The organism is Sphingobium sp. ZW T5_29, assembly GCF_044987515.1.
Lineage (GTDB): Bacteria > Pseudomonadota > Alphaproteobacteria > Sphingomonadales > Sphingomonadaceae > Sphingobium.
The window spans coordinates 57,672-112,839 of sequence record NZ_JBJDRM010000011.1; the positions used below are offsets into that span (position 1 = coordinate 57,672).

55 protein-coding genes and 3 riboswitches (2 of these 58 only partly in view) are annotated in these 55,168 nt (G+C 63.1%); of the genes, 29 read left to right on the plus strand and 26 right to left on the minus strand.

What is annotated here, in order from left to right:
- Window positions 1–288, minus strand: the 5' portion of a protein-coding gene (locus ACI3KQ_RS10960; protein WP_404957511.1) for a nuclear transport factor 2 family protein. It extends 210 nt beyond the left edge of the window; 288 of the gene's 498 nt are visible here — the first part of the coding sequence; its start codon is at window positions 286–288; the stop codon falls past the left edge of the window.
- 39 nt (window positions 289–327) lie between these two features.
- Window positions 328–1,110: an SDR family oxidoreductase gene (locus tag ACI3KQ_RS10965; protein ID WP_404957513.1), complete on the minus strand. Its 783-nt coding sequence runs from the start codon at window positions 1,108–1,110 to the stop codon at window positions 328–330.
- 289 nt (window positions 1,111–1,399) lie between these two features.
- Between ACI3KQ_RS10965 and ACI3KQ_RS10970 the strand changes: the two genes are divergently transcribed.
- The 5 genes from ACI3KQ_RS10970 to ACI3KQ_RS10990 all read left to right on the plus strand — a co-directional run bounded on the left by ACI3KQ_RS10970 (window position 1,400) and on the right by ACI3KQ_RS10990 (window position 6,419).
- The gene (locus ACI3KQ_RS10970) at window positions 1,400–2,302 is read left to right on the plus strand and encodes an SDR family NAD(P)-dependent oxidoreductase (RefSeq protein WP_404957514.1); all 903 of its coding nucleotides are present in this window, start codon (window positions 1,400–1,402) and stop codon (window positions 2,300–2,302) included.
- Window positions 2,303–2,381: 79 nt separating this feature from the next.
- A complete protein-coding gene (locus tag ACI3KQ_RS10975) occupies window positions 2,382–3,497 on the plus strand; it encodes an alkene reductase (protein ID WP_404957516.1) in 1,116 nt (371 codons plus the stop codon).
- A gap of 108 nt (window positions 3,498–3,605) precedes the next feature.
- Window positions 3,606–3,836, plus strand: a complete 231-nt coding sequence (locus tag ACI3KQ_RS10980; RefSeq protein WP_404957518.1) for a biotin/lipoyl-containing protein — start codon at window positions 3,606–3,608, stop codon at window positions 3,834–3,836.
- Between the two features lie 53 nt (window positions 3,837–3,889).
- Window positions 3,890–4,822, plus strand: a complete 933-nt coding sequence (locus ACI3KQ_RS10985; protein WP_404957520.1) for a 3-keto-5-aminohexanoate cleavage protein — start codon at window positions 3,890–3,892, stop codon at window positions 4,820–4,822.
- Complete coding sequence (locus ACI3KQ_RS10990) at window positions 4,809–6,419, plus strand: class I adenylate-forming enzyme family protein (RefSeq protein ID WP_404957522.1); 1,611 nt, start codon at window positions 4,809–4,811, stop codon at window positions 6,417–6,419. Before ACI3KQ_RS10985 ends, ACI3KQ_RS10990 begins: the two co-directional genes overlap by 14 nt.
- Window positions 6,420–6,467: 48 nt before the next feature.
- Here the strand turns inward: ACI3KQ_RS10990 and ACI3KQ_RS10995 are convergent, their stop codons facing one another.
- The gene (locus ACI3KQ_RS10995) at window positions 6,468–7,298 is read right to left on the minus strand and encodes a MaoC/PaaZ C-terminal domain-containing protein (RefSeq protein WP_404957523.1); all 831 of its coding nucleotides are present in this window, start codon (window positions 7,296–7,298) and stop codon (window positions 6,468–6,470) included.
- Between the two features lie 215 nt (window positions 7,299–7,513).
- Between ACI3KQ_RS10995 and ACI3KQ_RS11000 the strand changes: the two genes are divergently transcribed.
- The gene (locus ACI3KQ_RS11000; RefSeq protein ID WP_404957525.1) at window positions 7,514–8,542 is read left to right on the plus strand and encodes a zinc-binding dehydrogenase; all 1,029 of its coding nucleotides are present in this window, start codon (window positions 7,514–7,516) and stop codon (window positions 8,540–8,542) included.
- Window positions 8,543–8,568: 26 nt separating this feature from the next.
- On the opposite strand, the gene ACI3KQ_RS11005 is transcribed toward ACI3KQ_RS11000, so the two are convergent.
- The 7 genes from ACI3KQ_RS11005 to ACI3KQ_RS11035 all read right to left on the minus strand — a co-directional run bounded on the left by ACI3KQ_RS11005 (window position 8,569) and on the right by ACI3KQ_RS11035 (window position 14,714).
- Window positions 8,569–8,871 carry a YciI family protein gene (locus tag ACI3KQ_RS11005; protein ID WP_404957527.1) on the minus strand — a complete coding sequence of 101 codons (303 nt, stop codon included), beginning with the start codon at window positions 8,869–8,871 and terminating at the stop codon, window positions 8,569–8,571.
- 25 nt (window positions 8,872–8,896) lie between these two features.
- Window positions 8,897–9,424 carry a MarR family winged helix-turn-helix transcriptional regulator gene (locus ACI3KQ_RS11010; protein WP_404957529.1) on the minus strand — a complete coding sequence of 176 codons (528 nt, stop codon included), beginning with the start codon at window positions 9,422–9,424 and terminating at the stop codon, window positions 8,897–8,899.
- A gap of 133 nt (window positions 9,425–9,557) precedes the next feature.
- Window positions 9,558–10,727, minus strand: a complete 1,170-nt coding sequence (locus ACI3KQ_RS11015) for an acyl-CoA dehydrogenase family protein (protein WP_404957530.1) — start codon at window positions 10,725–10,727, stop codon at window positions 9,558–9,560.
- On the minus strand, window positions 10,720–11,613 hold the full coding sequence (locus tag ACI3KQ_RS11020) for an HpcH/HpaI aldolase/citrate lyase family protein (RefSeq protein ID WP_404957532.1): 894 nt from the start codon (window positions 11,611–11,613) through the stop codon (window positions 10,720–10,722). Before ACI3KQ_RS11020 ends, ACI3KQ_RS11015 begins: the two co-directional genes overlap by 8 nt.
- Window positions 11,610–12,065: a MaoC family dehydratase gene (locus ACI3KQ_RS11025; protein WP_404957684.1), complete on the minus strand. Its 456-nt coding sequence runs from the start codon at window positions 12,063–12,065 to the stop codon at window positions 11,610–11,612. Before ACI3KQ_RS11025 ends, ACI3KQ_RS11020 begins: the two co-directional genes overlap by 4 nt.
- Complete coding sequence (locus ACI3KQ_RS11030) at window positions 12,065–13,261, minus strand: acetyl-CoA acetyltransferase (protein WP_404957534.1); 1,197 nt, start codon at window positions 13,259–13,261, stop codon at window positions 12,065–12,067. Before ACI3KQ_RS11030 ends, ACI3KQ_RS11025 begins: the two co-directional genes overlap by 1 nt.
- Before the next feature lie 13 nt (window positions 13,262–13,274).
- Window positions 13,275–14,714, minus strand: a complete 1,440-nt coding sequence (locus ACI3KQ_RS11035; protein ID WP_404957536.1) for a 3-oxoacyl-[acyl-carrier-protein] synthase III C-terminal domain-containing protein — start codon at window positions 14,712–14,714, stop codon at window positions 13,275–13,277.
- 193 nt (window positions 14,715–14,907) lie between these two features.
- Here ACI3KQ_RS11035 and ACI3KQ_RS11040 point away from each other — a divergent pair, with 193 nt between their 5' ends.
- The 4 genes from ACI3KQ_RS11040 (at window position 14,908) to ACI3KQ_RS11055 (ending at window position 18,540) form a co-directional block, all read left to right on the plus strand.
- On the plus strand, window positions 14,908–15,657 hold the full coding sequence (locus ACI3KQ_RS11040; RefSeq protein ID WP_404957537.1) for an electron transfer flavoprotein subunit beta/FixA family protein: 750 nt from the start codon (window positions 14,908–14,910) through the stop codon (window positions 15,655–15,657).
- Window positions 15,654–16,583, plus strand: coding sequence for an electron transfer flavoprotein subunit alpha/FixB family protein (locus ACI3KQ_RS11045; RefSeq protein WP_404957539.1), 930 nt, complete (start codon window positions 15,654–15,656; stop codon window positions 16,581–16,583). The genes ACI3KQ_RS11040 and ACI3KQ_RS11045 overlap by 4 nt, the downstream gene beginning before the upstream one ends.
- A 58-nt stretch (window positions 16,584–16,641) precedes the next feature.
- Window positions 16,642–17,409, plus strand: a complete 768-nt coding sequence (locus tag ACI3KQ_RS11050; protein WP_404957541.1) for an enoyl-CoA hydratase-related protein — start codon at window positions 16,642–16,644, stop codon at window positions 17,407–17,409.
- 87 nt (window positions 17,410–17,496) lie between these two features.
- Window positions 17,497–18,540 (plus strand): NAD(P)-dependent alcohol dehydrogenase, encoded by a 1,044-nt coding sequence (locus tag ACI3KQ_RS11055; protein WP_404957543.1) that lies wholly within the window; start codon window positions 17,497–17,499, stop codon window positions 18,538–18,540.
- 132 nt (window positions 18,541–18,672) lie between these two features.
- Here the strand turns inward: ACI3KQ_RS11055 and ACI3KQ_RS11060 are convergent, their stop codons facing one another.
- The 10 genes from ACI3KQ_RS11060 to ACI3KQ_RS11105 form a co-directional block, all read right to left on the minus strand.
- Complete coding sequence (locus ACI3KQ_RS11060; RefSeq protein WP_404957545.1) at window positions 18,673–20,067, minus strand: NAD(P)(+) transhydrogenase (Re/Si-specific) subunit beta; 1,395 nt, start codon at window positions 20,065–20,067, stop codon at window positions 18,673–18,675.
- A gap of 3 nt (window positions 20,068–20,070) precedes the next feature.
- A complete protein-coding gene (locus ACI3KQ_RS11065; RefSeq protein ID WP_404957547.1) occupies window positions 20,071–20,361 on the minus strand; it encodes an NAD(P) transhydrogenase subunit alpha in 291 nt (96 codons plus the stop codon).
- Window positions 20,362–20,625: 264 nt separating this feature from the next.
- On the minus strand, window positions 20,626–21,144 hold the full coding sequence (gene cobU, locus ACI3KQ_RS11070) for a bifunctional adenosylcobinamide kinase/adenosylcobinamide-phosphate guanylyltransferase (protein WP_404957686.1): 519 nt from the start codon (window positions 21,142–21,144) through the stop codon (window positions 20,626–20,628).
- Between the two features lie 2 nt (window positions 21,145–21,146).
- Window positions 21,147–22,085: an adenosylcobinamide-phosphate synthase CbiB gene (gene cbiB / locus ACI3KQ_RS11075; protein WP_404957549.1), complete on the minus strand. Its 939-nt coding sequence runs from the start codon at window positions 22,083–22,085 to the stop codon at window positions 21,147–21,149.
- Window positions 22,078–23,046, minus strand: coding sequence for a threonine-phosphate decarboxylase (locus tag ACI3KQ_RS11080; RefSeq protein ID WP_404957551.1), 969 nt, complete (start codon window positions 23,044–23,046; stop codon window positions 22,078–22,080). Before ACI3KQ_RS11080 ends, cbiB begins: the two co-directional genes overlap by 8 nt.
- Window positions 23,043–23,753, minus strand: coding sequence for an adenosylcobinamide-GDP ribazoletransferase (locus tag ACI3KQ_RS11085; RefSeq protein ID WP_404957553.1), 711 nt, complete (start codon window positions 23,751–23,753; stop codon window positions 23,043–23,045). Before ACI3KQ_RS11085 ends, ACI3KQ_RS11080 begins: the two co-directional genes overlap by 4 nt.
- Window positions 23,750–24,310, minus strand: a complete 561-nt coding sequence (locus tag ACI3KQ_RS11090; RefSeq protein WP_404957555.1) for a histidine phosphatase family protein — start codon at window positions 24,308–24,310, stop codon at window positions 23,750–23,752. The genes ACI3KQ_RS11085 and ACI3KQ_RS11090 overlap by 4 nt, the downstream gene beginning before the upstream one ends.
- The gene (gene cobT, locus ACI3KQ_RS11095; protein WP_404957557.1) at window positions 24,307–25,323 is read right to left on the minus strand and encodes a nicotinate-nucleotide--dimethylbenzimidazole phosphoribosyltransferase; all 1,017 of its coding nucleotides are present in this window, start codon (window positions 25,321–25,323) and stop codon (window positions 24,307–24,309) included. The genes ACI3KQ_RS11090 and cobT overlap by 4 nt, the downstream gene beginning before the upstream one ends.
- Window positions 25,320–25,727 (minus strand): DUF1636 domain-containing protein, encoded by a 408-nt coding sequence (locus tag ACI3KQ_RS11100; RefSeq protein ID WP_404957688.1) that lies wholly within the window; start codon window positions 25,725–25,727, stop codon window positions 25,320–25,322. The genes cobT and ACI3KQ_RS11100 overlap by 4 nt, the downstream gene beginning before the upstream one ends.
- 185 nt (window positions 25,728–25,912) lie before the next feature.
- Window positions 25,913–26,106, minus strand: a riboswitch (cobalamin riboswitch).
- A gap of 69 nt (window positions 26,107–26,175) precedes the next feature.
- On the minus strand, window positions 26,176–27,567 hold the full coding sequence (locus tag ACI3KQ_RS11105; protein WP_404957559.1) for an OprO/OprP family phosphate-selective porin: 1,392 nt from the start codon (window positions 27,565–27,567) through the stop codon (window positions 26,176–26,178).
- Window positions 27,568–27,726: 159 nt separating this feature from the next.
- Window positions 27,727–27,971: riboswitch (cobalamin riboswitch) on the plus strand.
- Window positions 27,972–28,140: 169 nt separating this feature from the next.
- Here ACI3KQ_RS11105 and ACI3KQ_RS11110 point away from each other — a divergent pair.
- Genes ACI3KQ_RS11110 through bluB form a run of 5 tightly spaced genes read left to right on the plus strand, consistent with a single transcriptional unit; the run spans window position 28,141 to window position 35,192 of the window.
- Entirely contained in the window at window positions 28,141–29,217 is a 1,077-nt protein-coding gene (locus ACI3KQ_RS11110; RefSeq protein WP_404957561.1) for a HoxN/HupN/NixA family nickel/cobalt transporter, read from the plus strand.
- Window positions 29,214–30,254, plus strand: a complete 1,041-nt coding sequence (gene cobW, locus ACI3KQ_RS11115; protein ID WP_404957562.1) for a cobalamin biosynthesis protein CobW — start codon at window positions 29,214–29,216, stop codon at window positions 30,252–30,254. The genes ACI3KQ_RS11110 and cobW overlap by 4 nt, the downstream gene beginning before the upstream one ends.
- On the plus strand, window positions 30,254–33,949 hold the full coding sequence (gene cobN, locus ACI3KQ_RS11120; protein ID WP_404957564.1) for a cobaltochelatase subunit CobN: 3,696 nt from the start codon (window positions 30,254–30,256) through the stop codon (window positions 33,947–33,949). The genes cobW and cobN overlap by 1 nt, the downstream gene beginning before the upstream one ends.
- Window positions 33,946–34,551, plus strand: coding sequence for a cob(I)yrinic acid a,c-diamide adenosyltransferase (gene cobO, locus ACI3KQ_RS11125; RefSeq protein WP_404957566.1), 606 nt, complete (start codon window positions 33,946–33,948; stop codon window positions 34,549–34,551). The genes cobN and cobO overlap by 4 nt, the downstream gene beginning before the upstream one ends.
- Before the next feature lie 2 nt (window positions 34,552–34,553).
- The gene (bluB, locus tag ACI3KQ_RS11130; protein ID WP_404957567.1) at window positions 34,554–35,192 is read left to right on the plus strand and encodes a 5,6-dimethylbenzimidazole synthase; all 639 of its coding nucleotides are present in this window, start codon (window positions 34,554–34,556) and stop codon (window positions 35,190–35,192) included.
- A 165-nt stretch (window positions 35,193–35,357) separates the two neighbouring features.
- Here the strand turns inward: bluB and ACI3KQ_RS11135 are convergent, their stop codons facing one another.
- The gene (locus ACI3KQ_RS11135) at window positions 35,358–36,221 is read right to left on the minus strand and encodes an alpha/beta fold hydrolase (RefSeq protein WP_404957569.1); all 864 of its coding nucleotides are present in this window, start codon (window positions 36,219–36,221) and stop codon (window positions 35,358–35,360) included.
- Window positions 36,222–36,347: 126 nt separating this feature from the next.
- Window positions 36,348–36,564: riboswitch (cobalamin riboswitch) on the plus strand.
- A 227-nt stretch (window positions 36,565–36,791) separates the two neighbouring features.
- On the opposite strand from ACI3KQ_RS11135, the gene ACI3KQ_RS11140 reads away from it, so the two are divergent.
- From ACI3KQ_RS11140 to cobJ, 4 genes are read left to right on the plus strand one after another with little or no spacing between them, the layout of a single operon-like run.
- The gene (locus ACI3KQ_RS11140; RefSeq protein ID WP_404957689.1) at window positions 36,792–37,847 is read left to right on the plus strand and encodes a cobalamin biosynthesis protein CobG; all 1,056 of its coding nucleotides are present in this window, start codon (window positions 36,792–36,794) and stop codon (window positions 37,845–37,847) included.
- Window positions 37,847–38,476: a precorrin-8X methylmutase gene (locus ACI3KQ_RS11145; protein WP_404957571.1), complete on the plus strand. Its 630-nt coding sequence runs from the start codon at window positions 37,847–37,849 to the stop codon at window positions 38,474–38,476. Before ACI3KQ_RS11140 ends, ACI3KQ_RS11145 begins: the two co-directional genes overlap by 1 nt.
- The gene (gene cobI, locus ACI3KQ_RS11150) at window positions 38,473–39,195 is read left to right on the plus strand and encodes a precorrin-2 C(20)-methyltransferase (RefSeq protein WP_404957573.1); all 723 of its coding nucleotides are present in this window, start codon (window positions 38,473–38,475) and stop codon (window positions 39,193–39,195) included. The genes ACI3KQ_RS11145 and cobI overlap by 4 nt, the downstream gene beginning before the upstream one ends.
- On the plus strand, window positions 39,192–39,941 hold the full coding sequence (gene cobJ / locus ACI3KQ_RS11155; RefSeq protein WP_404957575.1) for a precorrin-3B C(17)-methyltransferase: 750 nt from the start codon (window positions 39,192–39,194) through the stop codon (window positions 39,939–39,941). Before cobI ends, cobJ begins: the two co-directional genes overlap by 4 nt.
- On the opposite strand, the gene ACI3KQ_RS11160 is transcribed toward cobJ, so the two are convergent.
- Entirely contained in the window at window positions 39,917–40,666 is a 750-nt protein-coding gene (locus ACI3KQ_RS11160) for a cobalt-precorrin-6A reductase (RefSeq protein ID WP_404957577.1), read from the minus strand. The two genes, cobJ and ACI3KQ_RS11160, sit on opposite strands and share 25 nt — an antisense overlap.
- On the opposite strand from ACI3KQ_RS11160, the gene cbiE reads away from it, so the two are divergent.
- The 5 genes from cbiE to cobF are packed head-to-tail and all read left to right on the plus strand — an operon-like array spanning window position 40,665 to window position 45,064.
- Window positions 40,665–41,867 (plus strand): precorrin-6y C5,15-methyltransferase (decarboxylating) subunit CbiE, encoded by a 1,203-nt coding sequence (gene cbiE / locus ACI3KQ_RS11165; protein ID WP_404957579.1) that lies wholly within the window; start codon window positions 40,665–40,667, stop codon window positions 41,865–41,867. The genes ACI3KQ_RS11160 and cbiE overlap by 2 nt on opposite strands.
- Window positions 41,864–42,229 carry a cobalamin biosynthesis protein gene (locus tag ACI3KQ_RS11170; protein WP_404957580.1) on the plus strand — a complete coding sequence of 122 codons (366 nt, stop codon included), beginning with the start codon at window positions 41,864–41,866 and terminating at the stop codon, window positions 42,227–42,229. The genes cbiE and ACI3KQ_RS11170 overlap by 4 nt, the downstream gene beginning before the upstream one ends.
- On the plus strand, window positions 42,226–43,011 hold the full coding sequence (gene cobM / locus ACI3KQ_RS11175) for a precorrin-4 C(11)-methyltransferase (protein WP_404957582.1): 786 nt from the start codon (window positions 42,226–42,228) through the stop codon (window positions 43,009–43,011). Before ACI3KQ_RS11170 ends, cobM begins: the two co-directional genes overlap by 4 nt.
- Window positions 43,008–44,312 carry a cobyrinate a,c-diamide synthase gene (locus ACI3KQ_RS11180; RefSeq protein WP_404957584.1) on the plus strand — a complete coding sequence of 435 codons (1,305 nt, stop codon included), beginning with the start codon at window positions 43,008–43,010 and terminating at the stop codon, window positions 44,310–44,312. The genes cobM and ACI3KQ_RS11180 overlap by 4 nt, the downstream gene beginning before the upstream one ends.
- Window positions 44,309–45,064, plus strand: coding sequence for a precorrin-6A synthase (deacetylating) (cobF, locus tag ACI3KQ_RS11185; protein ID WP_404957586.1), 756 nt, complete (start codon window positions 44,309–44,311; stop codon window positions 45,062–45,064). The genes ACI3KQ_RS11180 and cobF overlap by 4 nt, the downstream gene beginning before the upstream one ends.
- On the opposite strand, the gene ACI3KQ_RS11190 is transcribed toward cobF, so the two are convergent.
- The 4 genes from ACI3KQ_RS11190 to ACI3KQ_RS11205 all read right to left on the minus strand — a co-directional run bounded on the left by ACI3KQ_RS11190 (window position 45,057) and on the right by ACI3KQ_RS11205 (window position 50,234).
- On the minus strand, window positions 45,057–45,263 hold the full coding sequence (locus ACI3KQ_RS11190; RefSeq protein WP_404957588.1) for a hypothetical protein: 207 nt from the start codon (window positions 45,261–45,263) through the stop codon (window positions 45,057–45,059). The genes cobF and ACI3KQ_RS11190 overlap by 8 nt on opposite strands.
- A gap of 159 nt (window positions 45,264–45,422) precedes the next feature.
- Window positions 45,423–46,964 (minus strand): SpoVR family protein, encoded by a 1,542-nt coding sequence (locus ACI3KQ_RS11195; RefSeq protein ID WP_404957590.1) that lies wholly within the window; start codon window positions 46,962–46,964, stop codon window positions 45,423–45,425.
- Window positions 46,961–48,271, minus strand: a complete 1,311-nt coding sequence (locus tag ACI3KQ_RS11200) for a YeaH/YhbH family protein (protein WP_404957591.1) — start codon at window positions 48,269–48,271, stop codon at window positions 46,961–46,963. Before ACI3KQ_RS11200 ends, ACI3KQ_RS11195 begins: the two co-directional genes overlap by 4 nt.
- A 19-nt stretch (window positions 48,272–48,290) precedes the next feature.
- A complete protein-coding gene (locus ACI3KQ_RS11205) occupies window positions 48,291–50,234 on the minus strand; it encodes a PrkA family serine protein kinase (RefSeq protein ID WP_404957593.1) in 1,944 nt (647 codons plus the stop codon).
- 269 nt (window positions 50,235–50,503) lie between these two features.
- Between ACI3KQ_RS11205 and ACI3KQ_RS11210 the strand changes: the two genes are divergently transcribed.
- The 5 genes from ACI3KQ_RS11210 to ACI3KQ_RS11230 all read left to right on the plus strand — a co-directional run.
- Window positions 50,504–51,319 carry a universal stress protein gene (locus ACI3KQ_RS11210; RefSeq protein WP_404957595.1) on the plus strand — a complete coding sequence of 272 codons (816 nt, stop codon included), beginning with the start codon at window positions 50,504–50,506 and terminating at the stop codon, window positions 51,317–51,319.
- Between the two features lie 323 nt (window positions 51,320–51,642).
- The gene (gene cpaB / locus ACI3KQ_RS11215) at window positions 51,643–52,542 is read left to right on the plus strand and encodes a Flp pilus assembly protein CpaB (protein WP_404957597.1); all 900 of its coding nucleotides are present in this window, start codon (window positions 51,643–51,645) and stop codon (window positions 52,540–52,542) included.
- Complete coding sequence (locus ACI3KQ_RS11220) at window positions 52,539–53,729, plus strand: type II and III secretion system protein family protein (RefSeq protein WP_404957598.1); 1,191 nt, start codon at window positions 52,539–52,541, stop codon at window positions 53,727–53,729. The genes cpaB and ACI3KQ_RS11220 overlap by 4 nt, the downstream gene beginning before the upstream one ends.
- A gap of 2 nt (window positions 53,730–53,731) precedes the next feature.
- Window positions 53,732–54,898 (plus strand): CpaE family protein, encoded by a 1,167-nt coding sequence (locus ACI3KQ_RS11225; protein ID WP_404957600.1) that lies wholly within the window; start codon window positions 53,732–53,734, stop codon window positions 54,896–54,898.
- On the plus strand, window positions 54,898–55,168 hold the 5' end (the start) of the coding sequence (locus ACI3KQ_RS11230; protein WP_404957691.1) for a CpaF family protein. Its footprint extends 1,079 nt past the window's final position; the window shows 271 of its 1,350 coding nt (coding positions 1–271); it begins with the start codon at window positions 54,898–54,900; its stop codon lies beyond the right edge, outside the window. Before ACI3KQ_RS11225 ends, ACI3KQ_RS11230 begins: the two co-directional genes overlap by 1 nt.

Genomic DNA, 55,168 nt, shown 5'->3' on the forward strand with positions numbered 1-55,168 from the left:
GAAGCCGTGGTGAATGCTGATGACGGAATTAAGCGCGCCGGTGATGAAGGCGACCATTTCCGCGCGCCCGCGCACGACCGCATGCTGATGCCCAGGGAACAACTCCCCCAGTTGCACGGGGACGACGACGGCGCCGTCCGCATCGCGCTGGACGATTCCTTCCAGGTCGAAATAAGCGTCCTCGGTCAATATGTCGTGCAGTTCGTCGAAGCACTTCGTGTCGATGATCCTGAAGTAACGGCCCTTCAGATTACGGATGGCGTCTGTGGCGGATTGGCCTTGGTTCATAGCGCTTTTCTCTCTTTACCTTCCGCGTCGTCCACCATTTCAGTATTGCGCCGACTGTCCACCATCGATCGGAATGACCGCCCCGTTCACGAACGCCGCACCAGTGGACAGAAGGAATGCGACGACCGACGCGACCTCATCCGGCGTTCCCATTCGCCGCATGGGATTATGCGCAACGAAGGCGCTCGCGGCCGCTTGCCAGTCCTGTGGGTCCACTTGCCGCAGCGACGCTTCGACCAGAGGCGTCAATATGGCACCTGGGGCAATAGCGTTGATGCCGATGCCCAACGCCCCATATTCCAGCGCCGCGTTGCGGGTCAGCCCTACGATCGCATGCTTGCTGGCAGTGTAGCCTGCCTGCCGCCCCGCGCCACGGATGCCCAGCGCCGATGCCGTATTGACGATGCGGCCATGTCCCTGGGCCGCCATCACCTTGAGGACATGTTTCATACCGAACAAAACGCCCCTGGCATTGACCGCCATGATGCGATCGAAGAAGTCGCCGTCCACGTCCTCGGTCGTGGCCTGCCGGTCTTCGATTCCGGCATTGTTGAAAAATCCGTCGACCCCACCGAAGCGCGCCACGGTCTGGTCTACATAGGCGCGGACCTGGTCTTCGGAAGAAACGTCGGCCTCCTCCAATAGCATCTCTGCCTTTGGACACAGGGCCAACACAGCCGCCTTCGTTTCCAGCAGCCCCGCGCTGTTGACATCCACCAGGGCCAGCCGCGCACCGTCGATCGCGCAACGGATCGCCGCAGAGCGCCCGAGGCCCGACGCAGCGCCGGTGATGAGGACGATCTTCTGATCCAACATTGACATGTTTCCGCCCTCTCCTTTTCGCGGCCCGATCCCACCATCTGCACTTATGGGCGGAAGTTATGTGACATATGTCATATTTCCTGCTTCACGAGTCGCAAAAGTCAGGTGACAGATGTTGCATATACGATCTAAAGCATATAGTACGCATACGGATTAGATACGTAAAGAGGTCAGGTTGGATGAGGACCGGCGTAGCAGCAGCCAGGCGGGTGACCGAAACATCCTTCCCGACCGAAAGGACCGAGACGATCGGTCAGGTGAATATTCCTGTGGACGTGAGGAAGAGGGCATGAGTTTTCTGGAAGGCAGAGTCGCCATTGTGACAGGCGGGGGCCGCGGCGTGGGCCGCACCTATGCGCTGAAACTCGCCGAACATGGCGCCAAGGTAGTGGTCAACGACCTGGGTGGCGATGCGGCGGGTGGCGGCGGGGACGATCTGACCCCTGCACAGGAAGTCGTGAACGAAATCAAGGGGATGGGCGGCGAAGCCGTCGTAAACGGCGGCGACGTGTCCAACTGGGACAATGCGCGCGAAATGGTCGCCCAGGCTGTCGAAACTTTTGGTCGACTCGACATCCTCATCAACAATGCGGGCATCCTGCGCGATCGCATGCTGGTCAACATGACCGAAGAAGAATGGGACATCGTCGTCAAGGTGCACCTGAAGGGCACCTTTGCGCCGACCCATCATGCCGCCAACTACTGGCGCGCGGAAAGCAAGGCCGGGCGTCAGCCGGACGCCCGCGTCATCAACACCACGTCGCATTCGGCTCTATTCGCGAATATCGGCCAGGCCAATTATGCCGCGGCCAAGGGTGGAATCGCCAGCTTCAGCCAAGTGGCCGCGCGCGAATTGCAGCGCATCGGCGTCACCGTGAACGCCATCGCGCCGCGCGCCGAAACGCGAATGACGGCAGGACTGCGCGAATGGACACCTGAACAGCTGGAACGCCGCGATCCGGAATGGATCGCCGGTTTCATCGCCTGGCTTGCCAGCGCGGAAGCGAGCCAGGTCAGCGGCCGCGTGTTCGAAGTGTGGGGCTATGGCATCACCGTTGCCGAAAGCTGGCAACATGGCCCCAGTTGCGAAGCGTCGAAGGACCCGACCATATTAGGCGAACGCGTGCGCAAGATACTAAAGTTCGCGCGCGGTAATGCCGGGATCAACCCCGGTGAGTGGCTGGACCCCTGATCGACTGGAACGGAAAAATGGGCGGCGGGCTGGCAAAAGTCCGCCCAGCCTTCACCAAATGGCAAATCTGGAATGCGGCATGTCTCTGGAAGCTCTGTTTCAACCCCTGACCATCGGATCGCTGAAGATCCCCAATCGCGTGGTCATGGCCCCGCTCACCCGCGCCCGCGCCGATGACCGGCACGTGCCCACGCCGCTTCAGGGTGAATATTATGCTCAGCGCGCGGACGCTGGCCTGATCATATCCGAAGCGACCGCCGTCGATCCGCTGGGAATGGGCTGGTATCGGGCACCCGGCATCTGGTCGGATGAGATGACCACCGCATGGAAGGGCATCACGAACCGGGTTCATGAAGCGGGTGGGCGGATCTACTGCCAGCTTTGGCACATGGGCCGACTGGTCCTGCCTGACTATATTGGCGGGCAACAGCCCATTGGCCCGTCGCCCATAGCAGGCGAAGGCGAAACCATGGCTCCCCCGCCAGAGGGTTATCAGGGCGGCTTCCTGCCGATGAAGCCCTATGTCGTCCCGCGCGAAATGGTCCAGGCGGACATCGACCGGGTCGTCGCCGCCTATGGCCGGGGCGCGAGCAACGCGCAGGCCGCAGGATTTGACGGCGTCGAAATCCACGGCGCGAACGGCTACATCATCGACCAATTCCTGCAGTCGAAGACCAACCGGCGGCAGGATGGTTATGGCGGCAGTATCGACAATCGCGTGCGGTTGCTACGCGAGGTCATCGAAGCCGTCATCGCCAAGGTCGATCCCGGCAGAGTGGGCCTCCGGGTCAGCCCGACCAGCGAGCGCAAGGGCATGGGCGATGCTGATCCCGGCGCGCTCACCCAGGCCATTGGGCGGATCGCACAACATTATGGCCTGGCCTACATCCACCTGATCGAACCCATCGCATCAGGTTTCATGGAAAAGCCCGATTATCCCGTGATGGATCGCCTGCGTGCCGTATTTTCGGGCACGATCATTCAGAATGGCAGCTTCGACGGGCCTTCGGCAGGCGATGCCATCGCCGGGCGCAGGGCCGACGCCATTTCCTTTGGCCGCCCCTATATCGCCAACCCCGACCTGGTCGCGCGGTTAAGGCATGGACTGCCGCTGGCGGACGCGAACTTCGACTATGCCTATGTCGGGGAAGAAAGGGGATATACCGACTATCCCGCCCTTTCACGCGCCACCTGAATGGGCAGCGGTCATTCATGCGGAAGGATGTGGACATATTTAGTTCGCTAGCATATCTTATCGGAAATCGTTAGCGTCACGATCACGCCGCGAAAGGAGAAATTATTCATGCCGACCGAAATCCTGCTGCCCAAGCTCGGCTTTTCAATGAATGAAGGAGTGCTGTCCGAATGGCTGGTGGCCGATGGCGGCGCAGTCACGGCGGGCGAACCCCTGTTTGCGCTGGAAAGCGACAAGTCCACCCAGGAAGTCGAAGCACCAGCATCCGGCACGCTCAAAATCCTGAAACAGATCGGCGAAACCTATCCGGTCGGCACGATTCTGGGCGAAATCCTGTAATTTCTTCGCAAAAACAACCATAATCTGGAGAGGCGGCGCACAGCCGATAGCCTATGAAACGCACCGACAAGGTCATTATCACTTGTGCTGTCACCGGGTCGATCCACACCCCCAGCATGACGCCCCATCTCCCTATCACCGCAGACCAGATCGCGGCAGAGGCAATTGCCGCGGCAGAGGCCGGGGCCGCAATGGTGCATCTGCACGCCCGCAATCCTGAAACAGGACAGCCGTCGCAAGATCCGGAGCTTTTCCGCCAGTTCCTGCCCCGGATCAAACAGTCGACTGACGCCATCGTCAACATCACGACCGGCGGCGGCCTGGGCATGAGCCTTGCAGACCGGCTGGCGCCTGCAAAGATGTTCAGGCCTGAAGTCTGTTCGATGAACATGGGGTCGGTGAACTTCAATATTTCCGGCGCGGGTGCAAAGATTTCCGAATGGCAGTTCGATTGGGAACTGCCTTATCTGGAAATGACGAAAGACTTCATCCTGTCCAACACCTTCGCCCAGATCGAACAGGCGATGACGCAATTGTCGGACCAGGGCACGCGATTCGAATTTGAATGCTATGACGTGGCCCACCTCTACAATCTGGCCCACTTCGTCGATCGCAAGATGGTCGAGCCACCCTTCTTCATTCAGGGTGTGTTCGGCATATTAGGTGGCATCGGGCCTGATCCTGAAAATGTGATGCACATGAAATCGACCGCCGACCGTCTGTTCGGCGAAGACTTCATCTTCTCGGCACTGGCGGCGGGCAAGCACCAGATGCGGCTCGTTACCCTGTCAGCATTGCTGGGCGGATCGGTGCGCGTGGGATTGGAGGACAGCCTTTATGCCGGCAGAGGAAAGCTCGCCACTTCCAATGCCGAACAGGTCGCAAAGATCCGGCGCGTGCTGGAAGAACTCAGCCTGACGGTGGCTACCCCCGACGAGGCCCGCGCGCTGATGCAGACAAAGGGCGGAGACGATGTCGCATTCTGACGGTAGCGCCGACGGCGGAACGCCGGTTCCTGGCATGGCATTCGTGGAAGGCCCGCCGCTCGATGATAGCGGCCTCATCCTGCCGTCGGAATATCCCAACACCGCGGCGGCGCGCACTCCCGGTAAGCCAGCTATCGTCTTTGGGGACCGCAGCTGGACCTATGCCGATCTGGATCGCGGCTGCAATGCGGTCGTCACCCTGCTCGCCGAACATGGCGTCGGGCGTGGCGGCCGTCTCGCCTATCTGGGCAAGAATAACGACCTGTTCTTCCTGATACTGATCGGTGCCATTCGTGCCGGAGCGGTTCTCGTCCCGATCAACTGGCGCAACACCGCGCCGGAAACGGCCTATGTGCTGGAAGACAGCGGCGTGAACCTGATCGTTGCGGATCGCGAATTCCTCCCGCTGCTCGGGGAGGCCGATCAACACGGCCTTCCCCTGTTGGTGGTGGATGATGACGGCCCGCAGGGCCTGCGTAGCCGGATCGCAGCGGCGGAACCAGCCCCACGCGCTCCGCTGGACCCGCGCGCGCCGTGCCTGCAACTATATACCAGTGGCACAACCGGACGCCCCAAAGGCGTCGTAACATCCCAATATGCATTCGGCATTCACCGCCATGTCGAAAATATGTCGGGCTATTTCGCCGATTGGGGCGATGACGAGGTCCTGCTGTCTCCGCTGCCTACCTTTCATATCGGCGGCATGTCGTGGGTCTGCACCGCGCTAGCGCGCGGCGCGACGGTCCATATTATCGCGGACACTGCGCCTGCGACCATATTGGACACCTGCCTGGCCTTTGGCGTCACCCGCACCTTCATCGTGCCGACGCTGGTGCGGGGCCTGATCGCAGAGATGGACGCGCGCGCTGTCCGCGCGCCAACCCTGCGCGGGATTCACTATGGAGCGGCGTCAATGGACCCGGCCTTGCTGGAGCGATCCATTGCCCGCATCGGCTGCCGTTTCCTGCAATATTACGGGATGACGGAAATCACCGGCACCATGTCCATCCTGGGCCCGGATGAACATGACATTGATCGCGTGCACCTGCTTCGATCGGTCGGTCATCCGCTACCGGGGTTCAGCATCGCGATCCGCGATGCGCAGGGCCAGTTGCTGCCGGTGGGTCAGCCAGGTGAAATCTGGGTCAAGGCGCCCAGCGTCATGATCGAATATTGGAACAATCGCCAAGCGACCTCCGAAGCACTGATCGACGGCTGGTATCGTTCAGGCGACGGTGGGCGGCTGGACGAGGACGGCTATCTGTTCCTCACCGACCGGATCAAGGACATGATCGTGTCGGGCGGGGAAAATGTCTATCCAGCCGAGGTCGAGGCTGTCCTGCGCGATCATCCGGCGGTCATGGACTGCGCCGTGTTCGGCATGCCTCATCCCAAATGGGGCGAAGGCGTTACCGCTGCGCTGGAACTACGCCCAGGGCATCAGGTCGATCCGCAGGACATCATTGCTTTCGCGCGCCGGTCGCTGGCCGCCTACAAGATCCCACGGCGGATTGAGGTTGGCGTCACACTGCCGCGCACCGCGTCGGGCAAGGTGCAACGTGCGCTGGTGCGCCAGCATTTCATGGATCAGGAATAGGTCGTCGGGCGCGCGCGGCATGGCACCGCGCGCCCCATCCCCCCTCCGTTACGCTTCGCTCACTTGCGCCGAGCAGCGGTCGAGCACCACCACATCGCGTTCAACCGCCACAGCGCGGAAACGCAGCAAGCCACCGCCCTGCTCGTAAAACTCGAAACGGATCGTCTCACCTGGCATCACCGGCTTGCTGAAACGGACGAACATCCCTTTGAAGCGCGCCACATCATTGTCGCAATAATGGGCCAGCACCGCGCGGTTCGCGAGCCCCTTGGTACACAGGCCGTGCAGGATCGGCCTGTCGAACCCAGCCTTTCGCGCTATGGCAGGGTCGGCATGCAACGGGTTCCAGTCTCCGCTCAGGCGATAGATCAACGCCTGTCCCGGACGCGTCGCGATCTCTACCACCGCGTCGGGCTTCCCTTCAGGCACCGGTTCAGCAGCAGGGATAGGATCGCCAAAGCCGCCCTCCCCTCCATTGCCCCGCATGAACAGCGTCGATCGCACCGTGGCCAGATGATCCCCCGTTGCCGTATCGTAGAGCGCCTTTTCCTGGTGCAGTAGCGCACCGCGCCCTTCCCCCTTGTCTTCGACGCCCGCAACCCGATATTCGCCCCGGATCGCACCTGTCGGCGGCAATGGCTTGTGCATGGTCAGATCCTGCTCTGCGTGCAGTATCTTGACCCAGTCGATGCCGAATTCAGGCCGCTGCGCCCAGAAACCAGGGTGGCACAGGATGTTCGCGAAGCAGGGCAGGCACCGCAACTCCTTTTCATAAACGAACGGCAACTGTGCTTCATCAAGCGGGTCGAGGCCGTAGCCCAGTCCAAGCGCATGAAGCATCGTGTCACGTTTATCATAGGCTTGGACGATGGGTTCCATCGCCAGGTTCCTGATCCTATCAATATCCAACTGTCATCCTCCGCTAGCTTTCCGTCATCCAGCCGCTGGCGAAGACGGTCGATATTTGGTGTGCACTATTACCATACGCATTAGGTCTGGTTTGACAACCGCCCCACATCGATTCTCCCAAGCGTTGACCCCATGTATCTAGATTGCTAGCGTACCACATGCATATATACGAGTAGGACCAAGGCATGCAGGGACTTATCCCTCCGTTCAAAACGGACCCCGTGAACCGGCAGGTCATCCTTTCCCGCAGACCCGCGGGTAGCCCCGTTACCGCCGATTTCGCTCGCAGGGATGCGCAGGTCCCGTCACCTGGGGAGGGCATGTTCCTGGTCCGCAACCTTTACCTCGCCGCCGATCCGGTGCAACGGGGCTGGGTCGCCAATCCCGCAATGACGCCGCTGGATGAACCGATGCGCGCGCTCGCGGTGGGGATCGTACTGGACAGCCGGGACACCGGCGTCAGGCCCGGCGACATCGTCTACGGCTTTCTGGGGTGGCAGGATTATAAGGTCGCGACCCGCGCCGACCTGCTGTCGCATATCGAAAATCCGGTTGCTCCGCTTTCGGCCTATGCCGGGGTGCTTGGCATGCCCGGCGTCACTGCATGGCTGGCCCTGGGGGATATCGCCCCACCCTATGATGGCGCAGGCGTGCTTGTTTCAACGGCGGCGGGGACGGTGGGCAGCGTCGTGGGCCAGATCGCCCATCGTGCCGGAGCATTTGTGGTCGGCCTAACCGGTAACGACGACAAGGTGAAACTGTGTCTGGCCGATTATGGTTATGACGCCGCCTATAATTACAAGTCGGTTGACCTGGCGTCGGTACTCGCAGAGGTTCGGCCGCAGGGGTTCGACATCTATTTCGACAATACCGGCGGGCCAATTCTGGACACCGCGATCCGCACCATGGCCCGTCACGGCAGAATCGTCCACTGCGGGACAGCGGCCACGCCCAGCTGGAATCCGCCACCGACCGGCCTCCGCAATGAGCGCGAGATATTGATGCGCGCGCTGACCTGTGGCGGCTTCGTCATCTTCGACCATGTTGCCCGTTTCCCTGAGGCCATAGAGCGGCTGACCGACATGGTCCTGGCGGGACAACTGAAGTTCCACGACCATGTGGAACCGGGCATCGACCGGATCAGCCGATCGCTGGAGGCGCTGTTCGCAGACAGCAACGCGCCCAAGACGCTGGTATATATTGGCGAAGACTGATCATTCTTTCAGTCCAGGATGGACCTTCAGTCGCCTCGCCACTCTCCGATCGCGGGCCGTACCGGCTGCACAATGAAGTCACCCGTGAACACGCCTTCAATGGTGAAGGGGTCCGCCGCCAGCAACGCCCTGACGGCCAACTCATCCCGCGCCTCCAGCAGGAACGAGCTGCCCTTGGGGCTTGCTTCGGGGCTGTCGCCGTCCAGCATCGCGCCTGCGATCTTCACCGCAGCACCCTGCGCCAGCCAATAATCGAGATGGCGCTGACGATGTTCCAGGCGAAGGGCCCGCGCACCGGCCCTATCGGCCGCCAGAACGATGAAAAACATGCCCTTCTGCTCCCCGCCAAATAGCTCAGTCCTCACTGTCCAACAGGCCCAGGCCGCCTTGTTCGCGCAAGACCTCCTTCAGATTCTGCTTCACTCGCAACAGCACATCTTCACAGACTTCCCGGTCGGCATCCGACACGCCCTCCAAAATGCGGCGGTTCGTGGTGGCGGCCAGTTCGATCATCAGGCCGATGACGTCGAATCCCTGTTCGGTGATGAATACGCGCTTGGCCCTGCGGTCGTTGGCGTCCGCCCTGCGTTCCACATGACCTGATGCTTCCAACCGGTCGATCAGCCCGCCGACCGTCACCTTGCCCACTTCCATCAGCCGGGCAAGATCGACCTGCATCATCCCGTCATTGCCCGCGCGCGACAAGGTGCTGAGCACCGACCATTGCGACCGCGTGATCCCGTAAGGCCGCATCAGCAGATCCATGACGGTGCGCCGAATCCGCGACACGTCGTGGACGAGATAACCGAACGTGAACTGTTGCGCAGAGGGTCTCTTGGTCGTTTTCTTTTTGGGGGCTGCGGCCTTCAGCGTTTTCGTCATTCTCACCATCCGGTTTGAGGCGTGCGGCGCGTCGTCTTCAACCGCGGTCGCTACATGGATATAATCATTTGTAGCATATGATGGGAAACCTCATAATCAGCAAGCATATGATGATGTTCTGACATTCCTGCCCTCATTTGCCGAAAAGATCGCGGCCAATGATCTGCTTCATCACCTCCGCCGCGCCGCCAGCGATACGCACGATGCGGGCGTCGATATAGGCGCGTGCGATCGGATATTCGGTCATATAGCCGTAGCCGCCGAAAAACTGCAGGCACTGGTCCACGACCTTCACATGCAGGTTGGTGACGACCAGCTTCACCTTCGCCGCCTCGACCCCGGTCAAGTTACCGGCCAGGAAGCGTTTGATGCACCAGTCGGTAAAGGTGCGCGCGGACAAGATTTCGGCCGACAATTCCGCGAGCACGAACTGCGTATTCTGGAAATCCGCCAGCGTCTGACCGAACATCTTGCGTTCGGCGGTGTAGGCGACGGTCCATTCCAGCGCGGCTTCCGCCACACAGATGCTGCGCACCGCCTGCGTCAGCCTTTCCTGCGCCAGCTTTCCCATCATGATCCCGAAGCCGCCGCCCTCGCGACCCAGAAGCCGCCAGGATTCCGCGCGCGCGTCCTCCAGAAAAATTTCCGACGTATCCTGCGCCTTCAGGCCAATCTTTTCCAGATTGCGGCCGCGCTTGAAGCCCGCTTGATGCGTGTCGATCGCGATCAGGCTGACGCCCTTGGCGCCCGCCGCCGGATCGGTCTTGCACGCGCAGACCATGATGTCGGCTAGCTGCCCGTTGGAAATATAGACCTTCTGCCCATTCAGCACATAATCATCGCCCTCGCGCACCGCGCGCGTGCGGACCTCCTTGACGTCTGAACCAGCACCCGGCTCGGTCAATCCAAGCGCGCCGATGCACTCACCCGCCACCATGCGGGGCAGGACTTCGCGCTTCAGTTCCTCGGTCCCCGCCGCCAATATATAGGGCGCGACCATTTCGGAATGGACCGTGAAACCGGGGCCGGTGATCCCCTTTTTCGCCAGTTCCTCAATGACGACGACATTGTAGAGCCAGTCCGCGCCGAACCCGCCATATTCCTCGGGAATATTGGGGCAAAGGATGCCCACCTCGCCCGCCCGCTTCCATATCTCGCGGGGGACGACTTCGTCCTTTTCCCACTGATGGTGGTGCGGGACCAGTTCCTCATCGACGAAGCGGGCGACAGTTGCCCGGAATTGTTCATGTTCAGCGGAAAATATACCGCGTCCGCTGTCGTCCCGCATCGTACCGTCAACCACGGCGCGCCTCATGCATTGCCAATGTTCTTTCCGCCTGCTTCAAATGCGGGATATCCAACATCTTGCCGTCCAGTCCCAATGTGCCCGAATCCGGGTTGGCCGCGAACAGTTCGACCACCCGCCGGGCGAAATCCACCTCGTCCGGCGACGGAGAAAAACATTCATTCATGATATCAACCTGCGCGGGATGGATCGCCACGCGACCGGAAAATCCCTCCGCGCGCGCCGACTTGCACGACGCGCGCAAACCTTCAGGATCGCGAAAATCGACATAGAGCGTGTCCACCGCCTCACCCCCCGCCGCATGCGCGCCCAACAGGCAAAGGGACCGCACCATCTTGTAAGTGTGCGTCCATTCGCCGCTCGCGTCGGTATTGCCGCTCGCGCCGATTGCGGAACTAAGGTCCTCCGCCCCCCATGTCAGGCCATAGAGCCGCTCCAGCCGCGCCGCCGCATAATCGCCAAGCCGGAAAGGGGAAACCGCCGTTTCCGTCGCGACCGGCAAGATGCGGATCGATCCCGGTTCGATCCCCGAAGCGGTCTCCAGCGCGCTCAGATAATGGCTGACCTGCACCACATCCTCTGGCCCGTTCACCTTGGGCAGCATGATGCCGTCGGGCGCGGCGGGCACGATCGCGGCAAGGTCCTCCAGCGTCCAGGGCGTATCGAGCGGGTTGACGCGGACCCAAAGCTGCGACTTTCGTCCAGCGCGTGGACGTTCCTTGATGAACGCAGGCACCATTTCCCGCGCTACCGGCTTGCGTGCCGCAGCGACCGCGTCCTCCAAGTCCAAAATGAACGCATCGGCAGCGACGCCGTCCACCTTACCCAGCTTCTTCTCGCTGTCGCCGGGGATGAACAGGAAGGATCGGATCGGTAGCGTCATGACGCAGGCCTTTTGAGCTGGAGGCCGGATCGCTTGCACGATGCCACCAGTTCATCCTTCTGGTTGTAGCATTTGTGCAGGAATGTGACGATCCCGGCTTCGGGCCGCGACTTTGACTCGCGCAGGTCGATGACCTCGCTCGTGACGTGAATGGTGTCGCCATGGAACAGCGGGTTGGGAAAGCGCACCTCGTCCCAGCCCAGATTGGCGACGGCGGTGCCCAGCGTCGTATCGCCGACGGAAATGCCCACCATCAGGCCCAGTGTGAAGGCCGAATTGACCAGCCGCTGGCCGAAGGGCGTGCCCTTCATATATTCCTCATCCAGGTGCAGCAGCGCCGGATTATGGGTCATGCACGAAAACAGGACATTGTCCGTTTCGGTGATCGTGCGGCGGATGGGGTGCTCGAACAGCATGCCCACTTCAAGTTCGTCAAACCATACTCCAGGCATCATGCAAGTCCCAGGATAGAGATGGCGGCGATGCCCTGATAGGGAACACCGCCCAGATTATGCGTCAGTCCGATGGACGGGCTGGAAAGCTGGCGCTCCCCGGCCCGACCCAGCAACTGGCTGTAGACTTCGTAAGCCATGCGCAGACCCGAAGCGCCGATCGGGTGGCCGAAGCATTTGAGGCCGCCGTCGATCTGGCACGGTATCGCGCCGTCGCGGTCGTAGCGGCCGTCCAATATGTCGAACACGGCGCGACCGTCGTCGGAAAAGCCCAGATCCTCCATCGTCACCAGTTCGGTGATCGAAAAACAGTCATGTACCTCGCTCAGGCTGACCTGCGACTTTGGATCGGTAATTCCCGCCTCCTTGTAAGCGCGAGCCGCAGCGTTACGGGTATTGGCGACATAGCTGCCGTCCCAGTCGTTGGTCTGCGTTTCCCGGCCTGAACTGGTCGAAAGCTGGAGCGCCTTGATCGTCACCAGATCCGTCTTGCCCATCGCGCGCGCTATTTCCGGCGTCGTCACGATCGCGCAGGCCGAACCGTCCGACACGCCCGAACAGTCGAACAGTCCCAGCGGATCGGAGATCATTGGCGCGTTCATGATGGTTTCCATCGACACTGCCTTACGGAAATGTGCCTTGGGACTGTGCACGCCATTCTGGTGGCTTTTCCACGACACATGGCTGATGGCGCGCTTCAGGTCTTCCTTGGTCGTGCCATATTTGGCCCGGTAGTAAGGCGCGAGCTGGGCAAAGCCCGCAGGCGCCGACCCCATCGGCATCCACAGGTCGTTGAACGTGCCTTTGAATGGCGGGGGAAGGCCGCCAAAACCCGTATCCTTCAATTTTTCCGATCCGATCGCCAGCGCGATATCGACGGCGCCCGAAGCCACCGCATATGCGGCACCGCGCAGCGCCTCTGTGCCCGTCGCGCACATATTCTCGACGCGCGTCACCGGAATGCCTTCCAAGCGCAACGCCATCGCGGCGGGGATCGCGCTGTTGCCGACATTGACGCCGTCACCCCAGCAGCCAAACCATGCCGCCTCGATCTGGCTCCGCTCGATCCCCGCGTCTTCCAGCGCTTCGTCAAAAGCCTCTTTCATCAGCTCCGGCGAACCCGCATCCCATCGCTCGCCAAATTTGGAACAGCCCATTCCCAGAATGGCTACCTTGTCCTTGATGCCTGTCGCCATGTCTCGAAACTCCTCAGGCTGCGCTCAGCGGCGTCGATTTCCAGAAGTAGCGGTTATATCCCCGCTGGCGGTCTTTCTCCTTGATGCGGAAGACCATGCGGACCTTGTCCCCCGTGTCGATCCCATCCTTGCCGATATCGACCATCTCCATCAGCACGCGTGCGCCATTGTCGAACTTCACAAAGCCGACCCAGAGCGGCGGGGATGGATGATAGGACAGCCAGTCGGCGGTGGACGTCAGGACTTCCGCGACCTGGTCCTTCAGCGATATGTTGGTGAACTGTTCACTGGGCGCATGGCACTGGACGCAATATTGCAGCTGTGGGAACTGAACCGCGCCGCAACTGCCGCACTGTCCGGCATTGAAGCCTTCCATTTGATCGGCCGATCGATATTGCTCGGTCAGCGCCGTCTTCGCGTTTTTTTCGGAACGCATGCCCCATTCGGCGTCCAGCCCCCCATGGAAGGACAGCATGCGCAGATAGCTGTCGGTGGGCAGCGCGTCGGCGACGCAGCCCGCGACGCCCCGCGCTGGCCGGATTGCCACGATCGTATCGGTCGCCTGAAAGATCAGCACGTCCGCGCCCTGACCAAAGCCGATCAGCATGATGCGTTCGCCCGGCTGTGCCCTTTCCAGCGTCGCCGCCAGCATCAGCAGCGCGTGGGCGGCCCCAGCATAACCGACCCCATCCTCCAGCGCGCCCGCGACCGTGCCGCCGAACTTCAGCGCCTTCGCCACCATGTCGGCCGCGCCCTTGATATAGGACGGCATCACGAAATGCTGGATGTCGGCGATGGACAGCTGCGCCTGAGTCAAGGCCGCCGCCACTGCGCGCGGTACTATCTTCGCATAGCCTTCGTCGCGGACCCAGCGTTCTTCCCAGCCATAGTCGCTCTGGGCGTCAGCGGCCCGGAAGTGATCGACGAACACATCCGCCAATGAAGCCGACCCGATCAGCCGCGCTATCACATCGCTTTCAGAAAGCAGGAAAGCTGCCGCCCCCGCACCAAAGGTCATCTCCTGCCCGCTCGCTGGCTTGGCGAACGGATTATCGGACGCGATGACCAGCGCGGACTCGGTTCCTTTGAGCGCTTGCAGAAGGGCGGACGTCCCCGCCCGTTGCGATCCCGCCGCGTCCGATGTGGCGACCCCAGCCGGCACGCCGACCGCGCGGGCCACGATCGCGGCATTCTGCAGGTCCGCATAGGGCAGACTGGTCGATGCCAGCCGCACGGCCTTTACGCCATCCAGGCTAATGTCGGCCAGCGCATCGCGCGCGGCCTCGACGCCCATGGTGATCGCGTCTTCGTCCCAGCTGGTGAAGGCCCTGCTGCCCTTTGCCTGCCCGCGCAAGCCCGGCGCCATCCAGCCATGCGCCGCCGCTATCGCGGAACGCTCCAGCCTTAGACGGGGAACATAGGCGCCATAGCGCGAAATGCCGAATTGAGTCATCCACCTCACCTATTCAAGGACGCGGCCCTTACGCCGCCCAGACGCCCGCCATGACGACGACCGTATAAGTCGATGAATCGATTTAGTTCGCTCGCGTATTTTACGCAAGGGTCTTATTGACTCGTTTCCGCTTTACGAGCGATATATCATTTGTTCGAATATGATATACGTGCAAACCTCTGGAGGGGATTTCATGAAGATCCTTGTGCCCGTTAAGCGGGTCATTGACTATAATGTGAAGCCGCGGGTGAAGGCGGATGGGACGGGCGTCGATTTGGCGAACGTCAAGATGAGCATGAACCCATTTGACGAGATCGCGGTCGAGGAAGCCATCCGCCTCAAGGAAAAGGGCGTGGCGACCGAGGTGGTGGCGGTGTCGATTGGCGTTGCGAAGGCGCAGGAAACGCTACGCACGGCGCTGGCCATGGGCGCGGATCGCGCGATCCTGATCCAGACCGATGACGAAGTCGAACCGCTGGGCGTGGCCAAGCTGCTCGCCAAGGTGCAGGAAGAGGAAGGCGCTGGCCTGATCATCCTGGGCAAGCAGGCGATCGACGACGACAGCAACCAGACCGGCCAGATGCTGGCGGCGCTGCTGAACCTGCCGCAGGGCACCTTTGCCTCGAAGGTCGAGGTTGAGGGCGACAAGGTCAGCGTGACCCGCGAAGTCGATGGCGGCCTGGAGACGGTGAAGCTGAACACGCCTGCCATTATCACCACCGACCTGCGCCTCAATGAGCCGCGCTATGCCTCTCTGCCCAACATCATGAAGGCGAAGAGCAAGCCGCTTAGCACCAAGACGCCCGCCGATTATGGCGTGGACATTTCGCCGCGCCTCGAAACGCTCAAGGTGAGCGAACCCGCCAAGCGTTCGGCCGGCGTCAAGGTTGCCGATGTCGATGAACTGGTCGCGAAGCTCAAGGCTCTAGGAGTTGCCGCATGAAGACGCTTGTCTGGGTTGAACATGAGGGCGGCGCCGTCAAGGACGCGACCCTTTCCGCGGTCACCGCTGCTGCAAAGCTGGGTGAAGTGCATCTGCTGGTCGCTGGCGCAGGCGTTGGCGGCGTGGGGGAAGCCGCTGCGAAGATCGCTGGCGTGGGCAAGGTCCATGTCGCCGATGACGCGGCATTCGGCCATGCTTTGCCTGAGAATGTCGCGCCGCTGATCGTCGAGTTGATGGGCAGCCATGACGCGTTCGTCGCGCCCGCCACCAGCAACGGCAAGAATATCGCGCCGCGCGTCGCGGCTCTGCTGGACGTGATGCAGATCAGCGACATCCTGTCGGTCGAGAGCGAAGACACGTTCACGCGTCCGATCTATGCGGGCAACGCGATCGCGACCGTGAAGTCGAAGGATGCCAAGAAGGTGATCACCGTGCGCGGCACCGCTTTTGAGAAGGCGGCGGGCGAGGGTGGTTCGGGCGCGGTGGAAGCCGTGTCTTCGACTGGCGACAAGGGGCTCAGCAGCTTCGTCGGCGCCGAGATCGCCAAGCAGGAGCGACCGGAACTGACGTCTGCCAAGATCATCGTGTCGGGTGGCCGCGCGCTGAAGGATGGGCCGACCTTTGAAGAGGTCATCTATCCGCTGGCGGACAAGCTGGGCGCGGCGGTCGGCGCTTCGCGTGCGGCTGTGGACGCGGGGTATGTGCCCAACGACTATCAGGTCGGCCAGACAGGCAAGATCGTCGCTCCCGAAGTCTATATCGCCGTGGGTATTTCCGGCGCGATCCAGCATCTGGCGGGGATGAAGGACAGCAAGACCATCATCGCCATCAACAAGGACGAGGATGCGCCGATCTTCCAGGTCGCGGACATCGGCCTTGTCGGCGATCTGTTCAAGATCGTGCCGGAGTTGACGGGCAGAGTGTGACGCGTCGTGGCGGAATTGCGTACTCACCTGGAACCTCGGCAAAAAGGGATCGTGACCCATGTCATATATAGAGGTCAGCAGTGACGGCCCGGTAACGCATATCCGGCTGAACCGTCCGGCGTCACACAATGCCCTGACGCCCGACATGCATCACGATCTGGAAGCAGCCTTCAACGAATTCGCGCAGGATTCGGATGCGATGATTGCCGTGGTATCCGGCGCTGGCGACCATGCGTTCTGCGCAGGCAGCGATCTCAACTTTGATGTCCTGGACATGTGCTATCCCGACCATGGCTATGCCGGGCTGGCCCAGCGGTTTGATCTGGCCAAACCGGTCATAGCCGCCGTGAATGGCTATGCCCTTGGCGGCGGTTTCGAATTGGCCCTCGCCTGCGACATCATTATCGCGACGGACAGCGCCAGCTTTGGACTTCCTGAACCACTGGCGGGAATGGTCGCGCTGGGTGGCGGCCTGCATCGACTGGCGCGGCAGATTGGCCTGAAGCAGGCAACTGGGCTGATATTGACGTCCCGCACAATCAGCGCGGACGAAGGATATCGACTGGGTTTCGTCAATGAGGTCGTTCGGCCTGAATATCTGCAGTCGGTGGTGGACCGCTATTGCGCCGACATTCTGCGCGCTTCCCCCGCCGCAATTCGTGCGTCGAAACAGGCGATGATGTACGGCCTTGACGAACCTTCTGTCGCCAAAGCCCTGGCCCAACAAGCCAATATTCCTGAATTCGTGCGATGGCGGATCAGTGAGGATGCGAGGGAAGGCCCCCTGGCCTTCACACAGAAGCGCCCTCCTCGCTGGACATCCTGATCCGTTCACGACGCAGCGCCCACCAACGACCGTGGATCAGATACGCCGGACACACCGTGAACGGCACCCGGAAGAAAGGAATGCGAGTTGGTCCAGTCCAGAGGATATGCCGCGTCGCAATCGGGCGCGCCGCTAACGGCGATGACGTTTGACCGACGAGAGCCGGGACCGCGCGACATTGTCATGACCATCACCCATTGCGGCATCTGCCATTCCGACTTGCACGCGATCGATGATGATCTGGGCAATACCGGATTTCCAGTGGTTCCCGGCCATGAAATTGTGGGCGTCATAACCGCCATCGGCGATGAAGTGACCCGCTTCCAGGTCGGCGATAAAGCTGCGGTCGGCTGCTACGTCGACAGCTGCCGATCATGCGATCCCTGCCTGTCGGACAGGCAACAAATGTGCGCTACAATGATCCCGTCGTTCAATGGGCTTGAAAAGGACGGGAATCATCGCACCATGGGCGGATTTTCGACCAACTATGTCGCCGACCAGGACTATGTTTTCAAAATCCCCCAGGCCATGGACAGCGCTCGGGCCGCGCCGATCCTGTGCGCTGGCATCACCGTCTGGTCGCCGTTGCAGAAATGGCGAGTGGGGCCGGGCAGCAAGGTCGGGGTCGTAGGCCTGGGCGGCCTTGGCCACATGGCGGTCAAGTTGGCGGCCGCACTGGGCGCGGACGTCACCATCTTCACAACCTCTGATGCGAAGGGCGCCGACGCGATCCGACTTGGCGCGCGCAACGCTATCCTGTCGAATGACGATGCGGCGATGGCAACCATTGCGAGTGCGATGGATTTCATCCTCGACACTGTGTCGGCACAGCACGACATCAACGGCTACATCGCGGCACTGAAGCCCGAAGGGACGCTGTGCCTTTTGGGCATTGGTCCGGGCGGCCTGCAGATCGCCAATCTTTCAGTCGTGTTCGGACAGAAATGCATCGCCGGATCGCTGATCGGCGGCCTTCATCAGACGCAGGCGGTCATCGACTTTTGCGCTGCTCACGACGTCATGCCTGAAATCGAGTTGGTGCCCCATGCCCAGATCAACCAGGCGCTGGACAGGCTCCGGCGCAACGATGTCAAATATCGTTTCGTGGTGGAGATGACACCCGAAAATTAGCGAATGAGAAGGCAGGTGCCAGTCCAGCGATTTACCGGCCAGACCACCTGCCCCCTTTTCAGATGCGATACTACAGGAGGGGGGTTATCCTTGGTGAAAAAACTCCCCTGCTCATCGATATCGGTGCTACGTTCAGTGCAGGCCCGACCCGCCGCCGCTCAGTTCCTTGGCGATGGATCCGACCATGTCCTTGGCGTCGCCGAACAGCATCTGGGTGTTGGCGTTATAATAGATCGGATTGTCGATCCCGGCAAAGCCTGCGTTCATCGACCGCTTGATCACGAACACCGACTTGGCGCGATCCGCCTCGATGATCGGCATGCCCGCGATCGCGCTTTGCGGATCGTCGCGCGCCGACGGGTTGACCGTGTCGTTCGCACCGATGATCACCGCCACGTCCGCCTGCGGCAGTTCCGGGTTGATGTCGTCCAGGTCGACCAGCTGCTCATAGGGCACATTGGCCTCGGCCAGCAGCACGTTCATATGGCCCGGCATGCGCCCCGCCACCGGATGGATCGCGAACTTCACGTCCACGCCCTTCTTGGTGAGCGCCTGATAGAGTTCGCTGACCTTGTGCTGCGCCTGCGCCACCGCCATGCCATAGCCCGGGATGATCACAACGCTGCTGGCATTTTCCAGCTGCATCGCCGCTTCCTCGGCCGAAGCCGAACGCACCACCCGGTCATCCTTGCCGCCAGCAACGCCCGCGACCACCTTGCCAAAGCCGCCGAACATCACATTGGCAAAGCTGCGGTTCATCGCCTTGCACATCACCAGCGCCAGGATGAAGCCCGATGCGCCATCGAGCGCGCCCGCCACGATCAGCAGCTTGTTGCCCAGCGCAAAGCCCATGGCGCTCGCCGCCAGGCCCGCATAGCTGTTGAGCAGCGCAATGACGGTCGGCATGTCCGCCCCGCCGATCGGGATCACCAGCAATATGCCGAACAGCAGCGCCAGCGCGACAAAGGCGGGGAACAGCCAGGTCTGCGTCGGGTCAAGCGCCAGCATCGCGCCGATCACCACCGTCGCCAGCGCCACCGCGCCATTGAAGATGCGCTGCCCCGGGAAAGCCACCGGACGGCTGCCCATCAGTTCCTGCAGCTTGGCAAAGGCGACGACCGATGCTGTGCAGGTCAGGAAACCCAGCAGCATTTCGAACATCAGCACCCACATGATGAAGCCGCCGGCATATTGCGCATGGGCATGCTTGTAATATTCCGCCGCGCCGATCAGGCCGACCGCCAGCGCGCCAAAGGCGTGGGAAATGGCGGTACGCTGCGGGATCGCCGTCATCGGCATCAGCAGCGCCATCGGAATACCCGCCGCCGCACCCGCGATCATCGCGATGATGATCAGGTCATAGCTGACCACCTCATGCTGGACCAGCGCGCCGATGATGGCGATGACCATGCCGATCTCACCCGCGCGCACACCGCGCCGGGCGGTCGAAGGATGGCTCATCCACATCAGCGACAGGATGAACAAAGCCGATGCGGCAATCGCCGCAAAAGGAACAAAGGCGTCCATCTCTTACTTCCCCCGCGGCTTGAACATCTTGAGCATGCGATCGGTGATCATGAACCCGCTGACCAGGTTCACCGTCGCGCAGAACACCGCGATAAAGCCAAGCGTCCGGGCAAGCGGCGTCGCCCCTTCCTCACCCGTGATCGTGATCGCCCCCACAATCACCACCGCCGCAATCGCATTGGTCAGCGACATCAACGGCGAATGAAGCAGCGGCGATACCTTCTTGATCAACTGAAACCCCAAAAAGGCCGCCAGTATGAAAACAAACAGATAGTCTGCGTTAAATGCGTTCACTGTCTCATCCCCTGCTTCAGGACCCAGCGGTTCGGGCCTTCCAGTCCCGCCCTTTTTCAAATTCATGCATGCGGCGAAATGCGCGCTCGCATCAATCAGAATCGCTGTTTCCCCTCAATCCCCTCCAGAATTGATGGTCGCCCCATATTGATAGCAGCCGCCCCAGGCAAGGCGAACAAGCGGGAAATAAACCCGGCATCGCGCATGACACGGATTTTATGCCGGTGATGGCCCGAACAATCATCATCCCGGCTGCCAGCCTGTTCACGCCGCGGGCGACGCTGCTTCCTTCAGGGTCAACGGCAACCCCGCCGCCACGAATATAACCTCATCACACCGGGCGGCCATTTGCTGGTTCAGCCATCCCGCTTCGTCGCGAAAACGCCGAGCCAGGGCATTTTCGGGCACGATCGACAGGCCGACTTCGTTGCTGACCAGCATGACCGGCACCGCGCAGGATCGCATGGCATCGGCCAGCGTGGCGCGCCACACGGCAATGTCCTTGTCGGCCAGCATCAGGTTCGACAGCCAAAGCGTGAGGCAATCGACCAATATCGCGCCAGCCCATTCTGACGATGATCGGATCGCGCCCGGCAGGTCGATCGGCGCATCGACCGTTCGCCATCTCTGACCGCGATCGGCCCGATGGCGCGCGATGCGGTCAGCCATTTCTCCATCATGCGCCTCAGCCGTGGCGATATAGGCCAACCCGCCCGACAGGGCCTCGCATCGCGCCTGCGCATAGCGGCTCTTGCCGGATCGAGCACCGCCCAGGACCAATATGTTCACAGCGCGATCTCCACCCATGCGCCTAATCCCCAAAGCAAGGCGCAGGCGCGCAGGAAAATCCCCATCGCCCGGCGCAGATCGCCCGGCGCGACGTCTCCAAGGCTGCCGCCGATCCACGGCTTGTCATGCAGCACCCCGTCATAGCGGATCGGCCCGCCCAGCCGGACCCCTAGCGCTCCCGCCATCGCCGCCTCTGGCCAGCCCGCATTGGGGGACGCGTGCCGCCGATGGTCACGCCACAAGACCCGCCATCCGCGCCCGCCCGCAATGCAGACCAGCAGCCCGGACAGCCGGGCAGGCGCCAGATTGAGTGCGTCGTCAAATCGGGCGGCGGCCCATCCGAACGGCCCATATGGTTCTTCCCGATGGCCGATCAGGCTGTCGGCGGTATTGACCGCCTTATAGGCCCATATTCCCGGCAAGCCCGCCAGCAGCAGCCAGAAAAGGGGCGCGACCACACCGTCGCAAAAGCTTTCCGCCAGGCTTTCCACCGCCGCGCGCGACACGCCGCTTTCATCCAGGCTGGCCGTGTCCCTGCCAACGATGCATGCAACGGCACGCCGCGCATCGTTCAGTTTGCCCGATTCCAATGCCCGCGCCACCCGCGCGACATGGTCATACAGGCTGCGCTGCGCCAAAGCAGGCCAGGCGACCAGCGCCACGCCGACCCAGCCCCAGCTTCCCATGCTCTGCCGGATCAGCCCTTCGGCGGCCCATCCACATCCGATCGCCACCGTCAGCAGGACCAGCAAAGTGGCAACCCCGCCGATCCGCCGCGCTCCATCGCTCGATCCGGGACGGTTCCAACGGCGCTCGCACATCGCGATGATCCGGGCGAATCCGCCAACCGGATGGCCGATCCGCGCGTGCAGACGACCGGGCCACCCCAGCGCCGCATCCAGCATCAAAGCGCCAATGGCCACCGGATCAGCCATCCGCCAGCGCCTTGTCCAACCGCTCCATCGCCGCGGCATCCGCGGGCAGGCCGAAACGCAGCCACCTCGGCTGCGCGTGGAAGGGCCGGGTCAGGATAGCGCGCCGCGCCAGATGTTCGAACAACTGCGCCGCATCGTCCCGCTCCACCAGCCTGAACAGCGGACAGTCGCCCCGCGCCACCAGACCATGCCGGGCGAGCAGCGCGTCCAAACCTGCTGCCTGTTCGCGAAGCGACTCTATGGTAGCGTTGATCCACCCCCTGTCACGATAGGCCGCCGTGCCAAATGCGATGGCCGCAGCCGAAACCGGCCAGTCACCCAACATGCGCCGACAGGCCGCGACGATAGGCGTCGGGCCAAGAACAAAGCCCAGCCTTGCACCTGCCAGCCCGAAAAACTTGCCGAAGGATCGCAGGACGACCAGTTGCCGCCCCTCCCCTATGTCGGGCGCGATGCTCCCGCCCGGCATGCAATCGGCAAAGGCTTCGTCGATGACCAGCCATTGCATGCGCTCCGCCAGTGCCAACAACTGCTCCCGCGCAAAGACGCGGCCATCGGGATTGTTCGGGCTGGCCATCATCAGAACAGAGCCGGATGGAGCCTCTGCGGGATCGCCGACCGGCCTTGCCTTGGCGAAAGCCTCGCCATGCGTGCGATAACCCGGAGTCAGATAGCAGGCGGGGCGGTCGATCAGCTGTCCGACCATGCGCAAGCCGATCTCGCTTCCCGGCACGGCGCAGACATGGGCCGGGGGCAGGCCGAAATGCGCAGCCGCCACTGCTTCAAGCTCCGCCAGCGCGGATGGATCGGGCAAGGACGCCCAATCGACCGCAATCCGTGAACTGCCGGGCCACGGCACAGGGTTGATCCCCGTGGACAGGTCGATCCACGGTTCGACCGAACCATAGCGCTCCTGCGCAACGGCCAGACGGCCACCATGCCAGCGAAACGCGTCGCTCATCGCGCCAGCACCAGCGCCGCCAGCAGCGCGCTTTCCACTATCTCGATCCCCGCTCCATGCCCGTCGCCGGAAATGCCGCCGATGCGCATGCGCAGCCATATCGCCCATGACGGGATCAGCGCGGCAACGATCAACAGGCCCGGCATCCACCAGGCAAACAGGATCGCAACCACGCTCCAGCCCAGCAGGTGCACTGGCCTGACCCCGTGGCGAAATCGGCTCGCAAGTCCTTCATGCAGCGGCGGGAGCCAGCGCGCCCAGAATAGCGGCCCCATCCGCGCCACCATAGCCACGCCGATCAGCCCCCAAGCCGGTACAAACTCCGCGCATAAGCGCAACAGCACCAGCTTCGTTATCAATTGCAGCGCCACCGCCGTGACGCCAAAGCTGCCGACATGCGGGTCTGCAAGCACGAGGGAGAGCCTGCTTCGGTCACCATGAGCCGCCCCAACCGCATCGGCGATGTCGGCCAGCCCATCAAGATGCAGCGCACCGGTCATAGCCACCCAGACCAGCAGAGCCAGCAACGCACCCGACCACGGATCGACCTTGCTACCCAGCAACAGCCCGCCCGCAGCACAGGCGCCGACAATGATACCCGTCATCGGGAACCAGCGGATCGCAGCAGCGAAATCTTCTTCATCCGCCTTCACCGACGGCAGCGGCAGGCAGGTCATGAGCTGCATCGCCAGCACCAGCCGCCTCATATTTGCAGGCCCGTGATCTGCGCGGTGCCGTCCGGCCAAAGCCGCAGGCTCAGCAGCGCGCCATAAGGAAGGTCGAAAGTCCAGCATTGCCGGTGATCCAACCCGCATAGCACCGACAGGGCGGCGCGCATGGCGCCTGCGTGGCTGATGACCAGCGTCGGCCTGATTATATCGCTCAGAGCCGCGCCGACCCGCTCGCAAAGTGCGGACCAGCGTTCCCCGCCCGGCGGTGGGCTGGCGTCGGGGTCGTCCCAGAACGGCGCTAGCGCATCGGCATCCAGATCAGCAGGATCAGCGCCTTCCCACAGCCCGAAGTCCAGCTCTCGCCAGCGCGGGTCGATATGCAGGGTCGCGTTCCGCTCCGTTGCGATGATTTCGCCGGGAATATGCGCCCGCGACAGATCGGATGTTATGACATGCTCAAACATCACGGCGCGCGCCCGATCGACGCACAGCGCCATGCCGTCGGGATCAGGCGGCGAGTTACAATGGCCTAGCAGCCTGCCCGCCATTTCCGGGACGCCATGGCGCATCAGATGAATGGAGATTCCCGTCATTGTCCGCTGGCGACCGCAGCTTGCGCAAAGGTGGCCATGTTGCCATGCGCCGCGAGGGCCGATCGCACGACCTGCGCCGCCACCGCTGCGCCGCTCCCTTCGCCCAGCCGCATGTCCAGCCGCAGCAATGGGTCAAGACCAAGCACGTCGAGCACCCGCCCATGCCCCGCCTCCGCGGAACAATGGGCGGCCAGGCAATGGTCGGTAATTTGCGGATTGTCGCGTGCCAGCGGAGCGACCGCCGCCGCGCAGATGAATCCATCCAGCATCACCGGCAGGCGGGCAAGGCGCGCCGCCAGCACCGCGCCAGCGATTGCGGCAATCTCCCGCCCGCCAAGGCATCGCAACGTTTCGAACGCGTCCCCGCAATCCCCGCCATGCCGGGCAAGCGCCAGCCTGACAGCCTCGACCTTCCGACCGACGCCCGCTGCGTCGACGCCGGTGCCCCGGCCAACCCACTGTTCGGCGTCCCCGCCCAGCACATGCGCACAAATGGCGGCGGCGACAGTCGTGTTGGCGATGCCCATCTCTCCCAGCAACAACAGGTCGATACCGGCTTGGATGACCGCTGCCCCGGCATTGATCGCCGCCAGGCACTCGGCTTCGGTCATTGCCGGGCAATGGGTAATATCGCCAGTGGGACGATCCAGATCGATTGGCACAATGACCAGTTCCGCCCCGCAGGCGGCGGCGAGCGCGTTGATGGCCGCGCCCCCCTTTCGGAAATTCGCGACCATCTGGGCCGTCACTTCGGGTGGAAAGGCGCTGACCCCGCGCGCAGCCACACCGTGATTGCCAGCGAACAGCGCGACGCGGATCCTGTCTGCGCCGGGCCGCTCCCGCCCCTGCCATCCCGCCATGAACAGCGCGATATCCTCCAGCCGCCCCAGCGAACCGGCGGGCTTGGTCAAAGATGCCTGCCGCCTGGCCGCCGCTTCGATTGCGCCTTGGTCGGGGACGGGCAATGTCGCCAGCGCCTGATCGAATGCGGCCCGGTCGCGAAAGAACGTCATGTGCAGACAAAGCCGTCGGGCGGCGTGCGGACGATGAAATGACCCTTCACCCCCTGCGGCCAGTCGGCATAGCGCACGACGCCCTCCGCGCTTGCCGCGTGGCGGACTGCATAATCGAGGATCGCGCGCGCCGCCGTTTCATCGGGGGTGAAATCGCCCAGCACATAACCGACCTTGCCGGGCGCGCGCAGATGGACGGTGCAATGTCGCTGACACGCGAAAAGGCATGGCATTTCCTGCACTTCCACGTCCGCATAGGCGCTGTCGCCTGCCTGCACCGCCCGCAACGCCTGCGCCAGCAGGGCGCCGCCGCGCCTTCCTTCGCCATCTTCCCGTTGTTCGGGGGACAGGCGGCAGGTCGAACAGACCACCACCGCCGCCCCGGCTTCGACCGCGCGCAGCATCAGCCGCGCCCCGGCATCAAATAATGGATCATCATCCTTGGCTCCGCCTTCCGACCGCAAACAGCCTTGTGGCGGGGACGAAGCGGGAAGCGCACAACGAAATGCGTCCCGCACGACCTAGCCGGCAAGGCAATGGCTGTCGCTCGGCGAGGATACCCCCGTTCGTCCGGCACACCCTGTCCGGTCGAAGAACGACTGCGGCAGGCAGGTCTCCTGGCTCACGGGTCAATGCGTCCGGCCGCCTTCTCGGGAACGCCCCAAGGGGTCCCAATGGCGTGAATGGCCGTTCGCTCACCGCTTACAGTTGCAGGGGCAGCGCGGGCTTTACCCGACTTCCCTTTTCATCCCCTTGCGAGGAACCTGTCGCGTCGCCGCTGATAATGCGGGCGGGCGGTGGTCGCAAGGGATAGATGGGGCATGGGCCTTTCGCTGCCCATGCCCCGCCGGATCAGAAGTCCAGTTCCGCCCGCCATCCCACGACATTGACGCCATAGTCCCGGTCGGTTCCGGCGGGGATCGCCGCGTCGGTATAGCGCAGGTGCGCGTAGTTGAGGTTGAAGCGCAGATATTCGATCGGGGTCCATACCAGCCCCAATATCCAGGCATTCTGCGTGCCGCCGACGATGTCCTTGTCGTTAAGGTCCAGATAATCGTAGCGCGCCGTCACCTGAAGCGACCCCATGCCCCCGTCGCCAAATTCCTGCTTGGGCTTGGTGCTGCCGAAAATGCCATTCTTGTACGACCGGGTTTCGCCCGTCAGGAAATAGCCGACCTCTGCATAGCCGCCAAAGAAGGTCGGGTCCGAAAGGCCGGGCCGTTTCGTGCGCAACCAATGCGTTTCACCGGCCCAGTGAAGCGGCCCGCGGGTGCCCGCAAATTCCAGCCCATAATGGGATTCGCCCGTCGCATCGATCGACGGCGTGGCGAGAAAGCGCGTGTTGATGCTGTGCAGATAGGGCCGCTGGCGATAACGCTGCGGCTCGTCGGCCAGTCGGTTGAAGTCGCGCCAATGCCCCGATGCGCCGAAATGCAGCTGCGTCTTGCCGATGCGCGGCGCCAGCACGACGCGACCGTCCACGCTATAGCTGTTATTTTCGTCCCCATCCTCGTCATTGGTCAGCGAATCGGCGCTGTCGGAAAACAGGCCAAGCTGGGCGAGCAGGATGCCGGAGCGATATTGGGCCGACAGGCCGAGGCGACGCTCGAAATTGAAGGCGTCGGTAAAGGCGGCGCGCTCCATCACCGAACCGGTCGTATCGCCAATCAGTTCGTCCAGCGACTGGAACTGGTTATGATTGCCCAGCGTCACCAGCCACTTGCCATTTTCATAGGTGATGAAGGTGTCGACCAGATCGATGCTGTTGTCCGACAATTCGGTTTCCAGCTTATAGCCGAACCCGGCCCCCAGCTGACCTTCCGCGCCTAATCGCAAGCGGCGAAGCTCATTCGAATAGCCCTGCGCCCGATCGGATATGTTGCCCGGCGCCATCAGCAGGGCGGCGTCATATTGAATGCGGCCCTTGACCTTGAACTTTGCGTCGTCACTGGAAAATTGCGGGCTGCCCTTCCAGCTGATCTTGGTTGCAGGCTCAGCCGCAGCCGCCGGTTTGGACGCGCTGGCAAGCGCCGGTGGAACAGCCGAACCCCCCGAACCCGCCGCAGCCGAAACAGGCGCCGCCACATCCAGGCGCGTTTCCAACATCTGCACCTGCGCCTTGAGCGCGGCGATCTGCGCGCGCAACTGCTCGGCTTCGCCCTGGCTGATCGACTGTGCGCTCGCCCATGAGGGCGCTGCTATCTGGAGCATCGCGATGGCGATCGCCCAACGGCTGGCTTTCATTGCTTGGTCCCTTCTCATGGGCCGGGCAGATATGTCAGCTATGTGACTATAGGATGACTGCCATGTTACGATTATATTTCAATCGATCCTTCTGCCCCATCGCTTCCCTTTCCTGACGATGCGTTCTATGCACGGCATCGTGAAGGTCCGCCACGGCGGCTTTCACCTGATCGCGCCGGTGCCCCGAAGGGGCTTGAATGGGAATGCGGTGCGGATGCCTTTCCGGCGTCCAAATCCGCGGCTGTCCCTGCAACTGTAAGCGGTGAGCGAGATGCATATCGACCTTCCATGACATGGGAAGGTCAGCCACTGGGCCGGACGCTAAATCTTGCGAGGCCTGGGAAGGCCATGTGTCGAGCGATGACCCGCAAGCCAGGATACCTGCCGGCGTTTGGTCGCTCTTGCTTTGGTCCAGGGGATGGCCGGGGCACGGTGTTCCGTCTGAGCGACGCCTAGTGCGGCGGGAGCCGCAACGGCATGCGTGCCGGGCGCACAGGCGTCCGTCCGGCAATCGCTGTCGGCCGCGTTGCGGAGGCTCCCGTCCCGGTTCGCCGACGCCGACGGGACTGCCTTATGAACGATCATTCCCCTGCCCTTCACCCGCCACCCGACCGGGGTGGGCTTCGTCGGCGCGCCACCTGGATGTTTGCTGGCCTGATCGCCGCCAATCTTGGCCTCTGGCTATGGGCCGGGGCCTTGTTCGCGGACGACATGGCGATGCTGGGCATGGCCCTGCTGGCCTGGAGCCTGGGCCTGCGTCATGCCGTGGACGCGGACCATATCGCCGCGATAGACAATGTGACGCGAAAACTGATGCAGAGCGGCCAACGCCCGCTGACCGTCGGTTTCTGGTTCGCGATTGGCCATAGCGCCATCGTGCTGATCGGTGCGGTCCTGATCGCCACCGCCGCCAGCGCGCTTAGCCGGGTGGAGGCTGCGGGCGAAATCGGCGGCGTCGTCGCGACCATCATTTCAGCGACATTCCTCTTCGCCATTGCAGCGGTGAACCTGATCATCCTGAAATCGGTCTGGGCAACCTTTAACCATGTTCGCAGGGGTGGCGCGTACATCGCTGAAGACATGGATATATTGCTCGGCAATCGTGGCCTGCTCGCCCGCCTGTTCAAACCGCTCTTCCGTCTGGTGACGCGCAGCTGGCACATGGCCCCGCTGGGTTTCCTGTTCGGCCTTGGCTTCGATACGGCGACAGAGGTGGCCATATTGGGCCTGTCCGCCGGGCAGGCGGCCAGTGGACTGGCGCTGTCCACCGTCCTCATCTTTCCCCTTCTCTTCGCGGCGGGAATGGCGCTGGTCGACACGGCTGACGGCGCGTTGATGATGGGCGCCTATCGATGGGCCTTCGTAAAGCCCATTCGCAAACTCTATTACAACATCACCATCACGCTGGTTTCGGCGATTGTCGCAATCGTGATCGGCGGCATCGAAACCGCGGCGCTGCTGGGCGACAAGCTCGGCCTCAACGGCGGCATCTGGTCGCTCGCCGCCAGTCTGGGCGAACAATTCAACAGCCTGGGTTTCTTCATCATCGGCCTGTTCGCTGCCTGCTGGCTGATCAGCTGGGCAATCTATCGCTGGAAACGCTTCGACGAGATCGAAGTCCCCCTCGCCATCCAAGGAAACACCCCATGAACAAGGTTCCTGCTACCGTCATCACCGGCTTTCTGGGGGCGGGCAAAACCACCCTCATCCGCCACATCATCGAAAATGCGGGGGGCCGCCGGATCGCCCTTATCATCAATGAATTTGGCGATGTCGGCGTGGACGGCGCCCTCGTTCAGGGCTGCGGCGACGAAGCCTGCCCTGACGATGACATCATCGAACTGGCCAATGGCTGCATCTGCTGCACCGTGGCGGACGATTTCCTGCCGACCATGCAGCGGTTGCTCGACCGGCCGACCCCGCCCGACCACATCATCATCGAAACGTCCGGGCTCGCCCTGCCCAAGCCGCTGGTCAAGGCATTCCAGTGGCCCGACATCCGCACGCGCGCCACGGTGGATAGCGTGATCGCGCTGGTGGACGCGGACGCGCTTGCCGCCGGACGTTTCGCCCATGACGAAGCCGCGCTGGCCGCCGCCCGCGCCGCCGATCCAACGCTCGATCATGACAGCCCGATTGAGGAACTGTTCGAAGACCAGCTCGCCTGCGCCGACCTGGTCCTTCTCAACAAGACTGACCTTGTGGATGCTGACCAGCTGAAAGAACTGGAAGCCAGGCTAAGGCAGGACGTCCGCCCCGGCGTCAGCTTCATCCGCACCGCGATGGGCCGTATCGACCCCGCCGCGCTGCTCGGCATCGACGCAGCCGTGGAGGATCAGGTCGACGCCCGCCCGTCCCACCATGACGGGGATGACGATCATGATCATGACGACTTCGACAGCTTCGTGCTCGACCTGGGCGAACTGGACAGCCCCGAACCCTTGCTCGCCGCGCTGGACAAGGCCATTGCCGGGCATGACCTGCTGCGGGTGAAGGGCTTTCTGGCGATCCGGGGACGCCCGGCTCGTCTGGTCCTCCAGTCGGTCGGCCCCCGCCTCCAACATCATTATGACCGCGCGTGGCGACCGGACGAACCGCGCGCGTCACGTTTGGTCATCATCGGCCATCATGGGCTTGATCGCGACGCCATCGCCAGCGCGCTCGACACCCGGACGGTGCCTGCCTGATGCATTTGCTGACCGCCACGCCCGGCGCCGTATCGAACGGCGACGAAGCGATCGACCTTGGCCAGACGCCGGGGGACATCGTGGTGCTGACCGTGGCGGACAGCGAACTGGCCTGTCTCGCCAGCGCGGCGGCGACGCTGGGGGATGCCGCCCCCACCATCCGCCTCGCCAATCTGCTCCAACTGCGCCACCCCTATTCCGTCGATCTCTATGTCGAACAGGTGATCGACAGCGCAAAATTCGTCTGCGTCATCCTGCTGGGCGGTAAAAGCTATTGGCCCTATGGCATTGATGAAATTGCAAAGATTTCCAGACAAAAGGGCATCGCCTTCGCCGCGATCGCCGATGGGCGGGAACAGGACCCGGACCTTGTCCAGGCATCCACCGTCGCTCCCGATATCTGCGACCGCCTGCGCGACTATCTTCGCCAGGGCGGCGTCGCCAATGCCGCCGCCTTCCTGAAAACTGCCGCTCGGCTTGGCGGACGTGATGCAGGCGATCCCGATGATCCGGTCCCCGTGGCCGATGCCGGGCTATATTGGCCCGGCACTGACCGTGTGACCATCAATCAGGTAAGGGGCCAGTGGCGCGAAGGGCAGCCGACCGTCCTTTTTCTCTTTTACCGCGCGCTGTTGATCGCCGGAACGCTTGACGCGGTCGATGCCATGATCGCGGAACTTCAATCCCATGATCTCAATGTGTTGCCGGTATATGTTCGCGCGCTTCGTGAACCATTTGCACGCGACTTTCTGCGTGCGTCGATGTTGGAAACGCCACCGGACGTCATCCTGAACGCGACCGCTTTTGCCGCCTCCGCTCCGGGCGAACCACGAACCCCATCCGTCCTTGAACAAGCGGACTGTCCGATCCTCCAGGCCGTCTTTGCCAGTGCCGAGGAACAGGCGTGGCAAGCGAGCGCGCGCGGGCTTGGTCCACGCGATCTTGCCATGCACATCGCCCTTCCCGAAGTGGACGGGCGGCTGATCACACGCGCTGTCGCCTTCAAGGCCGCAGCCAGATTTGACCAACGCACCGAATGCAGCATCATCGTCCCGCAAATTCTCCCGGATCGTGCTAAATTCACTGCTCAACTGGCTGCAAATTGGGGATATTTGCGGCAGGCGAAACCGGCTGATCGCCGGATCGCGCTCGTCCTCGCCAACTATCCCAGCTGCGCAGGCCGCGTCGGCAACGGCGTCGGCCTGGACACGCCCGCCAGCGTCGCCGCTATCCTCCAGGCAATGGCGGACGGCGGCTATGATGTAGCCGGTGCGCCGATGGACGGCGCATGCCTGATGGACCTGCTGACCCATGATGTCGCGCCCGCCAGCTTGCCGCTGACCGACTATCGCGCGGCGTTCGACGCCCTCCCCGCATCTGCGCGAGAGGCGGTGACCGCACGCTGGGGACCGCCCGAATCCGACCCGTCCCTGCGCGACGCCGCCTTCCCGCTCTCCATCCACCGCTTCGGCAATGTCGCTGTCGCGGTCCAGCCATCGCGGGGTTATGATGTCGACCCCAAATCCAGCTATCACGATGCCGCGCTCCCCCCGCCGCACGCCTATCTCGCCTTTCATTTCTGGCTGGCGCGGGATTTTCACGCGCAGGCCGTCGTCCATGTCGGCAAGCACGGCAATCTTGAATGGCTCCCCGGCAAGGCGATTGCTCTGTCGGAAAGCTGCTTTCCCGAAATCTGCGCTGGGCCGGTGCCGCAAATCTATCCCTTCATCGTCAACGATCCGGGCGAAGGGACCCAGGCAAAGCGCCGCATCGGGGCCTGCATCATCGATCATCTGACCCCGCCCCTCACCCGCGCGGAAAGCTATGGCCCGCTCAAGGAATTGGAGGCGCTGGTCGATGAATATTATCTCGCCGCGGGCATGGATCCGCGTCGGCTGGCAACGTTGCGCAAGGACATATTGGCCCTCGCCGCGTCACAGGGGCTGGACCAGGACGCCGGGGCCCAAGGAACCGGAGACGATGCTTTAGCTGCGATCGATAACTATCTGTGCGACTTGAAGGAAATGCAGATCCGCGACGGGCTGCACATCTTCACCCAATCGCCTGAAGGACCGCAGCGCCGCGACCTGATAATCGCCCTCGCCCGCTGCCCCAGGGGGCTGGACGATGGGCAAGGCTCCCTGCTTCGGGCGCTGGCGGACGATTTTTCCCTTGGTTTCAACCCTTTGGATTGCGTCATGGGGACAGCATGGAATGGCCCCCGCCCTCCCGAACTCCAGCGCCTCACCCCTGACGCATGGCGGACCACCGGCGACACGGTGGAACGGCTGGAGCTTTTCGCGATCCACCTGCTCGACAGCGGCGCTGCTGCTCCCGGCTCCCATAGTGCCGCTGTGCTTGACGCCCTGCATCACGACCTCGCCCCCCGCGTGGATGCCAGCGGCCCAGCCGAAAAATCCGCCCTCCTCGCCGCCCTCGACGGGCGCTTCGTCCTCCCCGGCCCGTCCGGCGCACCAACACGCGGACGCCCCGACGTCCTGCCCACCGGCCGCAACTTCTATTCAGTAGACACCCGCGCCGTCCCCACCGTCGCCGCCTGGAATTTAGGCCAACAATCCGCTGCCTCACTCATTCAAAACTATTTCCAACGCCAGGGAGAATATCCCCGCGCCATGGCAATTTCAGCCTGGGGAACAGCAAATATGCGCACAGGCGGCGACGACATCGCCCAAGCGCTTGCGCTGATGGGCGTGCGACCGCGATGGGAATGGGCATCCGGTCGGGTGATCGGCTTTGAAGTGATGAAGGTCGCAGAACTGAACCGCCCCAGGGTGGATGTCACCTTGCGCATATCCGGCTTCTTCCGCGACGCCTTCCCCGATCAAGTCGACCTGGTCGACAGCGCCGCCCGCGCGGTGATGGCGCTCGACGAACCGGAAGAGGAAAATCCCGCCGCCGCCCGCCACCGCGCCGAAACCGCCGCACTAATAGCAGATGGAGAATCCGAAAAAACAGCGTCCCGCCGCGCAGGCGCTCGGGTCTTTGGGTCGGCGCCCGGTACTTATGGAGCGGGCCTGCAAGCGATGATCGACGAACGCATCTGGCATGATCGTTCCGATCTGGCGAACGTCTATCTCGACTGGGGCAGCCACGCATATGGCGGCGGAGTGGATGGCGATGCCGAACGCACACTGTTCGTGCAGCGGCTTGCTCAGGCCGATGCTTTGATTCAGAATCAGGACAATCGCGAACATGACCTGCTGGACAGCAACGATTATTATCAGTTCGAAGGGGGCATCTCCGCCGCAGTCGAACATCTGTCAGGCCGCAAGCCGCTCAGTTACCATAATGACCATAGCCGCCCCGAACGACCGATCATCCGCACGTTAGAAGATGAGATTGGCCGGGTCGTCCGCGCCCGCGTCACCAATCCCAAATGGATCGCAGGCATGATGCGCCACGGATACAAGGGCGCGTTCGAGATGGCCGCTTCCGTTGATTATCTGTTTGCCTTCGCCGCCACGACCCATGGCGTGAAGGACCATCATTTCGACGCCGTCCACGCCGCCTTTATCGAAGATGACGATGTCCGCACCTTCATGGCGCAAGCCAATTCCGCCGCCCTTCGCGAAACAGCCTCTCGCTTGCACGAAGCGCTAGACCGGGGGCTGTGGCGGCCCCGGTCCAACAGCGCCGCCATGCTTTTGTCCCAACTCAAGGAAGCCCAACCATGATCGAACGCACCCCCGAACAACATGCCGAAAAGATGAAAAAAAAGCAGGCCGCTCATGGCAAGATCATGGCGACCAAAACACAGGAAAAGGGACTGCTGATCGTCCATACTGGCAAAGGCAAGGGCAAGACGACGGCTGCGCTGGGCATGGTCGTCCGCGCGATCGGCCATGGCAGGAGGGTCGGTGTCGTCCAATTTGTGAAGGGCGCAATGACGACCGGGGAGAAGGCGGTGTTCGATGCTTTCCCCGAACAGGTGGACTTTAAGCCGATGGGCGAAGGTTTTACCTGGAACACGCAGGATCGTGAGCGTGACATAGCGCTGACCCGAACTGCGTGGAATGAGGTGAAGAGGATGATCGCCGACCCGTCCTATGATATGGTGCTGGCAGATGAGCTCAATATTGCCCTGCGCTACGACTATTTGCCTTTGGAAGAGGTTTTGGAAGCCGTGAGGGCGCGTGATGAAATGAAGCATGTCATCATCACCGGTCGCAATGCGCCCGAAACCCTGATTGAAGCAGCGGATTTAGTCACGGAAATGACGTTGGTGAAACACCCCTTCCGGTCGGGTGTGAAGGCGCAGGCGGGGATTGAATATTAACCATGAGCGGCCCCGCCATCACCCCCATCGACAGCGCGCGGTTCGAGGCGTTGGTGCGGGCGCGGCGGGATGTTCGCCATTTCCTGACCGACCCCATCAATGAAGCCGATGTCGAATGGCTGATCAGCATGGCGCATCGCGCGCCGTCGGTCGGCCTGTCCCAGCCGTGGCGTTTCGTGCGGATCGACATGCCTGCTCTGCGCGAGCGGCTGGCCGCCCATGTCGACGCTCAGGTCGGTGAAGCCGGCAAGGAATATCAGGGCGAGCAGGACCGGCTGTATCGCAGCTTGAAACTGCACGGCCTTCGCGAAGCGCCGATACTGTTCGCGGTCTATTGCGACGAGGGCACCGAGACCGGCCATCATCTGGGCGCGGTCACGATGCCCGAAGCGCGCCGTTACAGCTGCGTCATGGCGGTCCACACATTATGGCTGGCGGCGCGCACGCGCGGCATCGGCATGGGTTGGGTGTCGATCCTGGAGTCCGACCGCGTGGACGCGATGCTTGATATTCCCAAGGGCTGGGAATGCCTGGGCCTGCTGTGCCTGGGCAAGGCGATGAGCGAGGAAGATGTGCCGGAACTGGAGCGGCGCGGCTGGGAACAGCGCACCGACTGGCATTCGGTAGTCGTGAGGCGTTAGACGAAAGCATCGCGCACAACGACGGAAGGTGGACCCATCATAAAAATGCTGTAATAACAAATAGATATCATAAATCGCGGCCTTGTTGTTGCGCTGCCCGGGCTATATCTTTGTTGTCGCATCGCTTTTCGCGGAACACCGGTTCCCACTTTTCCGCCCGATGCCCTAATCCCCGCCACCGAGCAGGAAGCCCAGCGCCAGCGTTTCGAACCGTTCCTTGCATTCGATCATCGCCCAATGGCCGCATCGGGGGAAGACGTGCAATTCCGCGTTCGGGATCACGCGCATGGGCAATAAAGCGCCGTCCAGAGGGCTGACCTTGTCATCGCGGCCCCAGGTGATCAGCGTCGGCGCCTGTATCCGGCCCAGATAGTCAATCCGCTGCGAAACCGCGGGGCCGGTCATCGACTGGGCGATGAAATCAAGGGCTGAGCGCGTGTACATTTTGCGGCTGCTGGCCATCGTCACCGGTTCCAGCGCCGCCTTGTACCGCATGTCGATCAATTCATCAGTGATGATCGATTTGTCGAAGACCATGGATTCCAGCCAAGCGACGATATTGTCACGGGTGGGATTTTCGATGAAATCGACCAGCCGCGTCAGCCCTTCATTGGGGAAGGTCGATGTGATGTTGAACCCGATGCCGCCAATGGTAATATAGCGCAGTACGCGATCCGGGTGTGCCGCGGCCAGGTGACCGCCCACAATTCCGCCATAGCTGTTGCCGATGACGTGGGCGCGATCAATGCGCAGGCCGTCCATAAGCGCCAAGACCGCATCGCGCGCCACGGTAACGGGATCGCCATCGACTGGATCGCTTTTCCCATAGCCGGGCGCGTCGAGGATGATGGTGCGGAAATGACGCGCAAAGAGAGGCAGATTGCCTGCGAAATTGGCCCAGCCGGTTACGCCGGGACCGGATCCGTGGAGCAGCAAGAGAGCCGGACCCGACCCTGCTTCATGATAATGTAGCCGACCATTTGCGGTTTCCAGAAACCGGCTCGTCGTGTCGAAGCTGAGTTCTGTCATCTCTCTCTCCCTTATCCTTATCTGGCAAGGGACTAGTGGGGCGGCAGGACGGACGCAAGACAGCGCGGCCCATCCCCCTTTCCTTTGCCCGACGATCGCCCTATGAGGCGAAGCGGATCGGTTAGCCGGTCCATCGATCGCGTCGGTGTCCCTTCGGGGGCTTAATTGGGAACGCGGTGCGGGAGCTTGCTCCCTAATCCGTGGCTGTCCCTGCAACTGTGAGCGGTGAGCGAGATACGGACGATCGCCTGACAGGTGATCAGCCACTGGAGAAATCCGGGAAGGCCCGTGTCCCTGCATTGACCCGCAAGCCAGGAGACCTGCCGACGCAAAGGTCGCTCTTGCCATGATCCAGGGGATGGTCACGGCTCGGTTCTCCGTTTGAGCGACGAAATTTTTGCGCGGCTGCGGCTGTGCTGGCGTGCGGCTGTCCGCCACGCCGGTACGCCGTCGCCATCGTTGCTTGGCGTCTGGAGGGCTGGAAAAGTGCAGGACCGATCACGGCGCGCGTTCGCCGATCAACCGCCCCGTGCCGTGGTGCGGGGTTGGTGCCCCAGCGCGTGGCAACCGATGATGGCGGGCGATGGGCTGTTGGTCCGCGTGCGGCCGCGTCTGGGGCGGATGACCCGCGCCCAGACACTCGCCCTGTGCGACGCCGCGCTGCGTTTTGGCAACGGCCATATCGACCTGACCAATCGGGCCGGGCTGCAAATCCGTGGGGTGCGCGATTGCGACCATCCGCCGTTGGCGCACGCGCTGGCGGAGGTCGGGCTGATCGATCCTGACGGCGCGGGAGAGACCCATGCCCCGGTGATCCTGAACCCCGACTGGACCCCCGGCGACGACACGGAAACCATCGCTTTGGCGCTGATCGACCGGATGCGCGAATTGCCCGCCCTGCCGCCCAAGGTCGGCTTTGCCATCGATGCCGGTTCCACCCCGGCCTTGACGCACAGCCCGGCGGATTTTCGCATCGAGCGGGATGGCGCGGGCGCGTCGATCCTGCGCGCCGACGGCCGGGACTGCGGCACGGCGACGAGCGCCGAAAGCGCGGTCGATGACATCATCGCGATCACCCGATGGTTCGTCGCGAGCGGCGGCGGACAGGTCGGGCGCATGGCCCGCCATGCCGCGCCGCTGCCCCAATGCGCCGACCGGCGGCCTGCTCCGCCCCGCGATGCCGCCGCCGTCATCGCCGCCAGCCCTGGTCGGTTCAGTGGCGCGCCATTTGGCCGCGTCGAAGCCGACAACCTGCGCATGGCGATGAGTGAAAAGACATATGGCGTGCGCCTGACCCCCTGGCGCGGCCTGATATTGGAAGGGGACGACGGGCCGTCCGACGATCCCGCCGACCCCCTGCTACGCACCTGTGCATGCCCCGGCGCGCCCGCCTGTCCCCAGGCGAGTGTCAACACCCGCGATCTTGCAGCGCGGCTGGCTCCACATGTCGCCGACCTGCATGTTTCAGGCTGCGCCAAGGGCTGCGCACGTCCGGCGCAGGCCGCTACCGTCCTGACGGGGCGAGACGGCGCTTTCGACCTGGCGTTGAATGCTCATGCCGGTGCGCCGCCGGTGCGCGCCGGGCTGAACCCCCTTCAGATCATCGCCCTGTTCGGAGCAAATTGATGCCGCATGTCTATGAAACCGATGGAGCGGCCATTTATCGCCAATCCTTCCGCACCATCCGCGCGGAGGCGGACCTGTCGCACCTTTCACGCGAGGACGAACGCATCGCCGTGCGGATGATCCATGCGGCGGGGCTGGTCAGCCTGGAAACCCATATCCGCTTTTCGCCCAGCTTTGCCAAAGCCGCCATCGCGGCGCTGGAGGCAGGCGCGCCTATTCTTTGCGACGCCCGCATGGTGTCCGAAGGAATCACGCGCGCGCGCCTGCCAGCCGCCAACCTCATCATCTGCACGCTGCACGATCCAGACGTGCCCGGCCTTGCCCGTGCGATGTCAAACACGCGATCCGCCGCCGCGTTGGAATTGTGGCGACCGCATCTGGCGGGTGCGCTGGTCGCCATAGGCAATGCGCCGACCGCGCTGTTCCACCTGCTCAACATGCTGGAAGACCCCGCCTGTCCGCGCCCGGCGGCGATCATCGGCTGTCCGGTCGGCTTCGTCGGCGCGGCGGAATCGAAAGAGGCGCTGTGGCAGGTGCAGCCCGTGCCTTGTTGTATCGTGGAAGGCCGACTGGGCGGCAGTGCGATCACGGTCGCGGCGGTCAACGCAATTGCGAGCGCCGCCGAATGAGCGGCACTATCCATGGCGTGGGCTTAGGCCCCGGCGCGCAGGATTTGATGAGCGTGCGGGCCGACCGGCTGATCCGCGAGGCGCGCCACATCGCCTATTTCCGCAAGGCGGGGCGGCCCGGCCATGCCCGCCGGATCGTGGAGGGCATGTTGCGCGCGGATGCCGTCGAATATGCGATGGAATATCCGGTGACGACCGAAATCCCCTTTTCCGATCCCCGTTACAATGCCCGTCTGTCGCCCTTTTATGCCGATTGCGCAGCGCATCTGCACGGGCTGGCGGCGCAAGGGGAAGATGTGGTCGTCCTGTGTGAGGGCGATCCGTTTTTCTACGGCAGTTTCATGCACCTGCACAGCCGCCTGGCGGCCCATGCGCCGGTGCGCATCGTGCCTGGCATTACAGGCATGTCGGGCGCATGGACGGCCAGCGGCACGCCGATCAGTTGGGGCGACGATGTGCTGACCGTGCTGATGGCGACCCTGCCGGAGGATGAGTTGGCGCGGCGCATTCATGACACCAATGCGTTGGTGGTGATGAAGATCGGCCGCAACCTTGCCAAGCTGCGCCGCGCGGTCGAGATCGCGGGCAAGCAGGACTGCGCCTGGCTGGTCGAATATGCGACCATGGCGGACCAGCGGATCACTCCGCTGGCCGACGCCGATGCGGTCACAGGCTATTTTTCGATCCTGTTGATCCACGGGCAGGGGCGGCGGCCATGAACGGATGGGTGGCGGTCGCAGGACTTGGCCCCGGCGCGGAGGCGCTGATCACGCCGGAGGTCAGCGCGGCGCTGGATGAGGCGACCGACATCATCGGTTATGCGCCCTATGTCGCGCGGGTGGCCGACAGGCCGGGCCTTATGCGGCATCCTTCGGACAATCGTGTCGAGTTGGACCGCGCCGCGCATGCGCTGAACCTGGCGGCGCGGGGCCATCGGGTGGTGGTCGCTTCGTCGGGCGACCCCGGCGTCTTCGCCATGGCGTCCGCCCTGTTCGAAGCGCTGGAGTCCGGCCCTGGCGAATGGCGCGAAATCGACATCCGCGTCCTGCCGGGGATTACCGCGATGCTGGCCGCCGCCGCGCGGGCGGGCGCGCCGCTGGGCCATGATTTCTGCGCCATCAACCTGTCCGACAATCTAAAACCCTGGCCATTGATCGAACGGCGGTTGCGGCTAGCCGTGCAGGCGGATTTCGCCATGGCATTCTACAACCCCCGATCGCTTTCGCGACCCGAAGGATTTGCCCGGACGATCGACATCCTGCGGGAAACTTGCGAAGCCGGTCGCCTGATCCTGTTCGCCCGCGCCGTATCGACGCCGCAGGAGGAACTGCGCATCGCCACAGTCGATCAGGCCACGCCCGAAATGGCCGACATGCGCACGGTGGTGATCGTGGGGTCCAGCCGCACGCGCATGATAGACCGCCCCAGCGGCCCCATCCTCTACACCCCGCGTTGGGCCGAATGATCCAGCCAGTCGATCACGTCCGTAACGCTGTGCGTCGTCTGTGCATCGGGCAGGGGTGGCCGGTCGATCATCAGCACCGCTATGCCCAGCGCCCGCGCGGCGTCCAGTTTCGCCCGCGCGCCGGTGCCGCCCGCATTTTTGGCGATGACCAGTTCGACCCGATGCTGCCGCATCAGCGCAAGGTCGCCCGCCAGTGTGAAAGGCCCGCGATCCACCACCAGTCGGTGGTTGGGCAAGCTGGGCGCAATGTCCGGTGCGTCCACAAAGCGCATCAGATAGTCATGCTGGGGCTGGTCCGCGAAGGCGTCCACATGCATCCGCCCCAGCGCCAGCATCACGCGGCGCGGCTCACCATCCAGCGCGGCAACGGCGGCGGGAATGTCCGGGACGTGGGTCCAGCGGTCGCCCGGCCCCGCTTCCCATGGGGGGCGGGTCAGCATGATGTGATTTATCCCCGCAATCCGCGCCGCTTGCGCCGCATGGCGGCTCATCGTCGCGGCGAAGGGGTGGGTGGCGTCCACCAGATGCGTGACCCGTTCCTGCCGCAGATGGTGGACCAACCCTTCCACCCCGCCAAAGCCGCCGATGCGCCACGGAACCGGCTGCGCGCGGGGATGTTCGGTGCGTCCCGCATAGCTCAGGACGGCGCGCATCCCACGTTGCGCGACTGCCGTGGCGAGGGCGCTTGCCTCTGTCGTGCCGCCCAATATCAGGATGTTGGTCATGGTCGCTGACAGTCCCTGGCTGACGATCATCGGCATAGGCGAGGACGGCGCCGCCGCCCTCAATCACGCCGCCCGCTCTGCGCTGGATCAGGCGCAATTCATTATCGGCGCGCCACGCCACCTGACGCTGCTGCCGCTCCTTAATGCGCAATGCGTTCCCTGGCCAGCGCCGTTCGAGGATGGAGTTGCGCTGCTGATGGCGCGTCGGGGGCAGCCAACCGTCATGCTGGCGTCGGGCGATCCATTCTGGTTCGGCGCGGGCGCCAGCATCACCCGCCGCCTTGCGCCGGGCGAGTGGGTCGTTCATCCGGCTCCTTCTACCTTTTCACTTGCGGCTGCGCGGTTGGGTTGGGCGGTGCAGGACACGGCCTGCCACGGGCTGCACGCCGCGCCACTATCGCGACTGCGCCCTGACCTTGCGCCGGGCCGTCGCGCCATCATCCTGCTGCGGGATGGCGCTGCGGTGGGGGAGCTGGCGGACTTTCTGGCGCAAACAGGCTTTGGCGCATCGACGATGCACATCATGGAGGCGCTGGGTGGGCCACGCGAGCGTATCCGGCAGGCGCGCGCGGAAAGCTATGCCCTTTGCGACGTGGCGCATCCGGTGGCGGTGGCCATTGCCGTGGCGGGGGATGGCGATGTCTTGCCATGTGCCAGCGGGATCGGCGACCACTGGTTCGATCATGACGGCCAGATCACCAAGCGCCCCGCCCGCGCGCTCACCCTGTCAGCGCTGTCGCCGCGAGCCGGTGAAACATTGTGGGACATTGGCTGTGGTTCGGGGTCCATCGCGATCGAATGGCTGTTGAGCCATCCATCGACGCAGGGCGTCGCATTTGAAGCCGATCCCGCCCGCGCCGCCCGCGCGCGGGGAAATGCGGAACGGCTGGGCGCTGATCGGCTGACTGTGGTCGAGGGTGTGGCTCCTGCCATATTGCAGGACCGCATCCGGCCCGACGCGATCTTCATCGGTGGCGGTATCAGCGATGCGCTGATGGAAACCGTTGCGGGCATGGCTGGCGGTCCTGTGCGCCTGGTCGCCAACGCCGTGACGCTGGAGTCCGAAAGCCTGCTGGCGCGATGGCATGCGCGTTTGGGCGGGGACCTGTTGCGCATCGAGCTGGCCTCCGCTGCTCCACTGGGCGCGCGGCGGGGCTGGCGGTCGTCATATCCGCTGGTGCAATGGAGCGTGACGCTATGATCGTCGCGGGCTTTGGCTGTCGGGACAGCGTCGACGCGGACGCGCTGCGCGCGGCGTTGGACCTTGCGACCCGCGATGGGCCGATGCCCACGGCGCTGGCCACATTGTCGCACAAGGCATCGCTGCTTGCCCCAATTGCCGAGGCGCTCGACCTGCCGCTTTTGCTCATTGATCCGACCGAGATTGATGGCGTTTCGACGCCGACCAGCTCCCCGGCCAGCCTGGCCGCCTATCGCACCGGCAGCGTGGCCGAAGCCGTTGCCCTGATCGCGGCTGGCGCAGGGTCGCGGCTGATCATTCCGCGCGTCATTTCCCCTCTGGGGGGAGCGACCTGCGCCTTGGCACAAGGAATTGCCGCATGACCGTCCATTTCATCGGCGCTGGTCCCGGTGCGCCCGACCTTATCACGTTGCGCGGGCGTGACCTGATCGCCGCATCGCCCATATGCCTTTATGCAGGGTCGCTGGTGCCGCGCGCCTTGCTGGACCACTGCCCGCCCGGCGCGCGCATCGTGAACAGCGCGCCCATGACATTGGATGAGATCATCGCGCTTCTGGCCGAAGCTCATGCGGCGGGTCTGGATGTCGCCCGGCTCCATTCGGGAGACCTGTCGGTGTGGTCGGCGATGGGCGAGCAACTGCGCCGCCTGAAGGCGATTGGCGTCCCCTACAGCATCACGCCCGGCGTCCCGTCCTTTGCGGCGGCGGCGGCGGCGCTGGGAACCGAACTCACCCTGCCGGGCGTCGCGCAGTCCGTCGTCCTGACCCGGACATCGGGCCGGGCCAGCGCCATGCCGAGCCGGGAAAAGCTGGCGGCGTTCGGGGCGAGTGGGGCGACGCTCGCCATCCACCTGTCGATCCATGCGCTTCGCCAAGTGGTGACGGAGCTGACGCCGCTCTATGGTCCTGAATGTCCGGTCGCGATCATATGGCGCGCAAGCTGGCCTGACGAACGGATCGTCCGCGCCACATTGGCGACGATAGAGACGGCGGCGGAAGGTGGGCCGGAACGCACCGCCCTGATCCTGGTTGGCCCGGTGCTGGGCGACAGTGATTTTGCGGAAAGCAGCCTCTACGCGCCCGGCTATGATCGCAGGTTTCGCCCCGCATCCACACAATCACGCTTCGTCGGACCGGAAGAGTGACGCCTGGCATCCTTATCGCCGCGCCGCGTTCTGGTTCGGGCAAAACCACGGTTACGCTGGGGCTGCTGCGCGCCCTGAAACGCAACGGTGTCCGGGTGCAGGCCTATAAATGCGGCCCTGATTATATCGATACCGGCTATCATCAGATGGCGAGCGGCCGCCCTGCCTTCAACCTGGACAGCTGGGCCATGGACGGCACGATGATCCAGTCGCTCGCGGGGCGGGCGCAGGATGCAGAAATCGCCCTTGCCGAAGGAGTGATGGGCCTGTTCGACGGCGCAGTCGCGCCCGGCAGCGCCGGAAACGGCAGCAGCGCCGACATCGCGGCTATGCTGGGCTGGCCCGTTTTGCTGGTCATCGACGTCACGGGGCAAAGCCAGTCCGCCGCCGCGCTGGTCCATGGATTTCGCACCATGCGCCCGGACGTGCAGGTCGCTGGCGTCATCCTGAATCGCGTGGGCAGCGACCGGCATGACCGGATGATCCGCCGGGCGATGGAGGACATTGGCATGCCGGTGCTTGGCTCGATCGCCCGCTGCGGCGACCTGTGCCTGCCAGAACGGCATCTGGGTCTGGTTCAAGCAGGGGAACTGGCGGAGGCGGAGCGCATTATCGACGCCCTGGCTGACCGTATCGCAAGTCATATCGATATTCAGGCCCTGTGCGCGCTAGCCAACGGGAAGCCGCTGAGGCAGGCGCATCATCATTGCCCGCCGCCCGGTCAGCGGATCGCGTTGGCGCAGGATGCCGCATTTTCCTTTACCTACGCCCATCTGGTCGATGGCTGGCGTGATGCGGGGGCGGAAATCCTGCCATTTTCCCCGCTTGCCGACGAAGCCCCCGTGTCAGACGCCGACGCCGTCTGGCTTCCGGGGGGTTATCCCGAACTGCATGCCCCGCGCCTTGCCGCCGCCAGCCACTTCATCGCCGGGCTTCGCCGCCATGCACAGGACCGGCCAGTGCATGGCGAATGCGGGGGGTATATGGTGCTGGGCCAAGCGCTGATAGACGCCGATGGCCAAGCGCACGCAATGGCCGGGCTGCTGGGGCTTGTCACCAGCTTTGCCGACCGCCGCCTGCATCTGGGCTACCGTCGCGCGCGATTATTTGCGCCCATGGCAGGCTATGGGGCAGGCGCCGTCCTGAACGGGCATGAATTCCATTACTCAACGGTTATTGAACAGCCCGACGACCCTCTTGCCGACGTCACCGACGCGGCGGGCACGACGGTCGCGTCCACCGGATCGCGGCGCGGCCATGTGACCGGCAGCTTCTTTCACCTTGTAGCAGGCGCGGCATGATCCGGCTGCTGCTCATCGGCATCGGCACGGGCAATCCCGACCATCTGACACGCGCGGCGACGAAGGCGATGAATGAAGCCGACCTTATCCTGCTTCCTCGCAAGGGCGATGCAAAGTCCGACCTGATCGACCTGCGCCGCACCATCTGCGCACAGGTCCTGACCGGCCCTGCCCGCATAGTGGAATTCGACATGCCGGTTCGCGCCGCCGAGCCAGCCTATCTGGACGCGGTCGTCAACTGGCACGCCGCCATCGCCGATTTATGGATGGAACAGGCCGCGATCCACCTTTCGGGCGGCGGCACCATGGCGTTGCTGGTCTGGGGCGACCCGTCCCTTTACGATAGCAGTTTGCGGATCGCTGCGCGCCTGGGACCGCAGATCGACGTCCATGTGATCCCCGGCATCACCAGCATTCAGGCACTGACCGCCGCCCATGGCATAAGCCTGAACCGCCTGGCAGCCCCGGTGCTGATCACCACGGGCCGCCGCCTGGCGCAACAGGGATGGCCAACGGGGGTCGATGATGTGGTCGTGATGCTGGACGGCGATTGCGCGTTCCGTGTCCTGCCACCGCAAGACCTGCATATATGGTGGGGCGCCTATCTGGGTATGGAGTGCGAAGAATTGGCCCATGGTGCGCTGGGCGACGTTGGTCCCGCCATCGTGGAACGGCGCGCTGCGCTGCGGGAACGGCACGGATGGATCATGGACGTCTATCTGCTGCGCCGGGCAACCAGCGAGGTTAACTGACGGGGGAGCAGAGTTCGGCCATAGGCTTGTTGATCACCGTGCGGGCCGCATCGAAGGAACCCATTGTCGCACGTCGGCGAAATTCGGCGGCCATCGCCTGATGCATGGTGCGGGCATAAGGGTCCGCCGTCGTCGCCGCCAATTGTTCGTGCATTCTGGCCCGCTCAAGACATTCCTGGGCATTAAGGGCATTGGTCATGAACCGCACTCCTGCTGTCCTGCCACATCAGGCTCGACTCGCGATCCGTCCGGCCAGACCGAAAGCACTGCCACATCGGGCGGAATTTACGCTTCCCGCAACCCAATGGGAAACGGAATCTTTGGAACGCCTGTTCGCATGACCACAATGCGCACCGGTTCAGCGCATCCAGTCGTCCTGCGGCTGACACCGGTGGCTTTGCAGTTCCTTGCGGCTGTCCACATCAACCTCGCTCAGCACCACTTCATAGCCCCATAGATTGGCCAGGTTCTGCAGGACCAGATCGGCATCCGACGATTCCAGCACCACCCCGTCACTGACCGCATTTTCCAGCATCAGCGTCCTGTCGCCCGCCAGATCGACGTCGACGACCTGAATATCCGGTTCCTGCCGGGCGATGTCATATTCACGGGACAACGCCCTGCGGATGCGCCTGTATCCCCTTTCATCATGGATGGCGTCCACCCTGACGTCCGCTTCGCCTTCATGGTCCAAAATCTTGAACAGGCGCCACTGCCTGATGAGATGGGGGCTAAGGAACTGCGACACAAAACTTTCGTCGCGATAGTTGGCCCATATGTCCTTCAGCACCTCTACCGGATCGCCCGATCCGGCGATATCGCCGAACCATTCGCGATCCTCCTCCGTCGGGTCGATGCAGATACGTTCCACGTCCGACATGATGCCAAAGCCGAGCGCATAGGGATTGAAGCCGCCAAAATGCCCGGAATCATAGCTGGGTTGATAGACCACATTGGTGTGCGACTGGATGAATTCCATGAACGCCCCGTCGGTGATCCACCCGCGCGTGTGCAGCGCCGTCATGATGCGATAATGGGTGTAGGTTGCCGCCCCTTCATTCATCGCCTTGGTCTGGCGCTGGGGATAGAAATATTGGGCGATCAGCCGCACGATGCGCAGGATTTCGCGCTGCCAGCTTTCCAAGCGCGGCCCGCTCTTTTCCAGGAAATACAGGATATTTTCCTGTGGCAGGCCCAGCGCCGCGCGCCTTTGGTCGCTGGGGATCGTGTCGGCCTTCTCACCAATGGGGACCGTGCGCCATAGATCGTCATAGATGCGGTCACGATAGGCCTGTCGTTCGGCTTCCCGTGCCGCTTCCGCCTTCAGGTCGCGGGGGCGGACGCGCGGATAGCGGTGGACGCCCTGGTTCATGAGCGCATGGGCGGCGTCCAGCACCCGTTCCACCGCCAGTTGGCCATGGCGTTCCTCACAACTGGCGATGTAGCGTTTGGCGAACTCCAGATAATCCAGAATGCCATCCGCGTCGGTCCATTGCCGGAACACATAATTATTCTTGAAAAAATGATTATGGCCGAACGCGGCATGGGCGATGACCAGTGTCTGCATGGTCGCGCTGTTTTCCTGCATCAGATAGTTGATGCACGGGTTGCTGTTGATCACCAGTTCATATGCCAGCCCGCGCAGCCCCTTTCGGTACAGCATTTCGTTGGTCACGAATTGCTTGCCGAAGGACCAATGCTTGTAGAATAACGGCATGCCGATGGACGAATAGGCGTCCAGCATCTGTTCGGCGCTGATCACTTCTATCTGGTTGGGATAGATGTCCAGTTTCATTTCCTGAAGCGCGATCGGCTCTATCGTTTCATAGATGCGGTTGATGAGCGTGAAATCCCAGTCGCTGCCGGTAAATAGCGGTGCGGGAGCCAGAGCGCCCGTCATCCCCGCGCCCTTTCACTGACGCCACGGCGCTGGAACAGTTCGCGGAATACCGGATAGATTTCGCGCCTGTGCGTCACCTTACGCATGGCGAAATGCGGGTTAGCCACCATCACCGGCGCATAGGCGTCCCATAGTCCAGTGGTCGCCGTCGCGCTTTCGATCGACGCAAATTCTTCACGACCGACCTCAAGATAGGCGACATATTGGGCGATGGGCAGGACCTCATCCTCCATCAGGCTGACCACGCGCGCATTGTCCGACGCCAGCGTATCCCCGTCGGAAGCCTGCGCCACATAGATGTTCCAGTCGGCGGGGTTGTAGCGATCCCGGATCACCTCCAGCAGCTTGTCGAGCGCGCTCGACACCAATGTGCCGCCGGTGACCGTGCTGTAGAAGAACGTCTGTTCATCCACCTCAGCCGCGCGGTCGGTATGGTGGATGAACACCACATCGACATGTTCATAGCATCGCGACAGGAACAGGTGCAGCAAGGCGAAGAAGCGCTTGGCCAGGTCCTTCATATGCGCGGTCATCGACCCGGACACGTCCATCAGGCAGAACATGACCGCCTGCGCCACGGGGCGCGGCACGGGTTCGAACCGGCGATAGCGTAGGTCAACAGGGTCGATATAGGCGATCAGATTGCGCCGCCGGATGATAAGGTCGCGATCGTCCCGCAAGCGTGCCAGCGTTACGGCATCGTCTGGATCGGCGATGGCCCGCGCCTCTATCTGTGCAATTTCCTCGTCCAACCGTTGCAGGTCGCCGCTGGTGGGCCTGCGCAGCGCCAGCCTGCGCGACAGCGCCTTTTGCATGGTGCGCGGGACCGACAGGTTCGACGGGTTTCCCGCGGTCGAATAGCCTGCGCGCCTGATACCTTCGATCTTGCCAGCGACCAGCCGCTTCTTGGCCATGTCGGGCAGTTCCAGATCATCCAGGAACAGGTCCAGAAATTCTTCACGGGACAGGGCGAAGCGGAAATCATCCTCATCCTCCCCCTCTCCTGCCCTGGAGCCGCCGCCCGATCCGCCGTCGGGCCGCTTGATCCGGTCACCTTCCAGAAAATCGCGGTTGCCCGGCAGCACCTGTTCCCGGTTGCCGCCCTTCCCGGCGCGGCGCAGCGTGGGTTCGTGGATGGCGTCGCGGCGGATGGTGATCTGGCCTTCCTTGTCCAGATCCTTGATGCTGCGGTCCTTCAGGCTGTCACGTACCGCCTGGCTGACATAGGCCCGCGCCCGCCTCAAGAAGCGTTGCCGATTGACCAGGCTCTTGCCCCCAGGGTTCAGCCGTCTGTCGACTATGTGCATGCCGACCCGAGCGCCTCCTTCAACCAGCCTGCTTGACGCGGATATACCATTCGACCAGCCGCCGGACCTGCCGTTCCGTATAGCCGCGTTCCACCATGCGGGCGACGAATTCGTCATGCTTCATGGCCGTGTCGCCGTCACGCTTCGATCCAAAGCTGATGACCGGCAACAGGTCCTCAACCTGGCTGAACATCCGCTTTTCGATGACTTCGCGGATTTTTTCATAGGAGGTCCAGCTAGGGTTGCGCCCGTCATTGCTGGCCCGCATCCGCAGCGCGAACTTCACCACTTCGTTGCGAAAATCCTTGGGATTGGCGATGCCGGCGGGCTTTTCGGTCTTGGTCAGTTCCTGATTGATGATGTCCCGATCCAGGAGCTGGCCGGTGTCGGGGTCCTTGAAGTCCAGATCCTCTATCCACGCGTCGGCATAGGCGACGTAGCGGTCGAACAGGTTCTGGCCATAGTCGTGATAGGATTCCAGATAGGCTTTCTGAATTTCGTTGCCGATGAATTCGGCATAGCGCGGCGCCAGCTCGCCCTTGATGAACTCCAGATATTTGGCTTCCGTTTCGGCGGGGAATTGTTCCTGCCGGACCATGCCTTCCAGAACATACATGAGGTGGACGGGGTCCGCGCCAATCTCGTTCGTGTCATGGTTGAAGGTCGCCGACAGCGCCTTGAAAGCAAAGCGGGTGGAAATGCCCGACATGCCTTCGTCCACGCCCGCCGCGTCTCGATATTCCTGGATGCTCTTTGCCCGCGGATCGATTTCCCGCAGCATTTCGCCGTCATAGACTCGCATCTTGGAATAAAGATTGCTGTTTTCATGTTCACGAAGACGCGTGAGGACGGAAAAGCGCGCCAGCATGTCCAGCGTTCCGGGCGCACAGGGCGCCTTGTTCAGGTCGGACTCCCTCAGCAGCTTTTCATAGACATGGCGTTCTTCGGTCGACTGAAGTGAATAGGGCACTTTGATGACGTAGATACGGTCGATAAAGGCTTCGTTATTCTTGTTATTCTTGAAGTTCGACCATTCCGATTCATTGGAATGCGCCATGATGATGCCGGTATAGGGAATTGCGCCGATATTTTCGGTCCCGATATAATTCCCCTCCTGCGTCGCCGTCAGCAGCGGGTGAAGCATCTTGATCGGCGCCTTGAACATCTCGACAAATTCAAGCATGCCCTGGTTCGCTCGGTTCAAACCACCCGAATAGCTGTAGGCGTCGGGGTCGTTCTGGGACAGCATTTCCAGCTTGCGGATGTCGACCTTGCCGACCAGCGAGCTGATGTCCTGATTATTTTCATCGCCCGGTTCGGTCTTCGCAATCGCGATCTGCCGCATGCGCGAAGGCATCAGGCGGATGACCTTGAACTGCGAGATGTCACCGCCAAATTCATCCAGCCGCTTGCGCGCCCATGGGCTGATCAGGCCGGTCAGGCGGCGGCGGGGAATGCCATAGCTATCCTCGATCAGCGTCCCGTGCGTTTCCGCATCGAACAGCGCGAGGGGGCTTTCGAAGATGGGACTGATCTCATCCCCCGCCTTCAACGCATAGATGGGATGGGTTTCCATCAACGCCTTCAGCCGTTCGGCCAGCGACGACTTGCCGCCACCCACCGGACCCAGCAGATACAGTATCTGCTTTCGTTCCTCCAAGCCCTGGGACGCGTGGCGCAGGAAGCTGACGATATGTTCGATCGTCCCTTCCATGCCGTAGAAATTCGCGAAGCTTTTGTAGCGGCGAATGGTGCGGTTCATGAAGATCCGGCCCAGTCGCTGGTCGCGCGATGTATCTATGACCTCCGGCTCACCAATGGCCGCCAGCAGCCGTTCCGGCGCGGATGCGTGCATGATGGGATCATTGCGGCAGCCCAGCAAATAATCCTCAATCGACATCTCGGCCTGACGCCGTTCGTCGAAGTTCCGCGTGAAGCTAGAAAACAATTCATTTGTCGTCACTGTCGACTCCCGTCGCAGTAGCCATAATTGTAATATACTATGTATGACCCTGTAAAAACAGGCCTATACAACAGGAGGACTGGAAAAAATTAATCCTGCACATCCGAATAGTTCGCAACAAGGCATTGGACAGCGGTCACGTCATCGCCGTGCGCCCGGCGCGGAAGCGGCCGGTGGCAGGCATTGGCCGCCCCCGTTCCAACATGATATAAGGGTAAACACCGCAGACCCGTCCCCCATTGGGGACCATCATGGACATGGAGGCGCCCATGACTTCGATTTTGCTGCACATCCACGACGACAGAGGCGCGGAAAGCAGGTTGCAGGTCGCCTGCGACATCGCGCGCGGAGCGGATGCGCATCTGCATTGCGTGCAGGTCACATCCGTGCCCGGCCTGATCGCATCCGATCTCTATGGCGGCGCGTCCATGGCTCCCGCGATGATGGCGGAACTGCATGATATAGATGCCCGGCTGCGCACGCGCATGGAAGAGCGGCTGCGGCGAGAAGGCGTCAGTTGGGACTGGCGGCAGGTCGATGGCGATCTGGTGAACGGCCTGTTGTCCGCGTCCACGCTCGTCGATTTTCTGATCGTCACCCTGCCAGAGGGCCCCCGCGCGGAAATGAGCGATCCGCCGCATATCGTTGCCGACCTGGCGATGGGCAGCCGTGCGCCGGTGCTGGCGGTTCCGCAGGCCGCGCGCGGACTGACCGTCGCCGGTCGCGCACTGGTCGCCTGGGATGGATCGCAGGAAGCGTCAGCCGCGCTGCGCCTTTCGCTACCGCTCTTGAGGCTGGCTGAAGAGGTCCATGTCGTGACGGTCGAGGAAGCCGGGAGACATTCCTTCCCATCCACCGATGCGCCCGAATATCTGGCCCGCCACGGCATCAAGTCGCAACTTCATATCTGGCCGCAGGACGGGCGTTCGATCGAAACGACGCTGCAGGCGGCAATAGGCGTGCTGAGACCCGACTGGATCGCCATGGGCGCTTACGGCCACAGCCGCCTGCGCGAACTGGTGTTTGGCGGCGTCACTCGATCCATGTTGCGACAGGCGCGCGTGCCCCTTTTGCTCGCGCATTAATCGCTTTGAGGCTCGACCCGGCATTTGCGGGCTGAAAAGGCCGGGGCAATTGCAACCGAAATGAAGCGAATATTTACCCGAACACGACCGGGGTAAAGCCGTTTTGCGCGTCAATCGGCACGCAAAAATAGCGGGAATGGCCTTTTACCCCCGCCTGACCGCCATTAACCTCTGACCGCCCTTCGCATCAAAATGGCCCGATCTGCCGTCCCCTTATCCATGTGGATTCTCTACGGAATCCCCTTGTCGGGGGTGGGCGCCGGAATGCGCTGACTTCGGTCGGGGCAGCGGCTTTGCGTAATCGCAAGCCAGAGGGGGATTGAATGCAGATCGGTGCGAAAGCCAGGATCATGATGATCGCGGGGACCGTCGCCGCCCTGTTGTTCCTGATGTTGGGCATCCGGGAATTGCAACGATCTTCCGCGGCAGTTTCGCCATCACCCGGCGCGAGCGCATCGCCAAAGGTCGGCGCGCCGGTCGTCGTGCTCGCAGCGGCCGCGCGCCAGATCGGCACGGGCGAAACGATCACGCCGGGGATGATCCGCAACATGGTCGCCGACCCTCGCCGTAATCCGCAAGTTGCGACCCCCGCAGAACTGATCGGCAAGGTAGCGACGCGGACGATTGCTTCCGGGGCACCCATCCCGCGCGACGCAGTGGGCGGAGAAGCCAAACTCGCCATCCGCGTCCCGGTTGGCATGCGCGCGATCAGCATCGATACGACCGCGGAGATCGCCGTCGCGGGCTTGGTTCGGCCCGGAGACCGGGTGGATGTGCAGGTCGTTTATCCCGGCGCCGACGCGATCAGCGGCGCGCGGGGCGCAGGGCGTAGCCGCGCGCAGACGCTGCTTCAGATGGTGCAGGTGCTGGCGGTCGGGGAAACCATCGTCGGCGCGCAATCCTCTGCCAGTTCGACCGGCTCTTCCCCTCCTCCACCTCCCGCCCGGACGGTCACGTTGGCGCTGACGCCCGATCAGGTGTCCACCCTGTCGCTTGCCAAAAGCACCGGTGCGCTGACCTTGTCGCTGCGCAATCCTGTCGATGGCGAACAGACGGCCACCGCCGCTGCCGCGACGTCCAGGCCGCCCGATCCCCTGCCGGTCGCCGCTCCCGCGCCTGCGCGCAAGACGCCATCCTCAAGGGCAAAGCGTCCTTCGCACGCAATCCAGCTTGTCGTCGGCGAACGCCGCGAAACCATATATTCAGGGGGTGACGCGCGTTGAACAGGATCTTTACCCCTGCCCTGCTGGGCCTGGCCCTGTCCGCCGCCTGCCCAGGATATGCCGCCGCGCAGGAAGCCCCCATGCCGCTGCGGGGCAAGCGCACCATCACGTTCACACAGCCCATCGGCCGGGTAGAGGTCGATCGCGACAATATCATTGCGGTCGCCGCGCCCAGCGCCCGCTCTCTGCGGCTGACCGGGGTCGGCACGGGAACGGCGACGCTGAGCGTCTATGGCATGAACGGCGCGCTGCTTGAAGAAAGGCTGGTGACCGTAGGATCGTCAGCATCGTCCGCTGACGCAGTGGCCAACATAGCGGTCGAACGCCGCCTGACCAGCGCCGAACGGATTGTCGCGGGCGAACAGGTGGTAGCCGTCGATGTGCAGTTCGCGGCAATATCATCCTCCACTCTCAAGGCGTTGGGGTTCAACTTCGCAAAGCTGAGTGGCGACCTGCAGGGGGCAATCGTGTCGCCCAGCACGCTGACCAGCGCCAGCTTTTCACGCGACGGGTCCAGCGTCGACGCCAGCGTGCCGATCCAGAATGCATTCAACCTGTTCCTGTCTTCGCCCAATCGCGGCGTCAGTGCCGTGCTGAGCGCGCTGTCGTCGAACGGCCTGTCCGAATTGCTGGCCCAACCGACATTGCTCGTCCGGTCGGGCGAACAGGCGAGTTTCCTGGCGGGCGGGGAAATACCCGTGCCGGTCCCGCAGGCATCCGCCGGGTCGGGCAGCGCCATTTCCATCCAGTATAAGGAATTTGGCGTGCGCTTGGCCGTCACACCCTTCGTCCTGTCGAAAGACAATATCGTGCTCAAGATAGCGCCTGAAGTCAGCGAACTGGATTATGCCAACGGCGTCCAGTTGCAGGGCTATGTCATCCCCGGCCTGCGTCGCCGGTCGGCTGAAACGACGGTTGAACTGGGTAGCGGCCAGAGCTTTGTGATCGCAGGGCTGAGCTATTCCAGCCAATCAGTCACGCGCGACAAGACCCCGTTGCTGGGCGACATCCCGGTGCTGGGGGCGTTTTTTCGCCGCCAGCAAAGCCAGAAGGAACGGCAGGAGCTGGTCATCGTCGCCACCCCCCGGCTGGTAGGACCGGTGCAGGCGGCCAACATGCCGCCATTGCCCGGCACGACGGATGCCATCGCCCCGGACGCGCCCGACTTTGGCCTGGTGAGGCGTTGATGATGGCGAACATACTCCTCCTGTCGGTTGACCGCAGCCTAGCCGAACGGATCGAACAGGCGATGAATGGGCGCGCGACGGTCGATATGGCGCAATCGGTTGCATCCGATCTGCCCGCCGGTCCCGCCGTCATCGTGATCGATCGCACCGCGATTCCGCCCGAACGTTCGATCACCGCCGCCATTGCAGCCGTGGCCGAAGGCGCGGGGGGACGCGCAATCGTGCTGGCGACGCCGGATTGCGATGCGGATGAGATATTGCAGGCTGTTCGCGCGGGGGCGCATGACATCATTCCGCGCCACGGGGAGGGTGGGGAGATAGCGGGCATTTTATGGCGGCTGCTGAATGAGGCCGTCAGCGAACAGAATCGCGGTGGTCGTCTGACTTTGGTGCTGGGGGCGGATCAGGAGGCGGCGGCCATGGTCGCCACCGACATGGCGGTCAGCCGGGCCAGGGACCGGTCGCCCACCTTGCTGATCGATTGCACCATGCCGACCAGCGCGGCGCAGGCCTATCTGGACGTGCCGGTCAGTTACGGCATGGCCGCCGCGGTCGGGGACATGGAGCGGCTGGACGCCAGCCTGCTGTCGAGCGCGCTGGCGCGTCATGGCCCAAGCGGGCTGTTGCTGCTGACATTCGATGGCGGAACGGGCACGGAGCCGGTGGGGATCGGCCCCACAGACATTGCCGCGCTGGTCCGCCTGCTGCGGACATGCTGCGCGGAGGTGGTGCTGTGCGCGGGCAGCCTGCGCCATGCCGGGCTGCTGAAGGATCTGGGGACGCAGGCGGACCGCATCGACCTGATCTGCGCGCAGTCGATCAGGGAGCTGGAGGCGTCCCGCCGCCTGATCGACCGGCTGGGGAGCGATGACGCGATGCTGGCCAAGACGCGGCTGCTGGTCTGGGATCATCAGCCTTCCGTGCTGCTCGACGGGCGGCGCATGGCCGATATTCTGGGCATTTCCAGCGTCCATGCGCTGCCGGTCGATGCTGCGCGGGCGCGCAACGCGTTGAACGCAGGGCAGCCGATCGCCATGGAGAAGGATGGCGGCCCCTATATGCAGGCGATCCGCAAAATGTGCGGCATCCAGCCCCCCGCCCCCAGCGCCGCGTTCGCGCGCATCGACCGGGTTCGCCGCGCCGTCCGCCGATCACTGGAGCGCACATGATGAGCCTGCTGACCGAAGACAGCCTGCCGATCAGTCCCGCGCGCGGCGGTGGCGGTGGCCGTCCCGCGCCCGTGGCCCAACCCGCCACCCAGCGGATGAGCGACAGCTATCAGGCGGTGAAGGCGCAGACCTGCCAGCAGGTGATCGAACAGCTGGAAGCGCGGGGCAGCGCCGCCGACGCGCTGGGGCCGGGGGCGTTGCGGGCGGAGATCGAACAGGTCGTCACCAGCCGCAGCCGACGCGGCCAGATGGCGTTGAACGCGGCGGAAC

What these genes read in the sequence shown, in the direction of transcription:
- ACI3KQ_RS10965 (WP_404957513.1), bottom strand. Translation starts at nt 1,110, where the DNA reads ATGTCAATGTTGGATCAGAAGATCGTCCTCATCACCGGCGCTGCGTCG.
- ACI3KQ_RS10970 (WP_404957514.1), top strand. Translation starts at nt 1,400, where the DNA reads ATGAGTTTTCTGGAAGGCAGAGTCGCCATTGTGACAGGCGGGGGCCGC.
- ACI3KQ_RS10975 (WP_404957516.1), top strand. Translation starts at nt 2,382, where the DNA reads ATGTCTCTGGAAGCTCTGTTTCAACCCCTGACCATCGGATCGCTGAAG.
- ACI3KQ_RS10980 (WP_404957518.1), top strand. Translation starts at nt 3,606, where the DNA reads ATGCCGACCGAAATCCTGCTGCCCAAGCTCGGCTTTTCAATGAATGAA.
- ACI3KQ_RS10985 (WP_404957520.1), top strand. Translation starts at nt 3,890, where the DNA reads ATGAAACGCACCGACAAGGTCATTATCACTTGTGCTGTCACCGGGTCG.
- ACI3KQ_RS10990 (WP_404957522.1), top strand. Translation starts at nt 4,809, where the DNA reads ATGTCGCATTCTGACGGTAGCGCCGACGGCGGAACGCCGGTTCCTGGC.
- ACI3KQ_RS10995 (WP_404957523.1), bottom strand. Translation starts at nt 7,298, where the DNA reads ATGGAACCCATCGTCCAAGCCTATGATAAACGTGACACGATGCTTCAT.
- ACI3KQ_RS11000 (WP_404957525.1), top strand. Translation starts at nt 7,514, where the DNA reads ATGCAGGGACTTATCCCTCCGTTCAAAACGGACCCCGTGAACCGGCAG.
- ACI3KQ_RS11005 (WP_404957527.1), bottom strand. Translation starts at nt 8,871, where the DNA reads ATGTTTTTCATCGTTCTGGCGGCCGATAGGGCCGGTGCGCGGGCCCTT.
- ACI3KQ_RS11010 (WP_404957529.1), bottom strand. Translation starts at nt 9,424, where the DNA reads ATGACGAAAACGCTGAAGGCCGCAGCCCCCAAAAAGAAAACGACCAAG.
- ACI3KQ_RS11020 (WP_404957532.1), bottom strand. Translation starts at nt 11,613, where the DNA reads ATGACGCTACCGATCCGATCCTTCCTGTTCATCCCCGGCGACAGCGAG.
- ACI3KQ_RS11025 (WP_404957684.1), bottom strand. Translation starts at nt 12,065, where the DNA reads ATGCCTGGAGTATGGTTTGACGAACTTGAAGTGGGCATGCTGTTCGAG.
- ACI3KQ_RS11030 (WP_404957534.1), bottom strand. Translation starts at nt 13,261, where the DNA reads ATGGCGACAGGCATCAAGGACAAGGTAGCCATTCTGGGAATGGGCTGT.
- ACI3KQ_RS11035 (WP_404957536.1), bottom strand. Translation starts at nt 14,714, where the DNA reads ATGACTCAATTCGGCATTTCGCGCTATGGCGCCTATGTTCCCCGTCTA.
- ACI3KQ_RS11040 (WP_404957537.1), top strand. Translation starts at nt 14,908, where the DNA reads ATGAAGATCCTTGTGCCCGTTAAGCGGGTCATTGACTATAATGTGAAG.
- ACI3KQ_RS11045 (WP_404957539.1), top strand. Translation starts at nt 15,654, where the DNA reads ATGAAGACGCTTGTCTGGGTTGAACATGAGGGCGGCGCCGTCAAGGAC.
- ACI3KQ_RS11050 (WP_404957541.1), top strand. Translation starts at nt 16,642, where the DNA reads ATGTCATATATAGAGGTCAGCAGTGACGGCCCGGTAACGCATATCCGG.
- ACI3KQ_RS11060 (WP_404957545.1), bottom strand. Translation starts at nt 20,067, where the DNA reads ATGGACGCCTTTGTTCCTTTTGCGGCGATTGCCGCATCGGCTTTGTTC.
- cbiB (WP_404957549.1), bottom strand. Translation starts at nt 22,085, where the DNA reads ATGGCTGATCCGGTGGCCATTGGCGCTTTGATGCTGGATGCGGCGCTG.
- ACI3KQ_RS11080 (WP_404957551.1), bottom strand. Translation starts at nt 23,046, where the DNA reads ATGAGCGACGCGTTTCGCTGGCATGGTGGCCGTCTGGCCGTTGCGCAG.
- ACI3KQ_RS11085 (WP_404957553.1), bottom strand. Translation starts at nt 23,753, where the DNA reads ATGAGGCGGCTGGTGCTGGCGATGCAGCTCATGACCTGCCTGCCGCTG.
- ACI3KQ_RS11090 (WP_404957555.1), bottom strand. Translation starts at nt 24,310, where the DNA reads ATGACGGGAATCTCCATTCATCTGATGCGCCATGGCGTCCCGGAAATG.
- cobT (WP_404957557.1), bottom strand. Translation starts at nt 25,323, where the DNA reads ATGACGTTCTTTCGCGACCGGGCCGCATTCGATCAGGCGCTGGCGACA.
- ACI3KQ_RS11100 (WP_404957688.1), bottom strand. Translation starts at nt 25,727, where the DNA reads ATGCTGCGCGCGGTCGAAGCCGGGGCGGCGGTGGTGGTCTGTTCGACC.
- ACI3KQ_RS11105 (WP_404957559.1), bottom strand. Translation starts at nt 27,567, where the DNA reads ATGAAAGCCAGCCGTTGGGCGATCGCCATCGCGATGCTCCAGATAGCA.
- ACI3KQ_RS11110 (WP_404957561.1), top strand. Translation starts at nt 28,141, where the DNA reads ATGAACGATCATTCCCCTGCCCTTCACCCGCCACCCGACCGGGGTGGG.
- cobW (WP_404957562.1), top strand. Translation starts at nt 29,214, where the DNA reads ATGAACAAGGTTCCTGCTACCGTCATCACCGGCTTTCTGGGGGCGGGC.
- cobN (WP_404957564.1), top strand. Translation starts at nt 30,254, where the DNA reads ATGCATTTGCTGACCGCCACGCCCGGCGCCGTATCGAACGGCGACGAA.
- cobO (WP_404957566.1), top strand. Translation starts at nt 33,946, where the DNA reads ATGATCGAACGCACCCCCGAACAACATGCCGAAAAGATGAAAAAAAAG.
- bluB (WP_404957567.1), top strand. Translation starts at nt 34,554, where the DNA reads ATGAGCGGCCCCGCCATCACCCCCATCGACAGCGCGCGGTTCGAGGCG.
- ACI3KQ_RS11135 (WP_404957569.1), bottom strand. Translation starts at nt 36,221, where the DNA reads ATGACAGAACTCAGCTTCGACACGACGAGCCGGTTTCTGGAAACCGCA.
- ACI3KQ_RS11140 (WP_404957689.1), top strand. Translation starts at nt 36,792, where the DNA reads ATGATGGCGGGCGATGGGCTGTTGGTCCGCGTGCGGCCGCGTCTGGGG.
- ACI3KQ_RS11145 (WP_404957571.1), top strand. Translation starts at nt 37,847, where the DNA reads ATGCCGCATGTCTATGAAACCGATGGAGCGGCCATTTATCGCCAATCC.
- cobI (WP_404957573.1), top strand. Translation starts at nt 38,473, where the DNA reads ATGAGCGGCACTATCCATGGCGTGGGCTTAGGCCCCGGCGCGCAGGAT.
- cobJ (WP_404957575.1), top strand. Translation starts at nt 39,192, where the DNA reads ATGAACGGATGGGTGGCGGTCGCAGGACTTGGCCCCGGCGCGGAGGCG.
- cbiE (WP_404957579.1), top strand. Translation starts at nt 40,665, where the DNA reads ATGGTCGCTGACAGTCCCTGGCTGACGATCATCGGCATAGGCGAGGAC.
- ACI3KQ_RS11160 (WP_404957577.1), bottom strand. Translation starts at nt 40,666, where the DNA reads ATGACCAACATCCTGATATTGGGCGGCACGACAGAGGCAAGCGCCCTC.
- ACI3KQ_RS11170 (WP_404957580.1), top strand. Translation starts at nt 41,864, where the DNA reads ATGATCGTCGCGGGCTTTGGCTGTCGGGACAGCGTCGACGCGGACGCG.
- cobM (WP_404957582.1), top strand. Translation starts at nt 42,226, where the DNA reads ATGACCGTCCATTTCATCGGCGCTGGTCCCGGTGCGCCCGACCTTATC.
- cobF (WP_404957586.1), top strand. Translation starts at nt 44,309, where the DNA reads ATGATCCGGCTGCTGCTCATCGGCATCGGCACGGGCAATCCCGACCAT.
- ACI3KQ_RS11190 (WP_404957588.1), bottom strand. Translation starts at nt 45,263, where the DNA reads ATGACCAATGCCCTTAATGCCCAGGAATGTCTTGAGCGGGCCAGAATG.
- ACI3KQ_RS11195 (WP_404957590.1), bottom strand. Translation starts at nt 46,964, where the DNA reads ATGACGGGCGCTCTGGCTCCCGCACCGCTATTTACCGGCAGCGACTGG.
- ACI3KQ_RS11200 (WP_404957591.1), bottom strand. Translation starts at nt 48,271, where the DNA reads ATGCACATAGTCGACAGACGGCTGAACCCTGGGGGCAAGAGCCTGGTC.
- ACI3KQ_RS11210 (WP_404957595.1), top strand. Translation starts at nt 50,504, where the DNA reads ATGACTTCGATTTTGCTGCACATCCACGACGACAGAGGCGCGGAAAGC.
- cpaB (WP_404957597.1), top strand. Translation starts at nt 51,643, where the DNA reads ATGCAGATCGGTGCGAAAGCCAGGATCATGATGATCGCGGGGACCGTC.
- ACI3KQ_RS11225 (WP_404957600.1), top strand. Translation starts at nt 53,732, where the DNA reads ATGGCGAACATACTCCTCCTGTCGGTTGACCGCAGCCTAGCCGAACGG.